Below are 48486 nucleotides of genomic sequence, written 5' to 3' on the forward strand. Positions count from 1 at the left end.
TTCAACAACCCGCGGGCAGCGGTGATAAGTTCACCGCTGCCACAGATTAAGTCACTCAACCGGCTTGATCGAGGCGACGATTGCCTTGACCTCAGCATCGTGCTTGTCTTCTGCCCCCTTGTCTCCCCAGTACGTCACCACGAGAGCGTTGTCAGCGCTCACCTGTACGATGAGCAAGCCGACGCTAATTGGACCGTTTTCATCCTTACCATCCCACTCCAGGGTGGCCATCTGCATACCGTTGACGTCGGTAGCGGGCGTCTCCTTTTGAGTAGAGGGGTCGATCGTCACTTTGTTTTTTGCGAGAAAATCGATCGCACCGGTAACAACTTTCTCCATGGATTTGGCGCTGGCGACCTCGGCTGAAAGATAGACTGCAGAATCGGCCGAGGTCCCCTGGACGCCGCCGTCGGTTTCCTCCGGCTTCCAGCTATCTGGAATGGTGATACTTGCGACGGGCTTGTCACCAGGAAATGTCAGGGTTGCAGCGTGCGCCGCAAGAGGAGACATTAATGCAAGCAAGGCCAATGCGATGATTTTCTTCATGGTAGAATCCTTAAAGCTTAAAGCCGATATACCGGATGGCCATGAGACGTCTAAATACAACATATTAAGATCGTGACCCACTTGGCGAACGAAGGAACACGTTTAGAGAGAACAAACCCAACCGAGACATGCTGTTGTTACTGGCATGCTCAGTCTGACATCAATCTCTAGTCGCAGGCCGTATCGTCATACTCGATAGTTGCGCAAAGATAGTTAGGTCGCGGATATTAAAATCCACATTAAATTGACTGCAATTCCCATTTCGCGATCGCCTAGAGTTGGTGGGAATTAGGAAAGGATTTCATAAGCCCGTCCCCGCCCGACCGGGTCAATGCCGAGCGGAAGCGACCAGCACAACCTCGACCTCAGCCAGCGGCGTGCGGACGCAATCAAGGAAATCCTTGCGGCACCTTCGCGGCTGCACTTGATCGTCTCTTCGCGGTCGGGATCGACGAGGCTTCCCGATTGTGGGCTTGAAATCAATGTCGTCGGGGGTGTCCACCCCATCATTAAAGGGGCACAGATATCGGCGCGTGACTCGTTCAGCTCTCAAATTGCGGCTTACATCTTAAGGGTGCGATTTACACATATATACAATCATAGCAGCGTAGATGCCTTGGACTGTTATTACTCACATCGCGCATGTTCGCCCTTCCTTTTATCGGCCAAGCATTGCACTAACCCCAATAACCACGCAGCCATTCCCCGCACTTGGTAAGAGCATGAAGCGCTGGCCGTTGGGGTCTTCGATCAAAGGCAGGCCATTCAGATTAGCAATTGCTCTGCCTTTGCCAAGAAGGTTGGCCTGCAATGCGCCGCAGCTACGCGCCGAGGGTAGAACCTGCATGCCGATACCGTCGCATTTCCCGCTTTTGGACGGCACCACGGCAACCACCGAACCGGCGCGGGGCCCTGCTTGCTGCACATAGCGCAGACCGGCGATTGAGCCAAACAGCCGCTCATCAGGACTGTCCGGAGATGGTGCCCAGAATGAGAATGCCTCGTGCGGCGCATCAATGGAATAGGGCAAGAGCCGTGCGAGCGTGTCGGTACAGGTTTTTACGCCCGCTTGTTTGGCGTGAAGCAGAGCCATGAATTCGGGCGCCTGGGCAGCTTCTCCAGCCGGAAGTGCTGGGACGAGCGTTACATCTTTCTTCGGCCCAGAGGACTTTTCCGGCTTTTTCTGTTTCGCCGACGCTCTATCCGGCTGGGGTGCCGGAACGCTCTGGGTTTGGGCGACGGCAAAGCCGGAACCGAAGAGAGGCGATAGGGACGTGGAGAGGACTGTTGAAAAAATCAGGCACCACAGACGCGCGGTGGCGCCAAGGTCAGGCTTTGCCTGGATGGGGCGGAAGAACACCATTACTCTTACCAAGCCATAGTCAGGCCGACACGTCCCCCAGCCGTGCCGTGGGAAAGTCCCAAGCCGAATCCGCCATTGGCGACAATTGTGTCTGAAAGCCGGATTTGACCGCTGACGGCAAAAGCCGCTGCTCCCTGGAAGGCGCCGAAATTGGTAGAAATGGCATAGGTCTTGTCCGACGGCAGTGCGCCGCCGCCCATGGCAATCGCCATCGCGGAGCCCTCAAAGGCTTTGTCAATTTGTGTCTGGAGACCATGGATCTGCCCTTGGAGGCCATTGACCTGCGTCTGAATGCCGTCAACCTGATTTTTAAGAGCACCATTGCTAGTTGAGGCAATGGCGGCATTCAACTGATCGAGGTTGACAGCATCCGTTCCTGCGGTACCTGCCGCGACGTTGGTAATCTGGCGTTCGCTACCCGCGGAGCCGACGGAAACCGTGTTGGCGCGATCCGCCACTGAACCGGCGCCAAGAGCTACAGAATTGTCCGCGCTGGCCGAAGAACTTGCGCCAAGTGCCATGGAGAAGGAGCTTGAGGCCGAGGCCGAATTTCCCACAGCAACCGCGCTATCTGCAGAGGTCGAGGCGTAGTAACCGACCGCGGTGGACGATATGCCCGACGCGCTTGCTCCCGCACCCACGGCCAAAGCATTGGTCGCGCTCGCGGCGGCGTGTGAACCTAAGGCAGTGGAAGAAGATGCAATAGCTTCCGAACTGTCACCTACCGCCAGTGCATAGTTGGCGGCGGCACTCGAACTGCTTCCAAAGGCGGAAGCATACATGCCGGAGGCAACGCTGTTTGAACCATAAGTCGAAGAGCCGAAGCCGGAAGCGGTTGCTCTGTCGCCAAAAGCCGCAGCACCTGTTGCTGACGCAGTTGTATGCTCACCGAAAGCCAGAGATTGATCGCCAGATGCGGCAGATGCATAGCCCATGGACATAGAATATGTTCCGCCGGCCGTGCTGAACGTGCCGATGGCGATTGCTGCTGTTGCTGTATCCGTCACCGAGGCCTTGTCTCCCACTGCCACTGACGCATCGGACAGCGCGCTGGCGGCGGTTCCCACGGCTGTCGATCCTGTGCCTCCCCCTGTGGCTGCAGAACCAAGAGCAGTGCTCTCACGTTGGCTGGCAGACGAAGCGCTACCAATAGACGTGGAAAATGAACCAGTAGCCTGAGCGTTGCTACCAACGGCGACGGAATTGCCTCCGGTTGAAGTACTTGTAGTTCCGACAGCGATTTCCGATGCCGAGGTGTTTTCCGCGCTTGCAGCTGGTGTCGTGGCTGGCGCGGTGACGGTCTGGGCTACCGCGCTAGAGAAAAACAGCGGCAAAGTCACAGCAGGCGCGAGCATTGCGCTCAATCGTCCCGCCTTTAGAAACTGGGTGAGTTCTTTCGTTTTTATGCGAACGTTCTGTGCTGTCATTTTTCGCCCTTGAGCAGCGTTTCGAAATCCAAGATTCCTTCCATTCCGTTTCTATCTAGATCGAAGGATGCGCGATCTCTTGTCCGGAAAGGAGGAAAAAGTAGTCCAAAATGGATGTCCGCAATTGTTCCTGGCGGCATTGTTTCTTGCGAAATCAAAATTATGCTCGGAACTTGATTGGGTGTTACCGCCGTTGGGGTGTGCATATGAGTGAAGAGCGAGTTCGTACTTCCGCCATTCGATTTTCAACGGAGGATTTCCCGGAAAAACATCGGCTGGAGGCGTGGCGCGAGCTTATCGGGCGTGTTGCCATGGGTGCCGATCTGTTGCCTTTAAAAGAAAAGAGCCCGATCGTCATTATGGAGCGGCGAATGATCGGCGATATTGGGTTGGTAAAAGCGGAGCAACCTGCATATCGCTCGATCCGCTCTAAGTCGTCGCTCGCCAACAGCCCCGATAACCTGCTTTTGTTCTGTGCGGAAGGTCTTGTAAGGGTTGAACAATCGGGGCGGGAAGTCACGCTTGAAGCGGGCAGTGCGACTTTGATTGACACCACCGTCGAAGGCAAAGTGATTATTCCTGAAACGCACAGAGGAGGAGGCTTGGTCCTCAAAAGGTCGGCGCTAGAGCCGATGTTGAGATCAAATCATCTGGATAATCCAAATCTTATTCCGAAACATGATGAGATTTTGAATTATATCAAGAAATACATCACTTTTCTTTGGGAGCTGCAGCCAGAATCGGCCGCTTTTCAGGCGTCCATCACGAGCCATATTCATGAGCTTGTGGCGCTTATGCTTGGCGCTCACAACGACGTTGCGGAGTATTCTGCTGCGACTGGTGGATTGGCGGCCATGCGGCTCACGCAGATTGCCGATTATGTGAAGGCCAATTTGCATCGGCGAGAGCTTTCTCTCAGCGAGATAGCGGCGCAGCAAAGAGTTAGCGCCCGCTATCTACGCTCTCTACTGGAGAGCAAAGAAATGACTTTTTCAAAATTGGTACGGGACATGCGCCTAGAGAAGGCTCGCCACATGCTGACTCAGCCGCAATACCTGTTCGTCAAGATCTCTACCATTGCCTACGATTGCGGTTTCGGCGAACTATCCAATTTCAATCATGCTTTCAGGGCACGTTTCGGCCAAACGCCTCGTGAAATTAGAGAAATGGCCAAAAAATCAGCGCGAGACACTTAACTTCCGACCGATGCCTCTCCTGCAAAAATTCCGGTTGGTTGGCGAGGTTGTTCAGTTCGCAACGCGTTGACCCAGATTTGTATTTGCGGCTGATCCATTCAATGGCTGAGAATCCGTTGACGAATTTGCGATGTCAGCATCCGGGAAGGGTCACGACGAAATGCAAAGTTGGATGAAATCTCGACACAAATGAACAGCTCTCGAACCAAAGTGGCTGCATTATATTATCTCCTGACCGATTTTTAAGATCTTTACTTCAACTTGCTGGGTGTTGAAGCCGGAATTGATAATGTTCCCTTCGTGGACAGCCATGCTCGTCTCGGAGATCATTGATATGGTTACGAGTTTTCCATCGTTCGAGCCCCCCACAATAAGCAACTTATCACCGGGACGGACGTCAAGTTGGGCGTGTGACATATTAATGATGTCGGGCTTACAGAAGATGCTGTCGTCAGCGTAAACGACCGGCAATCCCTCAGTAGCTCGGATTGAAAATCTCCCATACCGAGAACCGATGCGTTGGCCAACTTGAATGTATATCTGCCGTAGGCGGTGCACATAAGGATCTTCCAATCGCATCTGAATACTTGCTCTTATCGCTTTCTCATCGAATTCAGACGGAGGTCGTGTTCCTTTTGGGAAAAGAACCGAGCCAACTGCTTTGAGCAATTCAGAATTGTGGCTGCGTGGATCAAGAGCAAGCCGTTCCAGGTCAAAAATAGTGCGAACACCGAATTTCCAGAGTTCCGCCAGCGCCACGGGACCAACTGAAGCGCAGAGCTGAGCCTGAGCGACCCAATCCATGATCTGATAAACACCATAAGGTGTCTCGACAAACAACATTAATGGATTTGCCGCAGCCAAATTCTGAGTGGAAATAATGTGGAAGTCTGAAAGACGATCCCGGATCTTCGTGTCAATTCCATCAATTAGTTCCAAGGGAATGGCTTTGAAGTAGCGGTAGATCTGCTCATTATCTTGCTTGAAATTCCAGAGCCGGCTTCGACTCAGAATTGCACGTTGAGCTGCTTGAGGCAAGAATCCCGCGGCGAATGCGATTAGTATGGAGACTTCGTCCCTCACTGCACCAATCACAGGTAGTTTGTTATTAAAAAACGCATCGCTCGCGCGAACGATTATTAGTGCAAGCGCTATCCCAGCTAACATGTCGAGCGTTGAGGCAATAAAAAGCGATGGGCTAAGATCGAAATTGTGAATAGCCTGTGCGAGCGATCGCATGGCGGCCAAATAGGCACCCAAGAATGCCGCGCAAGCTACATCACGGAAGAGTACGGTGACAGGGATGCTTGATATCGCGAGGACTTTCGGCAACGAAAGTGCCAGTAGTTTAAGGCAGATCCATGCTCCCAATCCACTAACAACGCCGAACGGGATTATGGCGACTAGCCAAGCCCAATTGGCAAAGTCTTTAGGCCTACGGACCACGCCGCTTCCGTAATTTTCGGGCAAAAAATACTTAAATTTCACGAATTCAAATGACGGTATCAGCCTATCACCGGCAGGCAGGCCGGGGGGGCTAAAAACCGTTGCCAAGTCCTGGATGATTTCTTGCCTATGGCTTTTTACGGTCTGCCGGATGACAACCAAGGATATCGGCAGCACGACGCCAACGAAGGCTGCTATCATTAGATGCCATGTGTCAGAGTCGAGCATCATTTTCGCCTCCAATTACTAGCAGGCAATTTGGGAAGATGCGGCAACATCGAATTCTCTCCAACGTAGACAGGTATTAGAGCGGCTCTCCGTCAATAACGACAAATGCATTCGAAACTGGCTGCCCGTTGTGATGGGGAAACTGACTTCCGCAGAACGTTTTCAGATCATTGATGGCCGCGATGACTCGATCGCGACTGTCGATGAAGGGGATATCGACGTCTGCGCTGCGAAGCTGTCCAGTCAGATTGATGCAGCCGACGCTCGCAAGGAACCCGTGCCCTGGATGCACTAGGATTTCGGTTCTGTTTCCGGCATGGAGCACCTCGAATCCGGGTTTGGGTGTCTGATCAGGATCGGCGCTGACGAGATAGCCGATCGTGACGTAGTGCAAGCCGTCGTGAGTGCCAATTGGATAGATTCCCGCTTCGATCCGCCTTCCGTTCCCTTGCACCTTATTGTCGCCCGGCCCCTTCGTCTCGACAGCGGTGCCGGAGAGTTCAGCAACCGCAGCGCCGTCATGGAAGACTTGATAGGACCCGATAGTGCGTTTTCGACCGCGCCTATCCTGAGCGCTTGTACGTTGGATAAATAGTTCCCAACCGCGACCTGTGATTGGCATCCGCGTTCTCCGCCAAATGATGAATTTAGGCACGGTGACGGCACGCCAAACCGCAACCAAAGCGAGCTTGGCTGAGCGATCAATTCGTCGAACTAAACAATAAATTTCCGATGCAGAATATATATTGCAATTTTAACGACGGTATGCAATTCATTTTTTATCGCATATAGTTCAACCGTATGCACAATTAAGTACATTACGCATATCCGGCATGCGTGCTGGAGGTTGTATTTCGCGAACCATCCTCGAAGTTTGCAGTTTCGAATAAATCTTGCTCTGGTGCTAATTCGTTGGCTTAGGCCCGCAAGAGTAATTTTGCGTGATATCTGGAGGGCTAAATGTGCAGAAGGCTTTGGTCGCCACTCATGCTTGCCTTAGCGATCGCCTTGTGGGGATCATCAGTTTTCGCCGAGGGTCAATCACATCAAGCTCAGATTTTGGTCGCGCCAGGCTTGGACGCCAAGATAGTTCAGCTTCAAATAGATCAGTTAGGTATCCGACGATTGGAATCGGCCGACAGTGATGTCGGTACTTTCTTGTCTCGGTTTCATGCAGGGGATCACGTCTTAATTGTCGTTGACGACGAGAAAGATCCAAAGACGATTGTGTCCGCCAGCGTCCCCCGCATCGAAATCCCGACGTCGAATGTCGTGATCGCAATCGTTGCCAGCGGCATCGTGCTTGCAGCGGTAGGATTTCTGTTCGTTCGAGCAAATCTTCTCGAATTGATCAGGGGAGAAGATGGTCGCTATAGCAAGTCGAAACTGCAAATGGCTTCATGGTTTCTGGCCGTTTTCTCCATTTATCTGGCGGCGACAGGATTGCGTGTCCTCTATTTTGGGGTCGCATTCATCGGCGGAATTAACGTACCGCAAAATCTTGTCCTATTGACTGGCTTGAGCGCGTTCACTTTCGGAGCGGCCAAAGCGGTGAGGACCCAAAAGGATGGCCAGGTTGAACGCGAAAATAATCCCCTCACGCGCGTACCCGCGAAAATAACCGACCTCGTTCAGAGCGACAATGGGCAATTTGATCTCGGTGACTCCCAGATGCTGCTTATCACCTTAATTGCGATCGTCGTCTTCATTGGAACGGCGATTGCATTTCTGCAAACCTTAGCGATGCAAGCGAGCATTACGCTGCCGGATGTCGATACAACAATACTATCGGCAGTTGGTTTGGGACAGGGAGCATACTTGTTTAAGAAGGCGGCATCAGCACCCGGAGAGGGATAGGCTTAGCCCGTCAAGCACTCTTACATATTCATCTGGATCTTTCAAAGGGAACGATGATGCAAAGGCCACAGGACCTCCCTCCCTCAAACCACTACGCATCGACCGACCAAGCATTGCTGACAAAGGAATACCTCTGGCTATGGTCGCAGTTGTTTGCTAATGGACCCAAATATCCAGAGGCGAAACGAGCAGCGGATGTCGCAGTACAAAATAAGGCGAGATACCAGACTGTTTCGGAACAAACCGATGTACCTTGGTTTGTTATAGCTGCCATCCACTATCGCGAAGCCTCACAGTCCTGGAGGGGATGCCTCCACAATGGAGACCCCTGGAACAAAACGACGATACATGTGCCAGCAGGGCTGGGGCCATGGAATTCCTGGGAGGATGCCGCGGTAGATGCAATGAGATACGAACACTACGCCAATCTTCACGATTGGGGATGCGGAGACGTTTTTCGACGGTTGGAGTTATACAACGGACCAGGATATCGAATTGGCAAAGTGAAGGATTTCATTTGCCATAAGCAGGGTAATCGAACTGGAACGTTTGATGGAACTTACTACGGGTCCATGCAGGATACTACGCCGCGCAATGCCAGTCCGTACATTTACAACGGGACACCCTTTTATCAGAAAGGTGTCTCCATTGAGGATCATTCGTTCTATCCGGACGCGGTCGACGACAACGTCGGCGTCATGTTCTTCTTGAAGGTTCTGGAAGCGGAATCAAAAGAAATCCTGTTTCCTCAATAGGACAGCCCAGCCATTGACAGGTTTCGCGGCGGGCGTTGCCGACCAATTTTGATCCGCACAAACAAAAGCAGGAACTAGAGAGGGAAGCGCATCATGATCCAAACCGTCTATTTCGCGACCAATCGTCAACCGTTGCTGGACCCATCAGACCCCAAGCAAGAGCGTATCATTGGTTTCGGTTCCGAGCTCGGGCCGACCAGCGGCATCGATGTCCGCTATGGGAGTGCGAAGGTTGACGTAGACCTTTCAAAGAAGACAAATGTCTTGGTCCCGGGTTCCTTGGTCGTTGCTAACCAGCAGCTTTTATTCACCGAAGGCCAGTCGCCGATATTAGGCAGTGACACGATCTTCGACGCTATACGAGCGTCGATGAAATCAGATAGCAAGCCGACAATCGCTTTCATCCACGGATTCAGCAACAGCTTTGTCGACTCTATCGAGCGCGGAGGCTGGTTGGGCGTCTTTTACGGCATCGACGTGAACATGTTCGTCTTCTCGTGGCCCTCAATCGTATCGCTATTGCCGACACCTACGCCGTTTGGGGACTACGCTCATGATCGTAAGACGGCCGCCGCCTCCGGCCTCGCTATCGCTCGAACCTTACGTCGGCTCAGTGATTTCGCTGACAAATTGGAACAGGAAGAGCGCTGCGATCAGAGTATTCATCTCATCTGTCACAGCATGGGGAACTACGTATTCAGAAACGGGCTGCAGGCGCTGTTAACGCTGCCCGAGCCCACGTCTCCGGCTCTCTCCGCAATTAATACCATGACATCTCTCGATGGTTCGTCACCGGCGCTACGCCGCTATTTCGACAAGGTAATCCTTGCGGCTGCGGATGAAGACGCTGACGCATTTGATGATCCCACCAAGCTCAAGTTCCTGCCCAGGATGTGTAAGTCCGCCACTGTCTACTATTCCGAGAAGGATTGGATATTGGGGACGCTGAGCAATGGCACAAAGTTCAACGGACCGCGCCTGGGATCCGGCGGTCCTGACAATATGAGTACCACCAGTGATAAGATCTCAGCGATTGATGTCAGCGATATACTGGATGTATCCGAGCCCGAAAATCATCAATATTACCGGGTCTTTCCGCAAATTCGCGACGACATAAAGGCTGTTCTCATCGGCACTCCGCCCGACAAGATCGCAAACCGTCAGGCGATTTCGCAGGCTCGATGGAAGATCACGAAAAGGCGCGGGAAAACCACCACCGCCTAGAGGCTGTCGAGTTTCACAACATCCTGACCCATATTTGTTCTTGAAGGGATTTGAACCGTCCGCCCGGTTGTCACAAAAGTTATTTGTCTGAAATTCTTCAGTAATGGACATTTCTTTGCCCGCATGGGATGACCGATTTGGAGCCGTGAGCGGACCGTTCGCTGGTGCGTGACAGGGCGAGTAAGCTGCAATTCGGCCGCAGATCAGGCGCCAGCAGCGCTCAACCCCAATGCGGCGGGTCTGATCTCGATCCAGTTTCAGCCATTCGCTGCCGATTGCACCCGTTTCAAAACCCGCCCTTTCTCCGGACTAGGTTACGCGCGACCCAAAATCCTGGACGGCAGGGAACTTGCGACGGATGTGGGCCATGCAGGCGACGCGCGCCTGCGATCGACGAGTTCTCGCTTGCGACCCTCCCGTTTCGGGGCGTCGCTATGCCTCGATCGCACCTTTCTTAGGAATTCTGAGTCGACCTCCGGCCTCAGCCATCAGCGTCCACGCCGTCAAGCATCACCAAAAGCGCGTCCGGTTCTTCTCGACAGTCGAGCTGGTCAACGCTCTGGAGCAGGAGAAGTCCCAAGGCCGCCCAGGTGAAATCGCCAACGTCTGGCGCATTCCGATCTCGTCATCCTGGACGAACTTGGCTATGTTGCAGTGAGTACGGGTATTTTCGAGGAACTGCCACAAACAAGCCATCCTGTTCGCGGCACTTTCCGAATGTGAATAGCGCAATGTTGATCAAGGTGCGAGCCGGACACCGCTTACTTTCTGCGATGGTATGATCGCGGACTTGCTGATTAACCACAAGCGGTGAGTTAAAGTGCCAAACGACATATGTTCGCTTCTGTTCATAACTAGAGAGGCCGATCGGAAACCAATTAGTCGGCTTGAATGTCGCCCTCGGCCTCCCAGCCCCGAAGCAGCCGATGCAGCACGTCGCGATCCGTCACGTCGAGCCGCGGCAACCCCGGCACGCGCACTGGGCCGACATCGAGGCCGGAATAGGTGACTGCCTCCTTGACGACGGTCACGTTCGCGCCGTTGCGGAATTTGGTGCGCATCCGCTCGAAGGGTTCGAGCTTGTTGACGATCGCTCTGGCTGCGGCGAAGTCGCCTTTCTGAAGCGCTTCATGGACGGCCAGCGAAAGCTTCGGCGCGACATTGACGAGACCAGAAGTGAAGCCGTGCGCGCCAGCTGCGGTGAATGTCGGCGCCCAGCTCTCCGCCAAGCCGCAGACGAACAGCGCCCCATTCGGATCGGCAGCGGGAATGGCCCTCGACAGCAGCAACAGATCAGTCGTGGCAAACTTGATGCCGGCAATATTGCCGTGATTGGCGAGGCGCACGATTTCGGCGACTGTAAAACCCTCGGCCCTGACATAGGCGACGAGCGGCAGGCCGCATGCATCGGCGAGATTGCAGAAATAGTCGATCTGCGCCGATGGCGCCGCGAACGGATCGACGGGCTGATGCGACATGACGGCCGATGCGCCGATCGCGGCCGCATCCCTGGCCATGCCGACTGCCTCGCGCAGCGACCGGCCGATCGCCGCAGTCACCGGCGCCCGGCCGTCGACCCCGGAAACAGCGGCCTCGTGGACGATCCGGATCTCCTTCGGCGTCAGCGCATAGAATTCCCCGGTATTGCCGGCCGCGACGATGTTATGAATGCCGGCCACGGCCACCCGCTCATAGACCTTCGCGGTAGTCCGCGCCTCGACGTCGCCGCCGGCGTCATAAGCCGTAACGGGGACGCCCGACACGCCCCTAAGCGCCTTGCGCATGATCGCGATGTTCATTTTGGTCCCCCGTTCGCTTTCCATCAGGATGATTGAATGTCCCGAGGACATTAGCCTGCAAAATAGTGTTCATATCGACGCCACTGGCAATGCCGGCAAGATGCACGACGCCGTCGATACCGCGCAAAACGGCCGTTGCCTCGTCGAGCCTGGAGAGGTCGGCGCGGACGAAGCTTTCATTTTCGGCCAGTTCCTCAGGCTCATGAATGTCGATGAGGCTGAGATGCTCGACATGCTGGCGAAGGAGTGGACGCACCAGCGTTCCAACGCGTCCGGCGCCACGGCAACTCGTCTCATCATCCGTCCTTCCATTATCGCTCAGACGCCCTGGAACATGCGCGCGCGCGCATTCAGTATGTGTCTCTTCATCGCGTCGTGCGCTTCGGTTTCCCGCCGGGCGAAGATCGCGTCAACGATCACCGCATGCTCATCCTGGACGCTGCGGATCTGCTCCGGCGTCCGTTTCAGGCTCAGGCTTCTTGTTACTGAATGGCCGATGGCGAAATGCGGTTTGAACCATTCGCGTACGGTGATGTGAAACTGATTGCTCGTCGCCATCGCAATCGCGTCGTGCAGGGCCTGATCTTCCTCGGCGCCGAGTTCGCCGTTCCTCAGGCAGTGCTCGATGGCAAGAAGCGCCTCGGTGATCCGCTCCATGTCGGACGGCTGCCAGTTTCGCGCAGCAAGCTCCGCAGCTTCGGCCTCAAGACCGGCACGGAATTCGAAGAACCGCTGAACATCGGCGAGCGAGCCTACCGGTACCATTTTCAGCATCGACGAATCCGGCCGTTGCCGGACATAGGAACCGGAGCCCTTGCGCGAAACAACGAGGCCATCGGCCCTTAGGCGTTCGAGCGCTTCACGCACGACGGGTCTCGATGCTCCGAAATCGGCGGCGAGCTTGGTTTCCGAAGGCAGCCGTTCGTTGACAGGAAAATGGCCGTCCGCGATCATTCCCACGATCCTCTCGTAGATGATATCGCTGAAGCGGATTGCGCTCCGGTTCGAAACGGCATCGACTGCAACCGTCATTATCGCTCTTTTCTCCCCCGACAAGTGGCGAATCCACCCCATCGGCTCTTCGCCCGACGGGCAGAAGCCGGGCACGCCTTCTAGACCATGCGCGGGCATCGCTTTGCGGCGTTATGGACCGCGATGCAAACCGTTTATCGCATCTGACAGCTTGGACTTCATCTGCCAGTAACGGTAGAAACTCCCATTATTGGTCGTCAAACCCGATATTCCATTCTTATTGAATCTGTAATTATCTGTCAACTCTTGTAATCATTTGCGAACGTGTCTATGGTTTCGTCCAGCGCCGAGGAGGGCGCAAAATGGCGGTCGGGAGCCCGCCGCATCCACCGGGAAACGCCTGTACCGGCATAAAGGGGAGGAATCGATGCCCAATGACATTCTGTCTCGCCGTATTACCCGCCGCGCCGTTCTCGGCGGCATGGCTGGTGCTGCAGCATTGTCCGTCGCCAGTCGCGCCTTCGCGGCTGGCGGCGAAGCACCTGCCCTGGCTGCGCTCGTCAAGGATGGCAAGCTGCCGCCGCTCGCCGACCGGCTGCCAAAGAAGCCGATGGTCGTTACCCCTTACGAAAAAGTCGGCACTTATGGCGGCACCCTACGACGCGGCCTGCGAGGCTCGTCCGACCATAACGGCATTCTGCGCATGGTGGGCAATCAAAGCCTGGTGCGCTGGAACCTTGAGTTCACTCAGGTCCTGCCGAACCTCGCCGAGCGCTGGGACGTCAATGCCGACGCCTCGCAATTCACCTTCTATCTCATTCAAGGCGCACGCTGGTCCGACGGCCAGCCGTTCACGGCCGACGATGTGGTCTTCGCCATCGAGGACTGCGTCAAGAATACCGATCTTTATAGCGCGACGCCGGCGCAGCTGTCCGTTGCCGGTAAGGCAGTCGATGTCGCGAAGATCGACGACTATACGGTGAAATTCACCTTTGCCGCACCGAACGCACTTTATCTGGAAAATCTCGCAACGCCGCTCGGCCAGCATCCGACGCTGTTTCCGAAGCACTATTGCAGCCAGTTCCTGCCGAAATACAATCCGAACGTCGCTGAGGATGCGAAGAAGGCCGGCGTCAGCAGTTGGCCCGAACTCTTCCGCGCCCGCTGCGGCGACATCGAGATTCCCTCGCGCTGGGGCAATCCGGACAAGCCGACGCTCGATCCCTGGGTCGTCAAGGAACCCTATACTGGTGGCGCAACCCGCGTCGTCATGACCCGCAACCCATACTTCTGGCAGGTCGATACATCAGGCAACCAGCTTCCCTATGTCGACGAGATCAATTTCGGCATCTCGCAGGACGTGGAATCGCTGATGCTGAACGTCATTTCCGGCAAGATCGATATTCAGGAACGCCACATCAGCGTGCTCGCCAACAAGCCTACACTCTCTCAGAATATCAAGAAGGGCGACTATCGTCTTTTGACGCTCATTCCTTCCAGCTCGCAGCAATGCCAGATCTACTTCAACATCACCCACAAAGATCCCGCGATGCGCAAGATGTTTGCCGACAAGTCGGTGAGACAAGCACTCTCGCTCGGCATCAACCGGCAGGAAATCATCGACATCGTCTATTTCGGCCAGAGCGAAGGCTATCAGGCGGGACCTCGACCGGAGCATCCCTGGTACAATGAAAAATATGCCCGCCAATTTACGAACTACGATCCGGACAAGGCCGGCGCGATGCTCGATCAAGCCGGTTACGGCAAGAAGGATCCAAGCGGCTTTCGCCTGAGGCCGGATGGCCAGAAGATGTTCTTCACCGTCGACGTCATACCAACCCTCTATCCCGATCTGGTCGATGCCCTCGAACTGGTGAAGGCGCATTGGGCCCAGATCGGCGTAGACATGAAGGTCAACACGATCGAACGTGCTCTTTATTACACCCGTGGCGACGACAACGCCCATGATGCCCAGGTCTGGCCGGGCCCAGGTGGCCTCGACCCGATGCTTGATCCGCGCGATTTCTTCGCCTTCCATCCGCAGGGCTCACGCTACGCCATCCCGTGGTCCGTTTGGTACACCTCGAACGGCAAACAGGGCGAAGAGCCGCCGGAAAGCCAGAAGAAGCGCATGAAGCTCTTCGACGAGGCGCGCTCGACGGCCGATCTCGACAAGCGTGGCGCCGTCATGAAGCAGATCTTCGACATCGCAGCTGAGGAATTTGAAACCGTCGGGCTTTGCCTTGCCGTCGGCGGCTTTGGCATCATCCGCAACAATCTGCGCAATGTCCCGGAAAAGCAGCCGGATAGCTGGTCGTGGCCCAATCCGGGACCGGCCATGCCGCAGCAATTCTTCTTTACCAGCTGATCGGATTGATCAAGCGCCGCCTTCCATGGGCGGCGCTTTCCTGCATGCGGAGCTGCCCGGGGCAGCGCTCAACGCGAGACATAGCCATGCTAGTCTTCATCGGTAAACGCCTTTTGTGGATGATCCCGTCCCTTTTCGCCATCAGCTTCCTCGCCTTCGTGCTGATCCAGCTGCCGCCCGGTGATTATGTGACGACCTATATCGCCACGCTCGCCTCCTCGAACGAGGTGGTCGACCAGAACACGGCGACGCAGCTGCGCGAGCGCTTCGGCCTCGATCAGCCGATGCTCATCCAGTATTTGAAATGGATGTGGGGCATTCTTTCGCGCGGCGATTTCGGCATTTCGTTCGAATGGCAACAGCCGGTCTCCGGTCTCATCTGGGAGCGCATGGCGCTGACGCTGATACTGGCGCTCGCAGCCCTGATCGCCACCTGGGCAATCGCGCTGCCGATCGGCGTCTATTCCGCCGTCAAGAAATATTCGATCGGCGATTATTTCTTTACCGCCTTCACCTTTTTAGGCCTTGCCATTCCCTCCTTTCTGCTGGCGCTCGTGCTGATGTATGTCGCCGCCGTGGAATTCGGCCAGGATGTCGGCGGCCTGTTTTCCTCCGAATTCGAGACAGCACCCTGGAGCATCGCCAAGATGCTGGATCTCCTCTCGCATCTGTGGCTGCCGGTCGTCATCCTTGCCGTTTCGTCGACCGCAAGCCTCATCCGCGTGATGCGCGCCAATATGCTCGACGAGCTGCCGAAACCCTACGTGACGACGGCCCGCGCTAAGGGTCTCTCCGAGTTTCGGCTGCTGGTCAAATATCCGCTGCGCATCGCGCTCAATCCGTTCATTTCGACCATTGCCTGGCTGCTGCCCAATCTCATTTCCGGATCCGTCGTCGTTGCGATCGTTCTCAACTTGCCGACGGCAGCGCCACTGCTGCTGCAGGCCCTGATGGCGCAGGACATGTATCTTGCCGGCGCCTTCGTGCTGCTGATCTGCGCGCTGACGCTGATCGGGTCACTCATCAGTGACATTCTGCTTGCCCTCGTCGATCCCCGCATCCGGTTGGAATAGGAGCAGCCCATGGTCGATATCGCCGTCACAAACCTGCGCCCTGACCGCAACGCCGTCGCCTCGCAATGGCAGTTGATCTGGTGGGCATTCCGCCGCCACAAGCTCGCGATGGTCGCTCTCGTCGTTACCGTGATGATGTATATCGTCGCGATCGCACCCGGATTCTTTGCCATCAACGACCCCAATCAGCAAAATGCGCGTGCGACCTTCCATCCGCCGCAGAGGGTGCATTTCTTCGATACGAACAACGGCTTTTCCTTCGGTCTGCATTACTATCCGCTGAAGCTCACTCGTGATCCGGAAACGCTTGCGGCGATCTTCAAGGAAGATACGACGAAACGCGTCTCAATCAGCCTGTTCGGTCGCGGTTACGAATATTCCGTGCTCGGCCTCTTCACGAGCAACATTCACCTGCTGGCCTCCACGGACAAGACGACGCCACTTTTGCTGTTCGGTGCAGACCGGCTCGGCCGCGACGTCTTCAGCCGTACCGTCCAGGGCGCGCAGATTTCGCTATCAATCGGCCTCGTCGGCGTGTTCTTTTCGCTTCTGCTCGGCATCGTTCTTGGAGGGATTTCAGGCTATTACGGCGGAAAGCTCGACTTCTTCATCCAGCGCCTGATCGACTTCGTGTTGTCGCTGCCGACCATTCCGATCTGGCTTGCCATGGCGGCGGCCCTGCCGCAAGGCTGGCCGGCGGCACTGCAATATATGATGATCACGATCATCCTGTCGCTGACCGGCTGGGCGCAGCTTGCCCGTGTGGTACGCGGCCGCTTCCTCTCGCTGCGAACTGAAGAGTTTGTCGCTGCGGCCAGGCTCGATGGCGTCAGTGAGGGGCGCATCATCTTTCGTCATATGCTGCCGAGCTTCGCCAGCCACATCATCGCCTCAATCACGCTCGCCGTACCGGCGATGATCCTGGCCGAGACATCTCTTTCCTTCCTGGGGCTCGGCCTGCAGCCGCCGACCATTTCCTGGGGTGTGCTGCTGCGCGAGGCGCAGAATATCCGCTCGATCGCAACCGCACCATGGCTCTTTCTGCCGGGTGTCGCTGTCGTCATCGCGGTCATGGCCCTGAACCTTCTCGGCGATGGCCTGCGTGATGCGGCCGATCCCTACAACAAATGAGGCGGGCATGACCGATATCGTTTCCATGAACACCGCTCGCCCTCTGCTGCAGGTCAAGAACCTCACCGTCGACTTTCCTTTAAGAACCGGCACGTTTCGCGCGGTCGACAATCTCTCCTTCGTCATCGAACCCGGAAAGACGCTCTGCGTCGTCGGCGAGAGCGGATCGGGCAAATCCGTTACCGCGCGCTCGATCTTGCAGATCGTCGACACCCCCGGCCGCATCACCGGCGGCTCCATCATCCTGAATGACGCCAGCGGCAAATCGGTCGATCTCGTCAAGCTCAATCCGCGCGGGCGGCAGATCAGGTCGATCCGCGGGCGAGATATCGCCATGATCTTTCAGGAGCCGATGGCATCGCTTTCGCCGGTCCATACGGTCGGCGACCAGATCATGGAGGCGCTGCGCCTCCATACGAAGGTGAACAAGGCCGAGGCACGCGCCGAGGCGATCTCACTTTTGAAACAGGTGGAAATCCCTTCGCCCGAAAAGGCGATCGACCGCTACGCCTTTCAATATTCCGGCGGCATGCGCCAGCGCGCCATGATCGCCATGGCGCTTGCCTGCAAGCCGCAGCTGCTGATCGCCGACGAGCCGACGACCGCGCTCGATGTCACGACGCAGGCCGAAATCCTCGACCTCATTGCCCGGCTGCAGCAGGCCAATGGCATGGCGGTGCTGTTCATCACCCACGACATGGGCGTGGTCGCCCAGATCGCCGACGATGTGCTCGTCATGCACAATGGCGTCGTTAGGGAATACGGTCCGGTCGAACAGATCTTCCATGCGCCGAAGGACGACTATACCCGCATGCTGATCGGCTCGGTGCTGAAGCTCGAAAGGAAGGCGGAAATCCGTCTGGCACGACCGCCGCTCGACAGAGCGGCAGCCCCGATCCTCAAATTGCGCAATGTGTCGATGGCCTTCGGCGAGGTCCGTGCCCTCGATGATGTCTCGATCTCGCTTTTGCCGCGCGAAACGCTCGGCATTGTCGGCGAGAGCGGGTCAGGCAAGACCACGATGGGTCGCTCGATCATGCGCCTTATCGATCCGAGTGCAGGCGAAATTCTCTATCGCCGCGCCGATGGCGACGTCACCGACTTGGCAAGCGCCAAGGGGACGGCCCTTGCGACAGCGCGCCGCGAATTGCGCATGGTGTTCCAGGACCCGTTCGGTTCGCTCAACCCGCGCATGACCGTCTCGCAGATTATCGGCGAGCCATTGCTCGTCAACGGCATCGCCAAGGGGCGGGCGCTCGACGAGCGCGTTTGCCATCTGATGGAACAGGTCGGGCTCGATCCGAGGGCGCGCGAGCGCTATCCGCATGCCTTCTCAGGCGGTCAGCGCCAGCGCATCGGCATCGCCCGCGCCATAACCCTTAATCCACGCGTGATCGTCGCCGACGAGGCGACCTCCGCTCTCGATGTTTCCGTGCGCTCGCAGGTGCTCGATCTGTTGATGCGCCTGCAGGACGAACTTGGCCTCGCCTATATCTTCATCAGCCATGATATCGGCGTCATCCGCTACATGTGCGACCGCGTCGGTGTCATGTACAAGGGTCGCCTGGTCGAGGTCGGCGATGCCGACAAGGTCTGCAACTCACCCGAACATGCCTATACGCAAGCGCTGATTTCGGCGATTCCTCGCCCTGACCCTCGCGATCGCGATCGCTCGCGACGCTTTCGCTATGTCGAGCCCGAAGCTGTCAAGAACGGGAGCGCCGCATGATGACTTCCCTCCATACCGCCGCAACGCCCATTTTCCACCAATCAGGCTTCGCCGCGACGCGGCAACGATTTCCCCACCTGCGGCAGCTCCCATGCGGCATTCATGTCAATCGATAGAAGGAAGATAAGATGAAGATCGACCGCATGCGGGTATTTATGACCCGCGACAAGGATCGCCCGCGCGTCATCGTGGCGCTTGATACGGATGACGGACTGACCGGCTGGGGCGAATGCTACAACCACGGCCCGGATTTGGCACTGCCTCCGATCCTCGACTATCTCTATGGCTTCATCGCCGGCCAGGATCCGAGCCGCATCGACTATCTCGTCAACTTGCTGATCCAGCAAAGCCGCTTCCCGCCGGGCGCGCTTGGCCTTTCGGCCATTTCCGCGCTCGATCATTGCCTTTGGGACCTCTCGGCAAAGGCCCTGAATGTTCCGGTCTACAAGCTGCTCGGCGGCGCGGTGCGTGATCGCATCAAGGTCTATGCCGGCGTCTATACCGCACCGGATGCGCCGGCTGCTCGCGATGAGCTCGACCGTCTGAACGCCGAATGGGGCTTTACTGCCTTCAAGCTCAGCCCATGGCGCATCGACATGCATGCCCATCGCTGGGGCAATGTCGTCAAGGCATCGGCCGACTATTTCCGCTCGCTGCGCGAGACCGTGCGCGACGATTATGAGATCGCCTTCGACGCCCATGCGAAGATTTTCGAGCCGGTCGCCGCCCGTCAGCTCGGCAACGCGCTTGCCGCCTATGATCCGCTTTTCTACGAGGAGCCTCTACGCCCGGAAAATATCGAGATGTGGGGTGAATTGAAGCAAGGCCTCAATTGCGTGCTTGCGACGGGCGAATCCCTCTATAATCGCAACGAGTTCCTGCGTCTGCTGCAGGTCAAGGGCGCCGACCTTATCCAACCGGATATCTGCGTCGTCGGCGGCATCAGCGAGATGCGGCGCATCGCGACGATCGCCGAGGCGCATTTCGTCGGCGTTGCCCCACACAACCCGATGGGACCACTCGCGACCGCCGTCAACGTGCATTTCTCGGCCGCAGCGCAGAACTTCAGGATACTCGAATATCGTCTGCCGAAGGGTCAAGCCTACGTCTATGGTGGCAACGAGGTTGAGCAGCGCCAGGGCGAAACCCGCTATGTCGTCGATCCCTATCTGCCGAAGGACGGCTACCTTGAACTCAGACCCAACCGGCCCGGCTGGGGCGTCGACATGGATGAGAAGGCCATGGAAGAGGAAGGCTACATCCATTGGCAGCGACGCGTGCCGAAACGCCCGGACGGCTCCTACGCCTTCGCCTGAGTGCCTGATTTGCAAACCTGATGACGCGGCTGGAAGACGAGCGCCTCGCGATCTATCGGCTTATGCTCGAGTTCGATCGGCTGGGCGACCTTCAGGTCATCGAGCGCGATCTCGTCACTTGGCATTTAATTGGGGTCTTCTCTATTTGGCGGACCGAGGTCAAGGGTATTGCGCTTCCGGCTTTTCTTCGGCGTTGACGTCGTTCACGGGGCCTCGCTTCTCTTCGGGATCAGCTCTTTGCCGTCCCAGCATGGGATCAGAAGAACGAAGCGGTTCAATCTTCCTCGCGTCCTGATCGCAATGCGCCATCGGCAACAAGGCGCCGATTTCGCTCATGAACGGCTCATCTGCACCCCCGCCGAACTGAGCCTCAACCCCGGAAAATTCCAGCGCCCGCTGGCCGAAATTCGGGAAGCACTTCACATAATGGCAATCGGCGCTCCGAAAACTTTGTTTTCTTGCCTTCCTCCTCAGTTGGAAGTCAGTTCGCAAATGTGGGGACGACGGTTCGATACCCGTCAACTGCAAACACTTACTGCTCGACCTCGCATCGGCTGTAAAGTGATCGCAGTTTGGCTCGTTGGGCACTCGACATGCTATGGGAAAAGTCGCTCAATGCCCAAAACATCGCGATCCTTTCCAGCTGAGCCGGATTAACCATTCCGCATCGAAACAAGTCGACCAGCGCGGCAGCAAAACCCTCCCGGCTGTACGGAGTATCATCGAACCAACTCTGCGTCGTTGCTAAGTCAAATACTCGCTTTATGACTTCGAGCTCGCTTTGCGACAAATCGCCCTGTGTGAGGCGTTTCAACCTTTCCATCATCTTCTCCACGGCGAGAATGCTGACAACCCCATGTAAGCTTGGCATGAGCAGAGACTGCCAAATGCCGGTTGGGCTCTCTTAGGCTTTTCTGACCTTGACCGGGCATGCAGTGTCTGCGGAATGGGCCAGTGCACTCGGCGGTGTGAAGCAGCGTAGGGTTTCGGCGCCAATAGGCACGATAAGCAAGCTAGATCCCTCGACGTTTCTCTAGGGCAGCGCGGTATCGGGCAAATGTATGAACCGGTGACATTGAAAGGACGAGAGCTTGCTAGCAGTGACCATGCGTATCACCGACAAGCCCGTGCAAATGCGCCCTTGAGAGCATCGGGAACTTGCCCTTTAAAACCGAAGGAAGAGCAGCTTGTGATGCCTTCATAGGAGACGTCACCTGCGGTGTATCGAGCTCACCGGCGACACCACCAGCATAGTGCACCATTCTTGCAAGTGCCGAGATCTCGCCCTGACGTTCCTGTTCTTCAAAATCGGTCACCCTAAAAGCTCCACGAACCAATTTGATAGGGGGAGATTGGCACATTTCGATTAACGAGGTGCGTTGCAAAAGCGTTGCGCACGCAACCCCTGCACTAAAGATCAACTGCATACGGTAAAATTGTGGGAAGAGCTTGGGCCGCAGGCCGTCGCATTGAAAGACCAGCCCGCGGTGCGTGCCCGCGACGGCCCATCGCGATTGAGCACAACCCACTACGAAATTAGCATCGACGTTTTGATCGACCTAGGTCGGGTTGACAAAGTGGATTCCCAAATCGGCTCAAGCGTGATTCAAGACTGCTTTTTAGGAGGCAGTATTGGCGCGAGGCGATTTGAGTGACGAGGAATGGCGTGTAATCGAGCCGTTCCTACCCAGGGGAACGGGGACACAAGTCGCGGCTCGCTCACGATAATCGGCGCTTTTTAAACGGGATGCTGCACATCCTGCGCGTTGGCTGCCCGTGGCGCGACATGCACGAACGCTACGGCAAATGGAACTCTGTCTATGTCCGCTTCCGACGGTGGGCAGAGCAAGGCGTCTGGGACGCTCTGCTTGAGACCCTTGTGGAGCTCGGCTTAACCGACGACTGGCAGCATATGATCGACAGCACGACCGTTCGGGGTCATTCGCAGGCTGCTGGCGCAAAAGGGGGACTGATAAGGAGGCTTTTGGTCGATCACGCGGCGGCTTTACGACAAAAATCCACGCCCGAGCAGACGGTCAGGGACGCCCTCTCGGCTTTGTCCTGACAGGCGGTGAGGCATCGGATTACAAGGCCGTTCCCCAACTTCTTGCTATTCCCGTCAGCAGACCGCGCAAAATGCTGGCGGACAAGGGATATGATGCGGATGCAATCCGCGAAGAACTCCTGCTGCATGGCACTCGTCCTGTTATCCCATCGCGCTCGACGCGGAAGCGCCCGCTACCGTGCGATTACGTTGCATACAAAGACCGGAACCGCATCGAGCGCATGTTCAATAAGCTGAAGCAGTTCAGGCGCATCGCTACGCGCTATGATAAGACGAGGATGTCGTTTGCTGGCTTCCTGGCGCTGGCCTCAGCCAAACTCTGGTTGCCCTTCATTTGCGCACAGGCTTAGGGCGCTCTTTCTCCGCTCCCCAGAAAGAAAGCCGCGCGTCTGGCGCTTCCTTGTGAACTGCAATCTGCATATGAGCCCGAAGCTCCTTGCGGAAACGTGAGGCGTTGCGTGCTCCCCATACGCCGACGAAACAATCCCCGGACGCATCGTTCTTGAAGACTGCCGCCCCACCAAACGCAGAAGACAGGCCACCTTCGCCAATGATACCTCCGTTACCGTAAATTGCGACAACGCAATCCAACGGCGCAACGCTGACCACCGTATCGCCCGATGGGGCGAAACCTGCGCTTCTGAAAAGGTAGACGGGGCAAGGAGAAGTCATCATTCGCTGAGCATATCTCCGTCATCGGAGACCACAAGCTCCTGATGTAACTTTGTCAACATGGCCTAACCACGGTCGATTTCCTCTCTGATCTCGCGCCAAACTAGGAACCAAATTATCGGGTTCGCTCTGCAATACTCGATATCTGCTTTATCGTTTTTGCTATTTCTTACTGAAAGAGTAATCATTGCGCTGGCAATACCAAATATAAACGAGCAAAAAAATGGAATTAAAAGGATATAAAAAATCCATTCATCTATTATATTTCCGATGCTTTGAGCGAAATAATCTTCAGAGAAATAGAATATCCCGCAAAAAAAGAATACTATAATAAATGCCATGCTTGTTCTTGCGGTCATTTCCACACCTTACGTCTTCAGCCAAGATAATTATGACATTACATCTCAGCCGCATCACCCAATGGTCCAGAGGACGCATCCCTAACCGCATCCTATCTATCCTCGCCTGAGGGCATCGTAAACTTAACAGTCGGGAGGAATAGCGGTCCGCTGAGGCTTTCGGGATTCACGCCCGAGCGATTTGCGTCCATAGGCTCATCGCCGCAGCACGCAGTTCCCGATAATGGCTTGAGGTGACGTCGTGTCGGGGGGTGTGGAACAAGTTGGCAATCGGATCATGGATAGAGACGAAGCGTTGCAGATGTCGCTTTGATTTGAAGCGCTTCATGATCCGCTCTCGTCGCCGGATTGGCTGGTGGGAATTCTCCGCGCGATTGTTCAAGCCTTTGTGGGCGCGGTGCTCGACGCCGGGCATGATCTCCCGCTTTGCGGCTTCGTAGGATCGAAGCTTGTCGGTAATCATTACACGCGGCGCGCGGCCATGACCCTTCAACAGTTTGCGCATCAGGCGCTTGTGTCGTTTTGCATTTAACCGGGTTCTTCCTCAATTTCTGTGGTTAACACGGTGTTAGCGCCTCGACCGTTATCTGCAGGGATGCGAGCGCAATTGAATTGGTCGCCCGGCCCAGGGGTCAAAATTCTGGGTATCACCCTTCAAAATGAAGAAAACTGGGTTGTTTCCGCTGCTGCAAAGCCTGTCGGTATCTGCCCGGATTGTGGAATGCGAAGTCGGCATCGGCACGGCTGGCACAACCGCCGTCTCCAGGACTTGCCTGTTCAAGGTCAAGCTGTGAACATCAGACTCGCACTGAGCCGGTGGCAGTGTAGGTACCGGAAATGCGAGCGACGAACCTTCACCGACAGGCTGCCCGAGATTGCTGCACCCTATGTGCGACGAACTGGGCGGATGGCTGAGATTGTGGGCTTGGTTGGCCACAGAATGGGCGGTCGTCCGGGAGAGAACTTGATGCATCGGCTCGGCATGCTGGTCAGCGACGACACGATCTTACGGCAATTGAAGCGCGGTAATCCAGCGTCCACACAAAAAGACACTATTCGGGTAGTGGGCATTGATGATTGGAGCTGGCGGCATTCCTCGCGATACGGGACGATTATGGTCGATCTTGAGCGTCATTCAGTTGTCGATGTTCTGGAGGACCGCAGCGTCGAGAGCGCAAAAGCATGGCTGCAAGAACGCCCGACGATCGAGGTCGTGAGCCGAGATCGCTGTGGTTTGTATGCTCAGGCAGCCAGAGAGGGCGCGCCTCAGGCCCGCCAGGTGGCTGACCGCTTTCATCTGGTTCAAAATCTCAGGGAGGCAATCAAGGAACAGATGAGCGTTTACGGTCACGCCCATGTTAGGCCGATACTCTCCGAAGATGCTATCGCCAGCGCTAGGTCACAACAGCGCCGTGCCCGCGTGGCTCACAGGCAATCTCGTCAGGAAATATTCGACATGCTTCAAGCTTTGCGGCAGCAGGGCCTCAGCTACAGCGAGATTGCAAGGCGGACCGGATACGAGCGCCGCAGCATCGCGAATTGGCTTACTTCCAAGGCACCTCGAGACAGAAACCGGGCAGCATTGAATCCGACATCCCCACTGTATTTTGAAGCTTTCCTGGCTGAATGCTTGAAAAATGGAAACCGGGTCGGGCGCCATTTGTTTTACGATATCAAGAACCGCGGTGTAAGCGCTGTCTTGGGGCCACGGCGGGTGGCATCTGTTGCTGCTATTTTGTGGGTTGATGGGCAGCCAGACGCTCTGCTTCTGCCAACGCGGCAGTTTTGGTTTTGAAGGGGCCGACATCATGGTCTTCCGTGTCAGGCAGCCATTTCGGAAGGAACCACCAGCCTCCAGGGCGATAGCTGGAACTACTTCTCACAGAGCCGACATCCTTAGCGAAGAACCATCCGGCATCGGTTCCATCCTGTTCCCATGAGATGCTCTGTTCTGTCACGGCACACTCCACGCCTATTCTTTTGTCGGGAGCATTTTATCGGCCACGTATGACCAGGGCAACAACTCGTCGATCTGGCTGTTTGGGTGACCATTGACGATCTTGGTGAGCACATCGGCGAGATAGCCGAGCGGTTCGACATTGTTGAGCTTGGCGGTCTCGATGAGTGATGCGATGGTCGCCCAGTGCTCGGCCCCGGCGTCGGAACCCGCGAAGAGTGCGTTCTTGCGATTTAGGGCAATTGGCCTGATGGATCGCTCGACTATGTTGGAGTCGATCTCAATGCGGCCGTCGTCGATGAAGCGGGTCAATCCTTCCCAGCGTGACAGGGTGTATCGGATCGCTTCGGCCAGCTTAGTCTTCTGGCTGATGAGGCTGAGCTGTTGGGTGAGCCATGGCGCAAGGCTGTCGACGATCGGGCGGCTCTTTTCCTGTCGGTTGACACGGCGTTCCTCGGAAGCCCGACCACGGATATCATCCTCGATCCTGTAAAGCTCGGCAATGCGCCTTAGCGCCTCGGTGGCAATGGGTGCGGGACCGGCTGCCGCCAACTCGTAAAAGCGTCGCCGAACATGCGACCAGCAGAAGGCTAGCGAGACGGTATTCTTGGCAGTCAACGGGCGGTAGCCACCCTAACCATCGACCTGCAGGATCCCGACGAAGCTGTCGAGATGGGTCATCGGGCGCTCAGCCTTGCGATCTGGCGCATAGACATAAACGACACCCGGCGGATCCTTCCCCTGCCATGGTCGGTCGTCCCGCGCATAAGCCCAAAGTTGCCCGGTCTTGGTCTTGCCGCGTCCCGGATCGAGCACAGGCGCTGTCGTCTCGTCCGCGAAGAGTTTGGATGATGTCTTCAACACCTCAAGTAGCCGCTGATGAACCGGCCGCAGATGCCAGGCAGCGCGTCCGACCCAATCAGCCAGCGTCGAGCGGTCGAGGTTTATGCCCTGCCGCTTGTAGATTTGCGCCTGGCGATAGAGCGCCAAATGATCGGCATACTTTGAGACGAGAACATGGGCGATAGTTGCCTCGGTCGGAATGCCACCTTCGATCAGCCGGGCGGGAGCCGAAGCCTGAACGACGACATCCTCGCAGGCCCGGCAGCCGTACTTCGGACGGCGAACAACCAGCACCCGGAACTGGGCCGGAATAATGTCCAGCTTCTCGCTGATATCTTCGCCGATCTGATGCAGATCATGATGGCAGCCTGGGCAGGCATGATCATCGATATCAACGACCATCTCGATCCTTGGCAAGTGAGCTGGAAGCGAGCCTCGGTTCATTCGCCGTTTGGCAACCCGCGTCTGGCGCAGATCGGCTGAGGCGTGCTCCGTTCCTTCCAGACCATCCGCCTCGACCTGTTCGGCCTCTTCCAAGCCAAGGAGAAGCTGATCCTCGGGAAGCGTTTCCGCCCGGCGACCAAAGCGGTGACGCTGCAATTCCTTGATGATCTGCCGTAAGCGGGCATTCTCCGCCTCGCGCGAAAGCACCATCGCTTTCAGCGCGTTAAGGTCATCCGGAAGCTCGTCCGCTCTGATCGTCATGGGCAAAGAACAGCATATCTCGCCCCGTAAGACGAGATGTCTGGTGCGGCTGATTCAATTGGTCGCGGCTGCTATCCGGCCTGAATAGGCGTGCGCGTTTCGCTCGGCGCATGCACGCGTTTCCAATCCAGCCCCTCGAACAAAGCCGAGAACTGGGCGGATGTCAGATGCATTGCGCCGTCCTGCATCCGGGGCCAATGGAACTCGCCATCCTCAAGCCGTTTTGCCACCAGGCATACGCCGCTGCCATCCCAGAAGATCAGCTTGATGCGGTCGGTTCGCTTGGCCCGGAACACGTAGATTGTTCCGGAGAATGGATCAGCTCCCATCTCAGCCTTTACCAGTGCAGCCAATCCCTCTGCACCCTTGCGGAAGTCGATCGGTTTGGTGGCGATCATGACTTTCACCGCGCCGGACGGACCAATCACGATGATGCTTTCATGGCCGCAATGACGGCTGCAATCGTCGTGGCGTCAGCACCGGATGCAATCCTGATTGTCGCACCACCAATTTCCAGCTCAATCACGGCGTCGCCGTGAGCCTTCTTCGGTGAACGTGCTCGCCGTACCTTCTTCGGCATGGGCATATCCTGTGCGACGACGACGGCAGGCGCAAACATCGGTGCCACGTCCGGCAATACATCGAACGGCTTGCGGGCAAGCCGCCGCCAGGTGAACAACTGTTGCGATGTCAGCCCATGACGCCGCGCCACCGAGCACACCGTCACGCCGGGCTCATAGCTTTCCGCGACGATCTGCGCCTTCAGTTCGTCGCTCCATTCACGGCGACGACCACTTCCAGTGAAAACCTCAAACCGTCGAACCGGCTCATCATCCTTGGTTTTAAGCGTAAGCTCTGAAATCGACATATGTCCAAGCCCTCTGTTCAGGCTCAACATCGTCAATCACAAGATGATCCGGAAGGTGGGGGCAAAACGACGCTTACACCGCGGTTACACGGGCAGCCGCTCCAATCTGGAGCGCTTGCTGAAAGTGTGGCGTGCAGTCGAAAACATTCAACTCGACGAGCCGCCTCCGGAGATGGATGTTTCAGAACCCGTCCGCGATCCTGATACGGGCCATATGATTTCCTCCGTGGTGGCCGCAGCTTTGTGCATAAAACCGCGCGACCTGCTGACAGATCGTCAGGCCAGAAAGGTCAATGCATTGAAGCAGGGCTCTCGAGCGTTCGCTATCATGCGCGGCTTGGCCATGCGCTTCAACGGCATCTTGCGCAGCACGGGCTCGCAGGCACTGGATGAATGGATCGACGATGCCATCGACACCGAGCTCACGGCAATCATGCGTTTCGCCAGCGTTTTGCGCCGGGATATTGATGCCGTAAGAAATGCAATCGAACTCCCTTGGAGCAACGGTCAAGCCGAAGGTCAGATCAACCGCCTCAAGATGCTGAAGCGAGCAATGTACGGTCGCGCCGGCCCGGAACTGATGAGGGCGAGAATGATGCCGCTGAATCACAGAAATTGAGGAAGAACCCATTTAAGTGCAAAACGACACCCTGTAAACGCACATCCGCAACGATATGGCGCATTCCGTTCGTTGTCGTATCGGAGACGACAAAACCGCCTTGGCTGGCGACGGCAAGCGGAAGAGCTGCGGGAATGTCAATCACGACATGCTCGCTGGCATTTTGGAACGGATTGAGCCACGCAACCGGATTGAAGCCCATCAGTGGCATCCTGGGCGCCGTCTCTTCAATTTCGTAGTGGACGTGGCTTCCAATCGTAACCTTAGGCATGACGACCGTGGTGGTTACTGACGACACAAATCCGGGCGCATCGCGCGAAGCGGCACTCGGGCGGGTAAAAATGGCGTCAGCAGCCGGTTTATGACGGGACCCATCGGGATCTTCAACCCAGCCGCTTACGAAGCGGAAGGAAACGTTCCGCGGATTATAAGTCATCGCCAGTTGCGACGCATCCTTTACCTGTGCCTGCTTTTGCACGAACGAGTCGATCACCATCGTCAACTTGTAGGAGTAGTCCCTTGCGACCTCGTAACGCAGGCTCTCGACCCGCTCGGGAGACTGCTCGGCACAGGCCAAATCACCAAGGATCAGCAGCAGGCCTGTAGCGCAAAGAAGCGCTTGAGCAGCGCGCTCGATGATCTGTTTGCCACGCGCGTCGGGGAACTTCCAAAACAAACCGCCATCCATTGAAATAAGCCCTATTCCTAAAAGCGATTGCTACACCAGTTTGGCCAATCCTACTGACAGACGGCCGCGGCCTGAAATCCCATGCTGGATTGTTGGCTCCTGAGCATATCCGTAAAACGCTAGCTCAGTTCGCATTGATTTTGAACCTTGAGAGAAGACCAGGACGCATCACCAATAAGCGCGGTGCCTCAATGCCGACGAAGCTGCACCAATTCACCCTGTGCACCCTCATACTCGAAAAATGTCTTTGGGCATGAGAAGAGGGCTGCATTGAACTTTGGAACGGCTTCGGCGGTCTGCCCACGCAATAGGTGCCATTCGCCAACATAGAATATGGCCTCACAAAGACTGTCGTTGTTTGATGCCTTTGCCGTGACCTCGGCCGGTGTCAATTCTCCAAGGAAGAGCTGATAGACCGGATAGGGCCACTTGCTTTGATCGAGCTTGCTGGCCGCTATTCGGAGGTTCGATGCGGCTTGGCTGTCGTTGCCTCTTGTTTGCGCGAGAAAGCGCCAGAGATGATAATAAGGCGCGGCTTTCTCATCGCGTTGCGCACTAGCCGCAAAGTCGTCTGCGGCCAACTGATATTGCCCTTGAAAATATTGCACGAAGGGGTCGGCAAGATAGCCGGCCCGGAGCTGGCTGATGGGCCAGATCGATCCCGCCGCAATTATGGCGAACCCAATGCTGCCGATGAGAGCAGCCACACTGAAGCGAGGATGAGGCTGCTTGCTCGGCCAGGCCTTCAGCAAAACAAGCGAAACGATCCCTCCCGCAAGCGCTCCACCAAGATGAGCCGCATAATCGATATTCATGCCACCAGCAGTTTGAGCGACGAGCGGCAGGATGGAAGGTACGAGAATCTGTATCGCGCCCATCCTTAAAATCTCTGGCAACGGGCCGGAGGGAAAATGAAAACTTGCCACGATGACAGCCGCAAACAGGCCGATAATCCCGCCTGATGCTCCGACGCCGACGATATTGTCGAGGTTGATCAGCAGCGATGCCACCGAGCCGCCAATCGCGCTCACGCAAAATAGAGCGGCAAACCAGCGCCAGCCGATCAGGCGCTCAAGTAAAATCCCGGCCCGCCATAAGGCGAAGCAGTTGAAGGCGAGATGAAGGAAATTGCCGTGCAGCAGGGAAGCCGTCACCAGCCGCCACCATTCGCCATATTGCATGATCCGCATGCGAAAGGTGCCGCCGAACACCAATAAGGTCTGGATGTCGGGCGTATCGCCCTTTGACGGAATGACTCCGAATTTAAGCTCTACTATATAGATGCCGACCAGAATGGCGATCAGAGCATATGTAAAGATCGGCGGCCCCTTCAGATTGAAGATCGGCCCGGCATGGTCTTGAACCTGAGAAGCTGGGGACAAGCCACCGTCCGCCAGCGCTTGCTGCTCTCGATCCTTCGCAAGAAAATCCGTGCATTCATCGTATGTCCAGTTCGGGTTACCCAATAGCAGCCTCAGCGAAACGACCGCTGTGGCTTCCGACACTCGCAAGGCTTTCGGGACCCAACGCGCAAGGCCACGCCTTGTCAACGTTCGCGCCACCGCCGGATCCAGATCGACATACATTTGATCGGTCCGTGTACGTTTATATCGTCGGATATCCCGAACCGCGCGCCAGGGTATCGTTTCATCAGCGTAACTTTCGATGAAAATCCCGGCGCTCGATATAGCAAGGCCAGGTTCTGCTTTCACGATCTTGAGCAGCATCGCAATCATGAGGAGGCCGCTGAGAGCGGCGATGGGCAAGAATACAATCGCGCTCGGGTGAGCTTGCCCCGGCCTTTCGGGAAGAAAAGGTGCAGCGGCGAGCCCCGCCGTAAAGATTAGCAGTATGAGAGAGAAACGCAGGACCCTACCCTTGTAATAGGCAAACTCCATTCTCTGAGGAGCCTGTGTATCCATTGTGAAGCTTTCGAATTGAAACTCTGTCATAAGCAGTGACCAAATTCGCCAATCGGAGCAGGCGGCCTCATCTCTCCTGCATCGCTTGCGAGGTTACCTCTACGATCGGCGAGAACAGGTATTCGAGAATGCGACGTTTGCCGGTCTTGATCTCGGCAGTGGCGGCCATGCCCGGTGAGAGCGACACGATATGGCCGTCGACGCTCATGGTGCCGGCGTCCAATTCCACGATGACGGGAAAGACGAGGTTCTGAACGCGCTGGACATTGGTCGTCGGCACGGTCGCCTGCAATTGCTTCGTCGGGTCGCCTTCCACCTGGTTGGCATCCGGTTCCGGGATCGCGTCTCTTGCAACGGCCGTGACATGACCACGGATCACGCCATAACGCGTGAATGGAAAGGCCTCGATTTTGACCACAGCCGCCTGCCCGACGGACACGAAACCGATATCGCTATTGGGGAGATAAGCCTCCACCTCCAGCGTCGAATTATCCGGCACGATGCGCATGAGCTCGACGCCGGTTGTCACCACCTGTCCTACGGTATTGATCGAAGACGACTGGACGGTACCATCGATCGGGCTTGCGATCGTCATGGATTCGCGCCGTTTGCGGGCCTTGACGAGCTGGCGGTCGAGTTCGTCAGCCTGCCGCGACGCCTCGCCAGCCTTCTCCACATTGTCGGCAATGAAGGTGCGGAGCGTTTTTTCGCCGTCGCTGGTCGTCACGACAAGAGACGCCTTTGCCTCCTCGAGCTGGCCGGTCTCCTCTGCGAGTGTGGCTTCCTCTTTCTGGCTTGTCTCCTTGGCGTCGATCACCCCTGCCTTGGAGCCGGCATCCTGATCCACCAGTGTCGCGCGAATGACGACCCGTTCGTTGAGCGTATCGACCAGTCTCTGCTGTGCGGCCATTGTCTGCTGCAGCCTGGCGACGGTCGCCTGTTGCTGTGTGTGCTGGGCAACGATATTTTTGAGGCTGGCGGCAAGCTGTGACAGATCGGCCCTGAAGATCGACTGCTCGCGGTCGCGAATGCTGGACGGCGTATCCTCCGCAAAAGCCAGCGGCGCCTCGGATATCGTCTTGTCGCTGGTCCAAATGCCCTGCTCTCGCCAGCGATCGACCGTCGCCAGAACGGCCTTGCGGCGGACCATCTCGCCGCGATAGGCTTGGAGATTGATAGTAATTGCCTCTTCGTCGGACGTGAGCTCGGTGTCGTCGAGCTGGACGACGATATCGCCGGCCTTGACCCTGGCCCCATTGACGACCGGGATCGATCTTGTCTTACCGACTTCGATCGACTGGATCACCTTCACCCGTCCTGTCGGCTGAATCTTGCCCTGCGCCGTCGAGACGATGTCGAAGGTGCCGAGATAGCTCCACAGCAGCGTGCTTACAACGACGACGGCGATGAACCAGATGAAGGCGGTGCGGATCGGCGAGGCCGGCGTCTCAAGGATCTCGAGCGCCGCCGGCAGGAACTCGTTCTCGATCCTGCCGCGACGCAGCGGCTTTCCCGGTTTCTTAGGAGGGCGGATGATCGGGTTCATAGCTGATTAAGCCCTGTCTGCAATTGCCAGAGATGGGCATAGAGGCCATTCGGCCGGGCAAGCAGGCTGTCATGCGTGCCCTCTTCGACGATACGGCCATCCTTCATGCCGATGATGCGATCACAATGACGGACGGTCGCCAGGCGATGGGCGATGATGATGACCGTCCTGCCTTTGACGATCTCGCGCATGTTGCCGAGGATGATGCGCTCGCTCTCATAATCGAGCGCGCTTGTCGCTTCGTCGAGGATCAGCATCGGCGGATTTGTGGCGAGCGCCCGGGCGATTGCCAGGCGCTGGCGCTGGCCGCCGGAGAGGTTGGCGCCGCGCTCCTCGATCAGCGTGTCATAGCCCTTCGGCAATTTGGCGATGAATTCGTCAGCGCCCGACAGCCGCGCCATCTGCATGGCGGCGCCCCGCGACATCGACGGATTGACTAGGCAGATATTGTCATGGATCGTCCGGTTGAACAGCATGTTCTCCTGCAGGACGACACCGATATTGGAGCGCAGCCAGGCCGGATCGACCTGGGCGATATCCTGGCCATCGACAAAGACTTGGCCGCGGGTCGGAATATAGAAGCGCTGCACCAGCTTCGTCAGCGTCGACTTACCCGATCCGGACGGGCCGACAATGCCGATCACTTCGCCTGGACGCACCGAGAAGGAGATGTCGCGCAGCACTTCCGGCCCGTCGTCCGTGTAGCGGAAGTTGACGCCCTTGAAGGTGACGCCGCCCCTTGGCTTCGGCAGGCTGACTGAGACTTCCGGCCGCGGTTCAGGCGGCGCGTTGAGAATGTCGGCGAGCCGCGCCACCGACACCTGCACCTGCTGGAAATCCTGCCAGAGCTGCGACAGCCGCAGGATCGGCTGCGAGACCTGGCCGGCGATCATGTTGAAGGCGACCAGCGCCCCGACGGTCAGCTCGCCATTGATGACGGCCTGGGCACCGAACAGCAGCAACGCCGCCGAGGTGATCTTGTTGATGTACTGGATGGCGTTCTGGCCCTTGGCGGCCAGCATGGTGGTGACGAACGACGATTGCACATAGCCGGCCAGCCGCTCTTCCCATTGCGCCGCAACGACCGGCTCGACGGCAGAGGCCTTCAAGGTCTGCACACCAACCACGGTCTCGACGAGGAGCTGCTGGCTATAGGCGCCGCGCTCGAACTTCTCGTCGATCTTCTCCTTGAGGAACGGCCGTACCAGAAAGCCGATCGCCAGATAGAACGGGATCGAGGCGACGACGATCCAGGCGAGCTTCGACGAATAGGAGAACAGCACGAAGATGAAGACGATGGTGAAGATCAGATCGAGGCCGGAAAACAGTCCCTGCCCTGTCAGAAAATTGCGGATCGTTTCCAGCTCGCGCACGCGGGCGATCGTCTGGCCGGTCGCTCGCGTCTCGAAATAGGAGAGCGGCAGGTTGAGCATATGGCGGAACAACCGCCGTCCGAGCTCGACGTCGATGCGGTTGGTCGTGTGCGACAGCGCATAGGTTCGAAGATATTGCAGCACGACATCGAACAGGCCGACGGCCGCCAGGCCGACGACCAGCACGATCAGGGTCGAATAGCTGCGATGGGCCAGCACTTTGTCGACCACGACCTGGAAGAACAGCGGTGTCACCAGCGCGAAGATCTGGACGATCAGCGAGGCCAGCAGGACGTGACCGAAGGCATGGCGATAGCGCCAGATCGACGGCAGGAACCAGCGGAAACCGAAATTGCCCCTTGAGGAGCCGGGGCCTGCCAGCCGCCGCTGCAGCAGGATGAAGTGACCCGCGGTCTCGGCCAGCAGTTCATGAGCAGCTAGATTGCGGCTGGAGAAGTCGATGGGATCGATGATGCGCCAGCAATCGTCCGGTGCCGCCCCGCCAAAGAGCGCGAAACGGCCGTCCGTCAGGCAGGCGATCGCCGGCGTCGGCAATGTTGCCAGCCGGGCATCACTTTGGATCTCCAGATGCTTTGCCTTCAGGCCGACGAGCTTTGCCGCGCGCAGCAGGTCGCTCCGTCCGGCCGGCTCGGACAATGCCAGGTCACGCGCCAGAACATCCGGGTTGGAGGCGATGCGGAAATAACCGGCAATCGCCGCGATCGCCGCAAGGCCACTGTCCAGATCCTTCATTTCCGCCATTGAAGCGGTCGGCAGATGGTCCGGTTCGAGTGTGGTCTGGTCCATATTTGGCGGACTCTGATTACAGATAGCACGCGAGGACATTGCCACTGTCGCTATTCACGGCGTTGGCTGAATGCCACTTTGCCATGCGCCAATCCGTTCCCCTCATTGAGACCCTTCCGACTGATGTCGCAGAGGTTTCGCGTTTGCCGCACGCGTGCCGGAAAGCTGCAATGCCTTTGCTATGCCCGCACTCATAATGTGCTTCTGCGCGAACCGGACATAGTCCTCATAGGGAATGGCGCCCTTGGCGGTTGCGGAAAGGATTCTGCGACAGAACTCGTGGCGCGCATTGGCCGGCGAAACGTCCATCAGTTCTGCAAGCTTCTGCAAAAGCGCGGGCTTGAGGCTATAGTGGCTACACTGCTCGATATTCCAGTTTAGAGCTCTCGGATCGCGCAACATGTTCTGATCAAACTCGTAACGGCTCCTCGTCGAGATAGAAGCGGCGTCTGCCGCCACACAAGACGCGGCCAAAAATATCGTAGCGAAAATCGCCCGGTAGCTTTTCATGCTTCCCCCAATCGCTTGATATCGCCATGCCAGACCGGTAATCCTCCGGCATGCTCTCTTGTGTCGGCATTCACTACGTTGCGCTTTGTTTCGGGATCGCGGGCTGATAGCTGAGTGTCGCATCGGCGGCCAGATAGTGCGATGCGTTGTCAGTTGTCTGGTACGAACTTGTTCCCGTGATCGCAGAACCGTCGGAGAAGGATTGGCTACCATCCGTCGTCGATAGTAGGTTGATTAGCTTGATCCCCGCCTGCGACATGGTCTCCAACTCGCCGGGATCGACAACACCGTTCTGGTTAACGTCGCTCCAGATACGGAACTCGCTCCACCGCGCGTCATTCGCATCAAGCACATTGTCGTGGTTGGTATCGAAAGCGAGGCGCAAACCATCAAGATCTGATACCGAGCCGCCATTTGCAGCGACCTGATCTGGCGTGGCCCATTCGGAGAAGGCCAGTTCCTTCGACTGATCGATCACGCCATCGGGTCCGGCCTGGCCGTTCTCACCAAGATCGATCGCAAGGAAGCCATCCTGCGGTCCGACCCAGGCCGTCCCATCGCGCGCGCCGTCACCGTTCCAATCGAAAGTGACGGACGAGCCCGTTGCAAGCGCATTAGTGTCGAGTGGCCTTAGGTCGATATGGCCATCGCCATTGAGGTCGAGCAGAATGGGTCCATGCCCGTAATGAGGTTGTGGCCAATAATCCACCATCTGATAGCCTGACCCGCCACCACCATTTGGGCTCCCGCCACCACCGGTTTGCGCATAGCGCTGCCAGGCTGTAAGAGTCCCGGATCCGTCATACTGATAATTGGTATAGCTTCCATCGTCATTGTACGATGTAGCGGTATTTATGACACCTGAATTCACAAAGTTCTGGACCAGCCGTGTCCACGGCTGGTTATTGTTCACATCGTGAGATGTGATGGTCCATTTGCTGGCATCGTCGCTATAGACATATTCGGTCGCCAGTTGCCCTGCGGCTGTGTAGACATTGGCCAGATACGACCAGCTTTGTGAATTGCTGACGTCGAACGTGTATTGAACCTGGCTGCCGTCATCGTTGTATTGAAATTGGTTAGTCATTTGACCGGAAGTATTGAATACCTGAGTCATGCTCGACCACGGTTGGGAATTCGTCACGTCCCAGATGTATCCCGTTCGCGTGCCATCATCGTTATAGTTCATTTGGGTACGCAGGCGGTTCGACGAATCGAACGACTGGTCCACCTCAGTCCAAGGCTGTGCATTCCATACGTCATAGGTATATGCATACCAGGACCCGTCGTCGTTAATTTGCGCCTGATAGTAAAGTTGATTTGCAGACGAGTAATATCGATCAAACCTCTGCCAGACCTGGGTATTGAGGGGGTCGTAGTTTGTCGTCGTGCGCGAGCCATCATCATTGAAATTAGTGATTGACATCAAGTGGTTACCGGAATCGAACACTTGATCCTGGCGCGACCAGGATTGGGCATTGGCAACATCAAATGTGCTCACATAACGGCTTCCGTCGTCGTTATATTGCGTTTGCGTAACGAGTTGACCGCCGGCGTTGATCGCCTGTGAGATGCTCGACCAAGTCTGGGTATTCGCCCGATCATAATTCCAGATGAATTGCGAGCCGTCGTCAAAAGTCGTTTTTTGATAGGTCACCTCCAGGGCGGCGTCGTAGCTCTGGTCGACTCTCGACCAGCTGGCGCTTCCTTGGGCATCGTAGTCAATGGTGTTGGTAAGCTGCCCGGCCGCATTGAAATAACTAACGCGCTGCTGTTGGCCGTTGGTTACAAGGAACGTGATCTCCACGTGCGTCCCATCGTCATTGAATTGCTTCTCGAGCGTCTTTCGGCCAGCACTGTCGAAATACTGCTCGACCCAGGACCAAGCCTGAGCATTAAGCGGGTCATAAAGAAACACGCTGGTGAGAATGCCGTCGCTATTCGCGTTACCGACCGAGAGTTTTTGGCCGCTGGCGGCATCATAGGTCGTTGTCACCGAGCTCCCATCACCGGCAACGACGGTTTGTGCCGTCTTGCGGCCTTGACCATCGCTGGTCACACGCAGCGTCAGGCTGCCCAAAGCCGAAACGGTATCAACGACAGTCTGTGTCACCGCGCTGCTGGCGTTGAGGTCGACCTTCGTCAGCGTGATCGACCCGTCATTGTGAATGACGGAGGTTTCCTTGTGATCGATGACGCCGTCATTGGTGGAATCCTTGGCTAAGACCGTGATCAGGCCATCCGTGCTGGTCGTGATTGTGCCCTTGGCGATCACGCCGCCGCTGGCATTGGTCTCGATCACCGTGGCTACTGTCGAGCCGTCGGCCTGAAGCTGCGACTGCATGACGACCTCAAATGTGCCATTGCCGTCATAATCATATTTTACCGTCTTCGTACGGCCATCGGCGGAACTGTCGGTCTCGACCTTGGCGGCAATCGCCTTCTTCCAGTAGACCTTGCCGGCCAGAAGATAGTTCGTCTTCTGCGCGGTGGCATTGTTTGTGACGATCGAAACCGTCGCACTTGTGGTGTCGGCGGTGAGCGTTTCCACCTGGTCGACGGTGCCGTCGCCATCGACATCCTTGGAGGTCGTGCGCACCATGCCATCGGACGATTGTTGGATAGTCGTCTTCGACGCAAGCTTGTTGGTCGTCAGGTCCGTATCGGAGATGACGCTCACCTTGCTTCCATCGGCATTATTGGTATTGACCGTGAGGCGACGGCGATCGACGGTGCCATTGCCATCGAGATCCCAATTGGTGGTGGTCTGCAAGCCGTCGGCGGTCGTGGTGGAGGTCGAGCCATCAGCCTTGACGCCGGCGGACTTGTAGTCGGTCACAGTCTGCGTCACGACACCGGAGTCGGCAATCACCGTCTGCTGGTGCTGGTCGATGACACCGTCGCCATTGGCATCGCGGTCGATCGTAACGGTCTGCTTGTCGGCGCTCGTCAGCGTGATGGTCTTGTCGATGAGCTTGCCGGACGCATCCGTCGTCGTGACAGTCTCGCGCTTAGCGCCGTCGGCCAGGATCTCCACCGTATCGCTGACCGTTTGGGTCGCAAGGCCGGTGCGCTGTTCATTGGTCGACACGACCAGACCGTCGGCATTCGTCGTCGTGACGAATTTCGAGATCAGAGAACCATCGGACTCGGTCGCCGAAACCGTACGCGTGCGGCTACCATCGGCATTGATCACGGTGACGTCGGTCGAGGTCTGAGCATAAGTCCCCGCCCCGGTCGGATCCGATTGCGAGGTAATCGACAGGCCATTGGCGCTGGTCGTGGTCAGATATCGGCTCGTCAGCGTCGTGCCTGTGAAGTAGCTGACGGTCTCGGTGCGCGAGCCGTCAGCATTGAGAACCGTCACGTCGGTGCGACTCTTGGTGAAGGTACCGGAGCCGCTCTGGTCCCACTTCGTCGTCACCGTCAGCCCATCGGTGGAAGTATCGGTCTCTGTGATCGCGCTCAAGACAAGGGAACCGCTGCCATTGACGGTATAGGTCTTTTCGACCGTGGTCTTGCTGCCATCCGTGTTGAGCGTGGTCAGATCCGTGACGGTCTTGTTGCCGGCGCCGTTTCCGTCGGTGTCGTAGCTCACCAACGTGTTGAAGCCGCCTGCACCAGTCGTAGTCGTTTTGGAGTGCGATACGGCACCCGCGGAGGTGAGATCGGACAGAGTCTGCGTAACGCTTCCGTCTGCGTTTTTCGTTGTGACGGACTTCTGGTCCACGACTCCGTTACCGTCGATATCGTATGTGGCCGTGACAGTCTTGCCGTCACCGCTGGTCGTGGTCGTCGTCTTGTTGGAGATCACGCCGCTATTGGTGACGACCTCCGTTGTCGAACCGTCAGCGCCGAGCGTCGTGACATCGGTGGCCGAGCGGACCGTCGCGCCGGTTCCGTCGGTCCAACTGGTCTGCTTACTCAAACCATTGCCGCTCGTCGTCGTGGCCGTCTTCGAGATCAGGGTGCTTCCGGCCCCGAACCGCGAGACCGTCTCCGTCTTGCTGGCGTCGGCATTAAGCACCGTCACGTCAGTGATGACCTGCTCATAGACGCCGTCACCGTCAAGATCCGAACTGGTGGTCACGGATAGACCATTGGCGGATGTCGCCGTGACGGCGCGGCTGGAAAGCGTCGTGGTGCCGGCCTTGTAGGTCTCAACCGTCTTGGTCGTCAGACCCGTGGCATCGACCACTGTCGTCGTCTTCACATCGAGCGCGCCATCGCCATCCAGATCGACTTGGCTGGTCGCAGTCTTATGATCTGCGCTAACGTTACTGATCGTCTTCGACAGCAACGTGCCGGCCGCGTTTACGGCCCAATCCGTTTCCGACGTCGAACCATCGGCGCCAAACGCCTTGTAGGCCGTGGCCACTCTGTCAAAGGTCCCATTGCCATCATAGTCGTAGGACGACGTCGTCACCAGGCCGTTGGCATTGACTGTCACCTTCGTCTGGTCTGTGAGCGCGGTGCCGACATAGTCCGATGTGGTCGTTGTTTTCGAGCCGTCATTGTTGAGCGCGGTCGCATTCACGGTCGTTGAATCGACCGTACCGTCGCCGTTCAGGTCGCTCTGAGTGGTGATCGTCAGCCCGTTGCCCGAGGTGGTCGTCGTCGCCTTATCAAGTAAAGCACCCGTGTTGCTCTTGTCTGTCACCGTTTCGGTGTGGCTACCATCCGCATTGATAACCGTCTGGTCCACTGTCGTCACATCGGTGACGCCATCCCCGTTTGCGTCCGTCGCCGTGGTCGTCGTCAAGGCATCGGCGCTGGTGACGACGACAGTCTTGCGATGGAGCACGCCGTCGGCACTCGTTTGCGTCGTTGTTGAGGTCTGGCTACCGTCGCCAGCAACGATCTGGGTCGAAGCGCTATCGGTATGACCGTCGCCGTCGATATCCTTGGTGACCGAGGTCGTTTTGCGATCGGCGCTGACCGTGGTCACCGTCTGGCCCAGCAGCGTGCCGTTGCCACTCTTCGCCGTGACTGTTTCCGTGCGGGCGCCGGCGTTCAAAACGATCACATCAGTGACAGTCTTATCGAAGACGCCGTCTCCATTGAGATCGGACTGCGCCGTCTGCGTCAGGCTGTCGGCAGACGTCGTCGTCACCGTCTGGCCGACCAACGTGCCGTTGCCGGCCTTCTTCGTCACGGTCTCGACCCGCGCGCCGCTCGAGCCGGCGGTGAAGACGTCGGTCGTTATGGCGTCATAGGCGCCATCGCCGTTTGCATCGGTGCTGACGGTCTTGGACAAGCCATCAGCACTGGTCGTCGTCAGCACCTTGCTGACAAGCGAGCCATTCGCAGCAAGGGTGCTATCAGTCTCGGTGATGGTTCCGTCGCCCGCAACCGTGATAACGGTCTGCGAGTCAGTGGAGCCATCGCCGTTGGCGTCGACAGAAATGTTCTTGCTCTCGCCATCGGCGCTGGTCGTGGTGACTTTTTTCGAAAGAAGAGTGCCGTTGGTGCTCTGCTCCCATACAGTTTCGGTTCGGGTACCGTCGGCGGCAATCGCCGTCACGTCGGAATCGACGACATCCGTCGCGCCGTCGCCCGTCAGATCGGTCGATGCCGTCTTCCACAGGCCATCAGCGGTTGTGACTGTAGTCACCTTGCCGCGCAGGGAGCCATCGCCATTGGTCGTGGTCACCACTGTCGTAACCGTGCCGTTGGCGGCAATCGTCGTCTGGGTCTGGTCTTGCTTGTCAGTTGTGCCGTTGCCGTCGAGGTCGCTGATTACGGTCCGTGTATGATTATCCGCACTGGTGGTCGTCGCAACACGCGAAAGAACCGTGCCGTTGGCGCTGCTGTCCGTCATCGTGCGCGTGCGCGAGCCATCGCTTGCGAGTACCGTACTGTCGGAAACGACTTCGTCATAGATCCCATCGCCGTTGATATCTGTCTTCGTCGTCTTGGTGAGGCCATCGGCGCTGGACAGAACCTGCACCTGGCTCAACACCGCTCCGGAGGCGCTCAGCGTCTTGGTCGTGGTAGATGTCGAGCCATCGGCATTGGTAACGAAGGTCTGACTCTGATCGGCCTTGCCGTCGCCGTCCTGGTCAATCGTGGTGGTGATCGTGCTGTGGTCGGCGCTGGTGACGGTCGTGGTGCTATTGAGAACGGAACCATCGGCGTTGAAGTTCGTGACAACCCGCGTGCGAACGCCGGAAGCGACCGTCGTGACGTCCGTCTGCGAACGGTCATAGGTGCCATTGCCGTCGTCGTCGAATTTGGTCGATATGCTGTTGCCGTCTGCACTGGTGGTCACCAGATTCTGGAAAGCCAGGCTGCCGTCGGCATTGTAGGCCTGAATCGTATTCGTCTTCGACTGGTCGGCATCGGTGACGACGGTCGACTTGACAATATAGCCGTTGGAGTCGCTGGCAAGAACGGCGTCGCCTACCGCGCCGGTCGAACCGTCGGACTTGGTATAGGTCGTCGTCCCGGTAATGGCCGAGCCGTCGCTAAAACTCTGGCCGCTGCCCCTTGGCGTCAGGTCGATCGAGGTGATCCCGAGCGAATCCAGCGACACCAGTTGGCCATTGACCATGACCTTGAACTTCGACCACTGCGCATCGCCAGCATCGAGCTTACCATTGCCGTTTGTGTCGAAGACGTCCTTGAGCGCCTCCAGGTCGCCCGTGGCAGTCGGGTCCCACTGCGTAAATTCGAATTCTTTCGAATTGCTGATCTTGCCATCGCCGTCAGCGTCGAACACCAGCACGCCCGTGCCATTGCCGGCCCACGCCATGCGGTGCTGATAGCCGTCGCCGTTCACATTCACGAACTGCGATGATGTCCCAAGCGTGTTGAGGTTTAGACCATTGCCCGAAAGGTCGAGCAACACAGGTTCATCATCATCGCCACCTGGCCCCACGCCATTGTGTTCGGACGGCGCATCCTGTCCCCAGTCATTGCGTGCATAGCTTCCCCCATTGCCCGTCCCACCATAAGCACCGCCGCCCGGTCCTACGCCGTTGTGTTCGGACGGCGCATCCTGTCCCCAGTCATTGCGTGCATAGCTTCCCCCGTTGCCCGTCCCACCATAAGCACCGCCGCCTGGTCCCACGCCATTGTGTTCGGACGGCGCATCCTGTCCCCAATCGTCGCGGGCGTAGCCTCCCTTTGGTGTGCCGTCATTTCCGAGATCACCAAGAAGCCCGCCGTTGAAAGGCTCGAAGTTCATCGATGGCGGGGTTTGAGCAACCGGAACATCTGGAACGTTGGGCATAAAGCCGAAATTCCAGGACGCTCCATCGACGGGCGTAATCGGCGTCGGAGGAACTGGATCAACCGGTGTGTAAGATATAGGCCCAATGCTCTCCGGCGTCGGTGGATTGATCGCTAGGTCAACGTTAAATGGGCCAGAGTAAGGCATCGACGGCGCAACGGGTACTGAATCAGTAGGAGGGGCACCAACACCTAGGTCATCGGCGAGCTTGCCGGGAAAAGGAGCCAACGGACCATCTACAGCCATATAATATCGCGATAAATCAACGTTCAGCATCGGCGTCATCATGATCGATGGCAGTGATGCGGGTGTCGCGATATGTTCAACTAGTTGGCCGCGCACGCTGTAACTGACGGCAGACCCCAAAAGAGTTCGGCTAACAGAAGCGTTTAGTTCAACCCCACCCGGAGGCTTGCCCAACACACCGCCGCCAAAGTTATAACCAGCTCCTGCGAAAAAAGACGCACCTGCAACATCACCCGCCACCGCACCTATGCCAACAGAGATCGTTAAGCCACCTGCGGAGGAATATTGTACTTGCGCAGCTAGCCCCAATAGGGAACCCATCGTTTTGATTGAGGCTCCAGAAGTACCGACCGATGCCGACCATTGTACGCCGGCGAAGCCGGTACCATAAGTCATCCCCGCGCCTCGGATGCTAACACCTACTGACGTCTTCAGATCTGCTGACGAGCTCATTTCTCCTCCCCAAAGAATAAGTGAGATAGTCCTACATTTTTTTGTATTCTTCCAAAATATTCTTGCAGGTATTGATCATCTCAGTAACGTTATCTTCACTGAGAGTGTGAACTCTTGTCACCTCGTCCGCGTTATACATATAGATAATACTTCTCGCAAAATCCTCTTTGTCAGACACTATACTTATGGACGCGTATTCTTTTTCCTTAATATCGGAAAAATATTGCGTACTTAGGAAGTTATACCCGTATGTTTTGACGACTGATCGTATGATCTTCTTAAACATTGCGCCTCACTGATCCTTGGGTCTCACGTTGCCATTTCCCCAACATCAGGTTCGATGGTGCTCAACAACGTAAGTGCATTTTTCGAATTTCCTTAGAGGCCCGGCTCGCGTTGACGCCCTTACATTAACAGGCTCCAAGAGTTCGACTTCAAAATTCATGCGATGGTCTCAAATTTGAAATGCAATAGGCGTTAATTTAGGAGGTGTTGCGATTCAACTTCGGGGCCGCCCTTCTCAATAAGGAACGCAAATAAGGTGCAGTCGTAGACAAATGGCACCCCCAGCAAAGGGCTTCTCATTGCCATGAATCAAAGTTGTCTATGATGCGGCAACGTTTAACCTCCGCGTAGCAGGCCAGCGCTCGTGCGTGCCACGCACGCAAACATATGAAGGTCGGCGTCAGCAAGCTACCGACCTGCTCCGTCGGATGCATCTCTTACTTTGCAACTGATAGGTACAATCGGCGCAAACCAAAGAGGCGGCATAGGATTCCAAGGTTAGCTTGGAGTTCACCATGTGTCATGGGCTTCTGTGATATAAGACAAGAGCGCGGTGAGCGAAAACAAGCCAAGGTCCAGTTCATAGGCGTGCTGTATTCAGATGGAGTTCATGAATACGCACACACTGCGTCACCACCGACACTGCATGACATTCTAAAATGTCGTTACCCAGCCTCCCCCTCCAAAATCCCCGATTTTCTTAATTCCCCAGCCACCACTGACCGACGACACTCGCCCGCGCGATGCGATCGTTATGAACGCACGCTAGTGATATGGTACATGGCTGACACAGAACACATTAAACAAGTGCGCTCCGATGTGCCCAATCGATCAAGTGGATCTGTCGACCATTGTGACTTTATAGAGTCCCCTCCCGGCCGATTGGAATTCCAGTATCCTGCAAATCCCGATCGATACTCGCCGTAAACTAGAACAAATAGGCTGCGGTAAGTTGAGATTATGCAGTCGTACATAGCTTTCGACTATATATACGCGTATTTCATGTGTTTGCAATAGAAGATTCACTATCTATGAGCGATATAAGAAGAAAGCATACAGAGGTGAGCAAGGATCGCCTAGAAAAGCAGGCAAGGATAGCTGAATTAAATCAGTATTAATCCAAAATGATATGTGGATGAATTGAAACTGAATTTGGTGTTGCTCGAAACGGAACAGACTGCCGGAAGGATGACGGCCCGCCGATCCAGCGTCTGACGGCATTTGATAGGATCAGGAGCGGAAAATAAGTGTGCTCTTGAAAGGACTCGAACCGCCGACCCCTTTATTTGGCCGATAAGTTCGCGCTGATTTTTAGTATAGGGGCAACTACTTGCCCCTCGGGCCGTCTTCGGACAGTCTGCTACTGGCCACCAAGATTTGAATAGCGGACGTTGAAGAGGGATTGATCTCAATGACGGCGCCCGGCCTCATCGTGTTTGCTATACCGTCTACCGATGCGCAAGCGTTCGATACGATTCCAGTTCAAACAGCCATTTGCGCCCTGAACGCAACTGCCCGCGCGCTACGATCCCGCAAATAAATGCGATATCGAGAGAGAAGGCCGTCGTGATCGGCTCCTTTCCGCCCTCGGTGTGAAACTGTCCGCTTTTCTTCGGGAGGCAATCGACGGAACAGGCCTGATCGTAGATGAGTGCCGAAACTTGATTAGCTCGGAAACGACGGAGCCTTAGCGCCAGATTTAAGGGGCTCGGAAGCTCGCCACCAACGCAAGTCCGCGTTGAGCATGAAGAAGAAATATCGATTGGGGACAAGCGTTGCTTGCAGCTTGACCCGCCCCAATAACACGCTCTAGTTTTGTTCGCATGATTCTAAATCGTGCACCATATCCAGGCTTGCTCGTCCGAAGTTGCCGTCTTGCGCCCCATAAGATGACGCAGCAGCCGAGCAAGAATTTGAGGTCTTCATTTGCTGCTGACAGCGCGGCAGAAGCCGCACGTGCATAGCAAGGGTTATCGATGTTCATCTCAGAGCTGCGCATCGAGAATTTTAGAGGGTACGGTGAGGGAAGCGATGCCCTCACCCTGCCACTAAGTGCCGGCCTTACAGCGCTTGTTGGCGAGAATGATAGCGGCAAAACGTCAATCATCGATGCATTGCGCCTTGCATTGGGAACCCGTGACCAAGAGAGTTTTCGGGTGGATGATGGCGATTTCCACCACCCCGCAGGTGGCGGGGAGCGCCGGACCGAGATCCGCATTCGTTGCAAATTTGAGGGGCTCACGGCCGGCGATAAAGCAGCCTTTGCGGAGCACCTCAGTTATGAGGATAAAGGCACGGCAAAATCGGTCGTCCTTTATCTTAATTGGAAAGCGATAGCGTCCGTCGCCGGCAGCCGTAACCGCCGATTCACAACCATTGAAACCAGATCTGGAGCGGCAGGAGATGGTCCGCCGTTCGATCAGGGCGCCCGAACCCTCTTATGCTCGACTTATCTGCGGCCGCTGCGCGATGCCGAACGCGCGATGTCAGCCGGGCGAGGCTCCCGGCTGTCGCAGATTCTTCAGCACACCCGTGAAATTAAAGACAACGGCACGCCTTATGATCCCGCGCAGAATCCGCCCGTTGACCCACGGGCACTGACGGTTCTAGGCATCGGGGATTTCGCGAACGAGCTTCTCAAAACACATGTCGGGGTGAACAGCGCGCGGGAGAATCTCAACGATAGGTATCTCGCGCCTCTGTCCTTTGCCGGAAGCAAATTGCAAGGGCGTATTTCGGTAAGCGGGGCCAGAGGCGAGGATGCGACGCGGCTTCGGCTACTTTTGGAGAAGCTAGACCTCGAACTACGGGATGAATCTTTGCCCGATACGCCCGCCAATCGGGGGCTCGGATCGAACAACCTGCTGTTCATGGCATGCGAGCTTCTTTTATTGGGCGCAGAGGCCGACGGTTTCCCCGTTCTATTGATCGAAGAACCGGAAGCGCATCTTCACCCGCAGCGTCAGCTTCGTCTGGTGCAGTTCTTGCAGCAAAAAGCAAACGAGCTACGCGACGATGGACAAAAAATACAGATCATCATTACAACCCATAGCACCCAACTAGCTTCGGCCATTGCACTGGAGAATCTGGTTCTGTTGCATGGCCGCAAGGCGTTTCCTCTCTCGTCGACACGGACAAAACTGGAGAAAACGGATTACGCGTTTCTCTCTAGGTTTCTTGATGTCACGAAGGCCAATTTGTTTTTTGCACGCGGTCTATTGATTGTAGAGGGCGATGCGGAAAACATCTTGCTGCCGACTATAGCCAAGCTGATCGGTCGCGATCTAACCGAAAACGGTGTATCGCTCGTCAATGTCGGCGGTGTGGGGCTACGAAGGTTTGCACGCATTTATCTCCGCAAGGAGCCGCTGTCGGACAGTGTCATCGGCATTCCTGTTGCCTGTGTTACCGATCTCGATGTCATGCCAGATTGCGCTCCTGAAATCATCGGAAAGGTGAAGCCGGGGGACGCATGGCCGCTGACCAAAGATAGAAAATGGCGCGCTGTAAAGGACTTTACGACCCCTCAGCTCGCTGAGAAAAAGGCAGGGATCAAAGGCAAAGCGTCTGAACAAAACGTTGAGACGTTTGTGGCCGATCACTGGACGTTGGAGTATGACCTGGCCTTTTGCGGTCTGGCAAAAGACGTCTGGGTTGCGGCATCGCTCGCCGAAAATGATGATAAGATCAACGCCGGGAAGATCAAATCTCGCGATGTGATCCGCGAGGCATTGAAATCGTTTGTGGCGTTTGAGGCTTCCGCGGCGACGCCCGAAGAACTTGCCACACGCGTATATGGCTTGGTTCTCGATGTTTCAAAGCCAACTGTTGCCCAGTATCTTGCGGCTCTGCTGGAGCAGCGTCGATCGAGCCGAACGCCGGGCGGCCTGGTATCGGTTTTGCCCTCGTACATTGTCAGTGCCATCACGCATGTAACAACTATCCCCGGCGCGGCCCCTCCGGCCGGGGCAGGTGCCGGTGCTTAGTGATCCTGCCTTCGTGCTTCCCGCCATTGACGATAGCGACACAGCATGGGTGTGCGATCTTCTTGGTTTGCCGTCAGAGGCATTTGCAGGTGCCGATGGGGCAGACCCACGGCTTCCCGTACTGAAATCAACCGAGAGCATCGACATAGAAGCGTGTCCCGGCAGCGGGAAGACCACCTTGCTTGTCGCCAAACTAGCAATTCTTGCGAAAAAATGGACTGATCCACGGAGAGGAATCTGCGTTCTTTCGCACACAAACGTGGCCCGCCGCGAGATCGAGACACAGCTTGGAAACACTGCTGCGGGCCAACGCCTTCTCAGTTATCCGCATTATGTCGGCACCATCCACGGTTTCGTGAATGAGTTCCTTGCGATCCCCTGGTTACGCTCACAGGGCATTCCAGTGCGCGCGATCGACGACCTCTTATGTGAGACCCATCGCAGACGGTTGCTGAAAACGCAGCAATTCAGCGCGCTGGCGAACGCCATCAAACCAAAAGAAGCCGCCAATGATCGTATCAATATCGTAGGAAATTGGCGCGTTGCCACTGCGGGGTTTGCGGTGCTTCGCAACGGACAACCGGAGTTCAAAGACCAGACGAAAACCGCCGCTAAGCAACTTGTCGCTCTTGCCCGAAAATGCGCGCAGGACGGCTATCATTGCTACGACGAAATGTTCATGTGGGCCTGCGACCTTCTCGATCGCTATCCGGATACTATTGAAGCCCTGCGCTTGCGATTCCCCTCGGTGTTCATCGATGAGGTGCAAGACAATAGTGAACTCCAGTCAGGCATCCTTCATCGAATCTTTGTCGCAGGGCCGTCGGGGGCTGCCATTCGTCAACGATACGGGGATTCCAATCAGGCAATCTATGACAGTGCGAATGGGGCGGGCGCCACAACGGACACTTTCCCACT

The 48486-nt window shown here is 56.6% G+C and carries 31 protein-coding genes and 7 pseudogenes; 15 read left to right on the forward strand and 23 right to left on the reverse strand.

Annotation, left to right across the window (positions count from 1 at the left end):
• Positions 1-51: 51 nt before the first annotated feature.
• From RHSP_RS18205 to RHSP_RS18215, 3 genes are all read right to left on the reverse strand, one after another.
• Positions 52-546 (reverse strand): hypothetical protein, encoded by a 495-nt coding sequence (locus RHSP_RS18205; RefSeq protein WP_004120539.1) that lies wholly within the window; start codon positions 544-546, stop codon positions 52-54.
• Between the two features lie 658 nt (positions 547-1204).
• Entirely contained in the window at positions 1205-1909 is a 705-nt protein-coding gene (locus tag RHSP_RS18210; RefSeq protein WP_037152798.1) for a hypothetical protein, read from the reverse strand.
• Positions 1910-1914: 5 nt separating this feature from the next.
• Positions 1915-3336 (reverse strand): hemagglutinin protein, encoded by a 1422-nt coding sequence (locus tag RHSP_RS18215; RefSeq protein ID WP_004120545.1) that lies wholly within the window; start codon positions 3334-3336, stop codon positions 1915-1917.
• Positions 3337-3542: 206 nt separating this feature from the next.
• Here RHSP_RS18215 and RHSP_RS33130 point away from each other — a divergent pair, with 206 nt between their 5' ends.
• Positions 3543-4532 (forward strand): AraC family transcriptional regulator, encoded by a 990-nt coding sequence (locus RHSP_RS33130; RefSeq protein WP_051074104.1) that lies wholly within the window; start codon positions 3543-3545, stop codon positions 4530-4532.
• A gap of 219 nt (positions 4533-4751) precedes the next feature.
• Here the strand turns inward: RHSP_RS33130 and RHSP_RS18225 are convergent, their stop codons facing one another.
• Both RHSP_RS18225 and RHSP_RS18230 read right to left on the reverse strand, forming a co-directional pair.
• Positions 4752-6209 carry a hypothetical protein gene (locus tag RHSP_RS18225; RefSeq protein WP_037152801.1) on the reverse strand — a complete coding sequence of 486 codons (1458 nt, stop codon included), beginning with the start codon at positions 6207-6209 and terminating at the stop codon, positions 4752-4754.
• 73 nt (positions 6210-6282) lie between these two features.
• Entirely contained in the window at positions 6283-6828 is a 546-nt protein-coding gene (locus RHSP_RS18230; protein WP_004120553.1) for a hypothetical protein, read from the reverse strand.
• 338 nt (positions 6829-7166) lie between these two features.
• Here RHSP_RS18230 and RHSP_RS18235 point away from each other — a divergent pair, with 338 nt between their 5' ends.
• The 4 genes and pseudogenes from RHSP_RS18235 to RHSP_RS33835 form a co-directional block, all read left to right on the forward strand.
• Positions 7167-8063 (forward strand): hypothetical protein, encoded by an 897-nt coding sequence (locus RHSP_RS18235; protein WP_004120555.1) that lies wholly within the window; start codon positions 7167-7169, stop codon positions 8061-8063.
• Positions 8064-8119: 56 nt separating this feature from the next.
• A complete protein-coding gene (locus RHSP_RS34740; RefSeq protein ID WP_157385378.1) occupies positions 8120-8818 on the forward strand; it encodes a hypothetical protein in 699 nt (232 codons plus the stop codon).
• Positions 8819-8911: 93 nt separating this feature from the next.
• A complete protein-coding gene (locus RHSP_RS18245; protein WP_004120557.1) occupies positions 8912-10042 on the forward strand; it encodes an alpha/beta hydrolase in 1131 nt (376 codons plus the stop codon).
• Positions 10043-10520: 478 nt separating this feature from the next.
• Positions 10521-10702: pseudogene (locus tag RHSP_RS33835) on the forward strand (ATP-binding protein); the annotation flags it as partial.
• A 218-nt stretch (positions 10703-10920) separates the two neighbouring features.
• On the opposite strand, the gene RHSP_RS18255 reads toward RHSP_RS33835, so the two are convergent.
• The 3 genes and pseudogenes from RHSP_RS18255 to RHSP_RS18265 all read right to left on the reverse strand — a co-directional run bounded on the left by RHSP_RS18255 (position 10921) and on the right by RHSP_RS18265 (position 12873).
• Complete coding sequence (locus tag RHSP_RS18255; protein ID WP_037152811.1) at positions 10921-11841, reverse strand: dihydrodipicolinate synthase family protein; 921 nt, start codon at positions 11839-11841, stop codon at positions 10921-10923.
• A gap of 31 nt (positions 11842-11872) precedes the next feature.
• A pseudogene (locus RHSP_RS18260) lies at positions 11873-12163 on the reverse strand (hypothetical protein); the annotation flags it as partial.
• A complete protein-coding gene (locus RHSP_RS18265) occupies positions 12160-12873 on the reverse strand; it encodes a FadR/GntR family transcriptional regulator (RefSeq protein ID WP_004120566.1) in 714 nt (237 codons plus the stop codon). The pseudogene RHSP_RS18260 and the gene RHSP_RS18265, both read right to left, overlap by 4 nt.
• Positions 12874-13240: 367 nt before the next feature.
• On the opposite strand from RHSP_RS18265, the gene RHSP_RS18270 reads away from it, so the two are divergent.
• The 5 genes from RHSP_RS18270 to RHSP_RS18290 all read left to right on the forward strand — a co-directional run bounded on the left by RHSP_RS18270 (position 13241) and on the right by RHSP_RS18290 (position 20430).
• A complete protein-coding gene (locus tag RHSP_RS18270; RefSeq protein ID WP_004120569.1) occupies positions 13241-15181 on the forward strand; it encodes an ABC transporter substrate-binding protein in 1941 nt (646 codons plus the stop codon).
• Between the two features lie 86 nt (positions 15182-15267).
• Positions 15268-16254 (forward strand): ABC transporter permease, encoded by a 987-nt coding sequence (locus RHSP_RS18275; protein WP_037152815.1) that lies wholly within the window; start codon positions 15268-15270, stop codon positions 16252-16254.
• 9 nt (positions 16255-16263) lie between these two features.
• The gene (locus RHSP_RS18280; protein ID WP_004120575.1) at positions 16264-17385 is read left to right on the forward strand and encodes an ABC transporter permease; all 1122 of its coding nucleotides are present in this window, start codon (positions 16264-16266) and stop codon (positions 17383-17385) included.
• A gap of 7 nt (positions 17386-17392) precedes the next feature.
• On the forward strand, positions 17393-19114 hold the full coding sequence (locus RHSP_RS18285) for an ABC transporter ATP-binding protein (RefSeq protein WP_037152818.1): 1722 nt from the start codon (positions 17393-17395) through the stop codon (positions 19112-19114).
• A gap of 128 nt (positions 19115-19242) precedes the next feature.
• On the forward strand, positions 19243-20430 hold the full coding sequence (locus tag RHSP_RS18290; RefSeq protein WP_004120580.1) for a galactarate dehydratase: 1188 nt from the start codon (positions 19243-19245) through the stop codon (positions 20428-20430).
• On the opposite strand, the gene RHSP_RS34745 is transcribed toward RHSP_RS18290, so the two are convergent.
• From RHSP_RS34745 to RHSP_RS33840, 3 genes are all read right to left on the reverse strand, one after another.
• Positions 20415-20555: a hypothetical protein gene (locus RHSP_RS34745; RefSeq protein ID WP_157385379.1), complete on the reverse strand. Its 141-nt coding sequence runs from the start codon at positions 20553-20555 to the stop codon at positions 20415-20417. The two genes, RHSP_RS18290 and RHSP_RS34745, sit on opposite strands and share 16 nt — an antisense overlap.
• Positions 20556-20589: 34 nt before the next feature.
• Complete coding sequence (locus tag RHSP_RS34750; RefSeq protein WP_157385380.1) at positions 20590-20952, reverse strand: hypothetical protein; 363 nt, start codon at positions 20950-20952, stop codon at positions 20590-20592.
• Positions 20953-21524: 572 nt separating this feature from the next.
• Positions 21525-21746: a hypothetical protein gene (locus RHSP_RS33840; RefSeq protein ID WP_004120586.1), complete on the reverse strand. Its 222-nt coding sequence runs from the start codon at positions 21744-21746 to the stop codon at positions 21525-21527.
• A 316-nt stretch (positions 21747-22062) separates the two neighbouring features.
• On the opposite strand from RHSP_RS33840, the pseudogene RHSP_RS33845 reads away from it, so the two are divergent.
• Positions 22063-22845: pseudogene (locus RHSP_RS33845) on the forward strand (IS5 family transposase).
• Here the strand turns inward: RHSP_RS33845 and RHSP_RS34755 are convergent.
• From RHSP_RS34755 to RHSP_RS18315, 3 genes and pseudogenes are all read right to left on the reverse strand, one after another.
• Positions 22826-23170: a hypothetical protein gene (locus tag RHSP_RS34755; protein WP_157385381.1), complete on the reverse strand. Its 345-nt coding sequence runs from the start codon at positions 23168-23170 to the stop codon at positions 22826-22828. The pseudogene RHSP_RS33845 and the gene RHSP_RS34755 overlap by 20 nt on opposite strands.
• A gap of 62 nt (positions 23171-23232) precedes the next feature.
• On the reverse strand, positions 23233-23526 hold the full coding sequence (locus tag RHSP_RS18310; RefSeq protein WP_004120592.1) for a hypothetical protein: 294 nt from the start codon (positions 23524-23526) through the stop codon (positions 23233-23235).
• A 166-nt stretch (positions 23527-23692) separates the two neighbouring features.
• A pseudogene (locus RHSP_RS18315) lies at positions 23693-24040 on the reverse strand (DDE-type integrase/transposase/recombinase); the annotation flags it as partial.
• A gap of 81 nt (positions 24041-24121) precedes the next feature.
• Here RHSP_RS18315 and RHSP_RS33135 point away from each other — a divergent pair.
• Positions 24122-25213: pseudogene (locus RHSP_RS33135) on the forward strand (ISL3 family transposase); the annotation flags it as partial.
• A 285-nt stretch (positions 25214-25498) separates the two neighbouring features.
• On the opposite strand, the pseudogene tnpC reads toward RHSP_RS33135, so the two are convergent.
• The 3 genes and pseudogenes from tnpC to tnpA form a co-directional block, all read right to left on the reverse strand.
• A pseudogene (gene tnpC / locus RHSP_RS18325) lies at positions 25499-27031 on the reverse strand (IS66 family transposase).
• Between the two features lie 71 nt (positions 27032-27102).
• Complete coding sequence (gene tnpB / locus RHSP_RS18330; protein ID WP_004120609.1) at positions 27103-27459, reverse strand: IS66 family insertion sequence element accessory protein TnpB; 357 nt, start codon at positions 27457-27459, stop codon at positions 27103-27105.
• Positions 27456-27899, reverse strand: a complete 444-nt coding sequence (tnpA, locus tag RHSP_RS18335) for an IS66-like element accessory protein TnpA (RefSeq protein ID WP_004120611.1) — start codon at positions 27897-27899, stop codon at positions 27456-27458. The genes tnpB and tnpA overlap by 4 nt, the downstream gene beginning before the upstream one ends.
• Before the next feature lie 79 nt (positions 27900-27978).
• Between tnpA and RHSP_RS18340 the strand changes: the two are divergent.
• Positions 27979-28518: pseudogene (locus RHSP_RS18340) on the forward strand (ISL3 family transposase); the annotation flags it as partial.
• Here the strand turns inward: RHSP_RS18340 and RHSP_RS33855 are convergent.
• From RHSP_RS33855 to RHSP_RS18370, 6 genes are all read right to left on the reverse strand, one after another.
• Entirely contained in the window at positions 28433-29206 is a 774-nt protein-coding gene (locus RHSP_RS33855; RefSeq protein WP_004120616.1) for a DUF3857 domain-containing protein, read from the reverse strand. The pseudogene RHSP_RS18340 and the gene RHSP_RS33855 overlap by 86 nt on opposite strands.
• 188 nt (positions 29207-29394) lie before the next feature.
• Positions 29395-31158 (reverse strand): rhomboid family intramembrane serine protease, encoded by a 1764-nt coding sequence (locus RHSP_RS18350; RefSeq protein ID WP_004120618.1) that lies wholly within the window; start codon positions 31156-31158, stop codon positions 29395-29397.
• 37 nt (positions 31159-31195) lie between these two features.
• Positions 31196-32674, reverse strand: coding sequence for an HlyD family type I secretion periplasmic adaptor subunit (locus tag RHSP_RS18355; RefSeq protein ID WP_004120620.1), 1479 nt, complete (start codon positions 32672-32674; stop codon positions 31196-31198).
• Entirely contained in the window at positions 32671-34809 is a 2139-nt protein-coding gene (locus tag RHSP_RS18360) for a type I secretion system permease/ATPase (protein WP_167332659.1), read from the reverse strand. The genes RHSP_RS18355 and RHSP_RS18360 overlap by 4 nt, the downstream gene beginning before the upstream one ends.
• 147 nt (positions 34810-34956) lie before the next feature.
• Positions 34957-35256, reverse strand: coding sequence for a hypothetical protein (locus tag RHSP_RS18365; protein ID WP_004120625.1), 300 nt, complete (start codon positions 35254-35256; stop codon positions 34957-34959).
• Between the two features lie 181 nt (positions 35257-35437).
• Positions 35438-42598, reverse strand: coding sequence for an adhesin (locus RHSP_RS18370; RefSeq protein WP_200863273.1), 7161 nt, complete (start codon positions 42596-42598; stop codon positions 35438-35440).
• A 2960-nt stretch (positions 42599-45558) separates the two neighbouring features.
• Between RHSP_RS18370 and RHSP_RS18380 the strand changes: the two genes are divergently transcribed.
• Positions 45559-47568, forward strand: coding sequence for an ATP-dependent nuclease (locus RHSP_RS18380; RefSeq protein ID WP_004120630.1), 2010 nt, complete (start codon positions 45559-45561; stop codon positions 47566-47568).
• A partial coding sequence (locus RHSP_RS18385) for a UvrD-helicase domain-containing protein (RefSeq protein WP_167332658.1) occupies positions 47561-48486 on the forward strand: 926 nt, incomplete at its 3' end. The genes RHSP_RS18380 and RHSP_RS18385, both read left to right, overlap by 8 nt.

This window comes from Rhizobium freirei PRF 81 (genome assembly GCF_000359745.1).
Lineage (GTDB): Bacteria > Pseudomonadota > Alphaproteobacteria > Rhizobiales > Rhizobiaceae > Rhizobium > Rhizobium freirei.

Bases quoted from the DNA above. Each gene is read 5' to 3' on its own strand.
- RHSP_RS18290 (WP_004120580.1), top strand. From the start codon at position 19,243: ATGAAGATCGACCGCATGCGGGTATTTATGACCCGCGACAAGGATCGC.
- RHSP_RS18205 (WP_004120539.1), bottom strand. From the start codon at position 546: ATGAAGAAAATCATCGCATTGGCCTTGCTTGCATTAATGTCTCCTCTT.
- RHSP_RS18235 (WP_004120555.1), top strand. From the start codon at position 7,167: ATGTGCAGAAGGCTTTGGTCGCCACTCATGCTTGCCTTAGCGATCGCC.
- RHSP_RS18270 (WP_004120569.1), top strand. From the start codon at position 13,241: ATGCCCAATGACATTCTGTCTCGCCGTATTACCCGCCGCGCCGTTCTC.
- RHSP_RS33130 (WP_051074104.1), top strand. From the start codon at position 3,543: ATGAGTGAAGAGCGAGTTCGTACTTCCGCCATTCGATTTTCAACGGAG.
- RHSP_RS18265 (WP_004120566.1), bottom strand. From the start codon at position 12,873: ATGACGGTTGCAGTCGATGCCGTTTCGAACCGGAGCGCAATCCGCTTC.
- RHSP_RS18210 (WP_037152798.1), bottom strand. From the start codon at position 1,909: ATGGTGTTCTTCCGCCCCATCCAGGCAAAGCCTGACCTTGGCGCCACC.
- RHSP_RS18285 (WP_037152818.1), top strand. From the start codon at position 17,393: ATGACCGATATCGTTTCCATGAACACCGCTCGCCCTCTGCTGCAGGTC.
- RHSP_RS18275 (WP_037152815.1), top strand. From the start codon at position 15,268: ATGCTAGTCTTCATCGGTAAACGCCTTTTGTGGATGATCCCGTCCCTT.
- RHSP_RS18225 (WP_037152801.1), bottom strand. From the start codon at position 6,209: ATGATGCTCGACTCTGACACATGGCATCTAATGATAGCAGCCTTCGTT.
- RHSP_RS18215 (WP_004120545.1), bottom strand. From the start codon at position 3,336: ATGACAGCACAGAACGTTCGCATAAAAACGAAAGAACTCACCCAGTTT.
- RHSP_RS18245 (WP_004120557.1), top strand. From the start codon at position 8,912: ATGATCCAAACCGTCTATTTCGCGACCAATCGTCAACCGTTGCTGGAC.
- RHSP_RS34745 (WP_157385379.1), bottom strand. From the start codon at position 20,555: ATGCCAAGTGACGAGATCGCGCTCGATGACCTGAAGGTCGCCCAGCCG.
- RHSP_RS18230 (WP_004120553.1), bottom strand. From the start codon at position 6,828: ATGCCAATCACAGGTCGCGGTTGGGAACTATTTATCCAACGTACAAGC.
- RHSP_RS18255 (WP_037152811.1), bottom strand. From the start codon at position 11,841: ATGAACATCGCGATCATGCGCAAGGCGCTTAGGGGCGTGTCGGGCGTC.
- RHSP_RS18310 (WP_004120592.1), bottom strand. From the start codon at position 23,526: ATGACCGCAAGAACAAGCATGGCATTTATTATAGTATTCTTTTTTTGC.
- RHSP_RS18370 (WP_200863273.1), bottom strand. From the start codon at position 42,598: ATGCCCAACGTTCCAGATGTTCCGGTTGCTCAAACCCCGCCATCGATG.
- RHSP_RS18350 (WP_004120618.1), bottom strand. From the start codon at position 31,158: ATGACAGAGTTTCAATTCGAAAGCTTCACAATGGATACACAGGCTCCT.
- RHSP_RS18280 (WP_004120575.1), top strand. From the start codon at position 16,264: ATGGTCGATATCGCCGTCACAAACCTGCGCCCTGACCGCAACGCCGTC.
- RHSP_RS34755 (WP_157385381.1), bottom strand. From the start codon at position 23,170: ATGATGACTTCTCCTTGCCCCGTCTACCTTTTCAGAAGCGCAGGTTTC.
- RHSP_RS18365 (WP_004120625.1), bottom strand. From the start codon at position 35,256: ATGTTGCGCGATCCGAGAGCTCTAAACTGGAATATCGAGCAGTGTAGC.
- tnpA (WP_004120611.1), bottom strand. From the start codon at position 27,899: ATGTCGATTTCAGAGCTTACGCTTAAAACCAAGGATGATGAGCCGGTT.
- RHSP_RS33855 (WP_004120616.1), bottom strand. From the start codon at position 29,206: ATGGATGGCGGTTTGTTTTGGAAGTTCCCCGACGCGCGTGGCAAACAG.
- RHSP_RS18380 (WP_004120630.1), top strand. From the start codon at position 45,559: ATGTTCATCTCAGAGCTGCGCATCGAGAATTTTAGAGGGTACGGTGAG.
- RHSP_RS34740 (WP_157385378.1), top strand. From the start codon at position 8,120: ATGCAAAGGCCACAGGACCTCCCTCCCTCAAACCACTACGCATCGACC.
- RHSP_RS18355 (WP_004120620.1), bottom strand. From the start codon at position 32,674: ATGAACCCGATCATCCGCCCTCCTAAGAAACCGGGAAAGCCGCTGCGT.
- RHSP_RS18360 (WP_167332659.1), bottom strand. From the start codon at position 34,809: ATGGCGGAAATGAAGGATCTGGACAGTGGCCTTGCGGCGATCGCGGCG.